The sequence below is a fragment of the Oceanicola granulosus HTCC2516 genome (assembly GCF_000153305.1).
GTDB classification, from domain to species: Bacteria; Pseudomonadota; Alphaproteobacteria; order Rhodobacterales; family Rhodobacteraceae; genus Oceanicola; species Oceanicola granulosus.
In genome coordinates this window covers 91,082-148,752 of the sequence record NZ_CH724110.1, presented here as the reverse complement: position 1 = coordinate 148,752, position 57,671 = coordinate 91,082, and the positions used below count along the sequence as shown (strand labels likewise).

28 protein-coding genes (1 of these 28 cut by a window edge) are annotated in these 57,671 nt (G+C 71.4%); 20 read left to right on the top strand and 8 right to left on the bottom strand.

What is annotated here, in order from left to right:
- The 6 genes from OG2516_RS17600 to OG2516_RS17575 all read left to right on the top strand — a co-directional run.
- Positions 1 to 29,665 carry the 3' portion of a hypothetical protein gene (locus OG2516_RS17600; protein ID WP_007256989.1) on the top strand. The gene continues 4,196 nt to the left of window position 1, outside the view, so the window shows 29,665 of its 33,861 coding nt (coding positions 4,197-33,861); its start codon lies off the left edge, out of view; it ends in the stop codon at positions 29,663 to 29,665.
- Between the two features lie 7 nt (positions 29,666 to 29,672).
- The gene (locus OG2516_RS17595) at positions 29,673 to 31,592 is read left to right on the top strand and encodes an efflux RND transporter periplasmic adaptor subunit (RefSeq protein WP_007256988.1); all 1,920 of its coding nucleotides are present in this window, start codon (positions 29,673 to 29,675) and stop codon (positions 31,590 to 31,592) included.
- A gap of 4 nt (positions 31,593 to 31,596) precedes the next feature.
- A complete protein-coding gene (locus OG2516_RS17590) occupies positions 31,597 to 33,750 on the top strand; it encodes a biotin/lipoyl-binding protein (protein ID WP_007256987.1) in 2,154 nt (717 codons plus the stop codon).
- Positions 33,751 to 33,846: 96 nt separating this feature from the next.
- Positions 33,847 to 34,638, top strand: a complete 792-nt coding sequence (locus OG2516_RS17585; RefSeq protein ID WP_007256986.1) for a SapC family protein — start codon at positions 33,847 to 33,849, stop codon at positions 34,636 to 34,638.
- The gene (locus OG2516_RS17580; RefSeq protein ID WP_007256985.1) at positions 34,625 to 36,637 is read left to right on the top strand and encodes a preprotein translocase subunit SecA; all 2,013 of its coding nucleotides are present in this window, start codon (positions 34,625 to 34,627) and stop codon (positions 36,635 to 36,637) included. The genes OG2516_RS17585 and OG2516_RS17580 overlap by 14 nt, the downstream gene beginning before the upstream one ends.
- Before the next feature lie 44 nt (positions 36,638 to 36,681).
- Positions 36,682 to 37,272, top strand: a complete 591-nt coding sequence (locus OG2516_RS17575; RefSeq protein ID WP_007256984.1) for a dimethylsulfonioproprionate lyase family protein — start codon at positions 36,682 to 36,684, stop codon at positions 37,270 to 37,272.
- Between the two features lie 6 nt (positions 37,273 to 37,278).
- Here OG2516_RS17575 and OG2516_RS17570 read toward each other — a convergent pair whose 3' ends face one another.
- The gene (locus OG2516_RS17570) at positions 37,279 to 38,070 is read right to left on the bottom strand and encodes an IclR family transcriptional regulator (protein ID WP_007256983.1); all 792 of its coding nucleotides are present in this window, start codon (positions 38,068 to 38,070) and stop codon (positions 37,279 to 37,281) included.
- Between the two features lie 133 nt (positions 38,071 to 38,203).
- Here OG2516_RS17570 and OG2516_RS17565 point away from each other — a divergent pair, with 133 nt between their 5' ends.
- From OG2516_RS17565 to OG2516_RS17555, 3 genes are read left to right on the top strand one after another with little or no spacing between them, the layout of a single operon-like run.
- The gene (locus tag OG2516_RS17565; protein ID WP_007256982.1) at positions 38,204 to 38,926 is read left to right on the top strand and encodes an SDR family oxidoreductase; all 723 of its coding nucleotides are present in this window, start codon (positions 38,204 to 38,206) and stop codon (positions 38,924 to 38,926) included.
- A 13-nt stretch (positions 38,927 to 38,939) separates the two neighbouring features.
- Complete coding sequence (locus OG2516_RS17560) at positions 38,940 to 39,785, top strand: fumarylacetoacetate hydrolase family protein (RefSeq protein WP_007256981.1); 846 nt, start codon at positions 38,940 to 38,942, stop codon at positions 39,783 to 39,785.
- Positions 39,782 to 41,074, top strand: a complete 1,293-nt coding sequence (locus OG2516_RS17555; protein WP_007256980.1) for an L-fuconate dehydratase — start codon at positions 39,782 to 39,784, stop codon at positions 41,072 to 41,074. The genes OG2516_RS17560 and OG2516_RS17555 overlap by 4 nt, the downstream gene beginning before the upstream one ends.
- Positions 41,075 to 41,078: 4 nt before the next feature.
- Here the strand turns inward: OG2516_RS17555 and OG2516_RS17550 are convergent, their stop codons facing one another.
- From OG2516_RS17550 to OG2516_RS17540, 3 genes are read right to left on the bottom strand one after another with little or no spacing between them, the layout of a single operon-like run.
- Positions 41,079 to 41,561: an RES family NAD+ phosphorylase gene (locus OG2516_RS17550; RefSeq protein WP_007256979.1), complete on the bottom strand. Its 483-nt coding sequence runs from the start codon at positions 41,559 to 41,561 to the stop codon at positions 41,079 to 41,081.
- A 1-nt stretch (position 41,562) separates the two neighbouring features.
- Positions 41,563 to 42,000, bottom strand: a complete 438-nt coding sequence (locus tag OG2516_RS17545; protein WP_007256978.1) for an antitoxin Xre/MbcA/ParS toxin-binding domain-containing protein — start codon at positions 41,998 to 42,000, stop codon at positions 41,563 to 41,565.
- Positions 42,001 to 42,051: 51 nt separating this feature from the next.
- Positions 42,052 to 43,320 (bottom strand): glycerate kinase type-2 family protein, encoded by a 1,269-nt coding sequence (locus tag OG2516_RS17540; protein WP_007256977.1) that lies wholly within the window; start codon positions 43,318 to 43,320, stop codon positions 42,052 to 42,054.
- 237 nt (positions 43,321 to 43,557) lie between these two features.
- Between OG2516_RS17540 and OG2516_RS17535 the strand changes: the two genes are divergently transcribed.
- Positions 43,558 to 43,914: an SPW repeat domain-containing protein gene (locus tag OG2516_RS17535; protein ID WP_007256976.1), complete on the top strand. Its 357-nt coding sequence runs from the start codon at positions 43,558 to 43,560 to the stop codon at positions 43,912 to 43,914.
- Positions 43,915 to 43,932: 18 nt separating this feature from the next.
- Here OG2516_RS17535 and OG2516_RS17530 read toward each other — a convergent pair whose 3' ends face one another.
- Entirely contained in the window at positions 43,933 to 44,718 is a 786-nt protein-coding gene (locus OG2516_RS17530) for an SDR family NAD(P)-dependent oxidoreductase (protein ID WP_007256975.1), read from the bottom strand.
- Between the two features lie 83 nt (positions 44,719 to 44,801).
- Between OG2516_RS17530 and OG2516_RS17525 the strand changes: the two genes are divergently transcribed.
- A complete protein-coding gene (locus tag OG2516_RS17525; RefSeq protein ID WP_007256974.1) occupies positions 44,802 to 45,884 on the top strand; it encodes a lactonase family protein in 1,083 nt (360 codons plus the stop codon).
- 56 nt (positions 45,885 to 45,940) lie between these two features.
- Here the strand turns inward: OG2516_RS17525 and OG2516_RS17520 are convergent, their stop codons facing one another.
- The gene (locus tag OG2516_RS17520; RefSeq protein ID WP_007256973.1) at positions 45,941 to 46,624 is read right to left on the bottom strand and encodes a sugar transferase; all 684 of its coding nucleotides are present in this window, start codon (positions 46,622 to 46,624) and stop codon (positions 45,941 to 45,943) included.
- A gap of 285 nt (positions 46,625 to 46,909) precedes the next feature.
- Here OG2516_RS17520 and OG2516_RS17515 point away from each other — a divergent pair, with 285 nt between their 5' ends.
- Entirely contained in the window at positions 46,910 to 47,605 is a 696-nt protein-coding gene (locus OG2516_RS17515) for a cytochrome c oxidase assembly protein (protein WP_040616315.1), read from the top strand.
- Positions 47,602 to 48,111, top strand: a complete 510-nt coding sequence (locus OG2516_RS17510) for a CopD family protein (RefSeq protein ID WP_007256971.1) — start codon at positions 47,602 to 47,604, stop codon at positions 48,109 to 48,111. The genes OG2516_RS17515 and OG2516_RS17510 overlap by 4 nt, the downstream gene beginning before the upstream one ends.
- Here the strand turns inward: OG2516_RS17510 and OG2516_RS17505 are convergent.
- Entirely contained in the window at positions 48,081 to 48,593 is a 513-nt protein-coding gene (locus tag OG2516_RS17505) for a DUF2231 domain-containing protein (protein WP_007256970.1), read from the bottom strand. The genes OG2516_RS17510 and OG2516_RS17505 overlap by 31 nt on opposite strands.
- A 78-nt stretch (positions 48,594 to 48,671) precedes the next feature.
- Here OG2516_RS17505 and OG2516_RS17500 point away from each other — a divergent pair, with 78 nt between their 5' ends.
- Genes OG2516_RS17500 through OG2516_RS17490 form a run of 3 tightly spaced genes read left to right on the top strand, consistent with a single transcriptional unit; the run spans position 48,672 to position 52,023 of the window.
- Positions 48,672 to 49,268, top strand: a complete 597-nt coding sequence (locus OG2516_RS17500) for a cytochrome c oxidase subunit II (RefSeq protein ID WP_007256969.1) — start codon at positions 48,672 to 48,674, stop codon at positions 49,266 to 49,268.
- On the top strand, positions 49,265 to 51,721 hold the full coding sequence (gene ctaD / locus OG2516_RS17495; RefSeq protein ID WP_007256968.1) for a cytochrome c oxidase subunit I: 2,457 nt from the start codon (positions 49,265 to 49,267) through the stop codon (positions 51,719 to 51,721). The genes OG2516_RS17500 and ctaD overlap by 4 nt, the downstream gene beginning before the upstream one ends.
- The gene (locus OG2516_RS17490; protein ID WP_007256967.1) at positions 51,718 to 52,023 is read left to right on the top strand and encodes a hypothetical protein; all 306 of its coding nucleotides are present in this window, start codon (positions 51,718 to 51,720) and stop codon (positions 52,021 to 52,023) included. Before ctaD ends, OG2516_RS17490 begins: the two co-directional genes overlap by 4 nt.
- Before the next feature lie 4 nt (positions 52,024 to 52,027).
- Here the strand turns inward: OG2516_RS17490 and OG2516_RS17485 are convergent, their stop codons facing one another.
- Entirely contained in the window at positions 52,028 to 53,038 is a 1,011-nt protein-coding gene (locus OG2516_RS17485) for a LacI family DNA-binding transcriptional regulator (RefSeq protein WP_007256966.1), read from the bottom strand.
- Between the two features lie 223 nt (positions 53,039 to 53,261).
- Between OG2516_RS17485 and OG2516_RS17480 the strand changes: the two genes are divergently transcribed.
- The 4 genes from OG2516_RS17480 (at position 53,262) to OG2516_RS17465 (ending at position 57,571) form a co-directional block, all read left to right on the top strand.
- Positions 53,262 to 54,527 carry an ABC transporter substrate-binding protein gene (locus tag OG2516_RS17480; protein WP_007256965.1) on the top strand — a complete coding sequence of 422 codons (1,266 nt, stop codon included), beginning with the start codon at positions 53,262 to 53,264 and terminating at the stop codon, positions 54,525 to 54,527.
- Positions 54,528 to 54,601: 74 nt separating this feature from the next.
- The gene (locus OG2516_RS17475; RefSeq protein WP_007256964.1) at positions 54,602 to 55,510 is read left to right on the top strand and encodes a carbohydrate ABC transporter permease; all 909 of its coding nucleotides are present in this window, start codon (positions 54,602 to 54,604) and stop codon (positions 55,508 to 55,510) included.
- Positions 55,507 to 56,337 carry a carbohydrate ABC transporter permease gene (locus OG2516_RS17470; protein WP_007256963.1) on the top strand — a complete coding sequence of 277 codons (831 nt, stop codon included), beginning with the start codon at positions 55,507 to 55,509 and terminating at the stop codon, positions 56,335 to 56,337. Before OG2516_RS17475 ends, OG2516_RS17470 begins: the two co-directional genes overlap by 4 nt.
- A gap of 4 nt (positions 56,338 to 56,341) precedes the next feature.
- On the top strand, positions 56,342 to 57,571 hold the full coding sequence (locus OG2516_RS17465; protein ID WP_007256962.1) for an ABC transporter ATP-binding protein: 1,230 nt from the start codon (positions 56,342 to 56,344) through the stop codon (positions 57,569 to 57,571).
- Positions 57,572 to 57,671 lie beyond the last annotated feature (100 nt).

Genomic DNA, 57,671 nt, shown 5'->3' with positions numbered 1-57,671 from the left:
GAAGGGCGGCGGCATCGGCATCGGGCTCGACGTCACCGTGATCGAGAAGACCACCGAGGCGCTGGTCTCGGTGCCCGCAGCGGCGGCCGGCCAGACGGTGCTCGACGCGGGCGGCGACATCCTCGTGCAGGCGACGAGCGCCGAGGACGTGTTCCAGCTCACGATCAACATCGGGGTCGGCCAGACCACCTCGGGGGCGGGCGCGGCGAACGTGCTGGTCAACCTGTCCACCACCCATGCCGGTCTCGGCGTGCCGGACACGATGGGGCTCGGCACCCTGCTGGCCGACGCCGACGGCAGCGTCGTCGTCACCGCCGACAGCACGACGGACGTCGACTCCTACGCCGGCACGGCGGGCGTGTCGCTGCAGGACAGCTCGGTGGGCATCTCCCTCGGGGTGCTGGTCGACATTGACGTCACCCGGGCCGAGATCGGCGCCGGGGCGCTCGTCACCGGGCGCGGCAACGGCGACGCGGTGACGATCAAGGACGGGATCATCGACGCGAGCGGCGACCAGGGCACGCAGGACGTGCGCGGCGTCGCCGTCGCGGCGACGAGCAGCGACGACATCTTCGGCCTCGCCATAGCGGCGTCGGCCTCGCTCGGCCAGCAGAGCAACGGCCAGTCCAACGGCAACAGCAACGACACCGACGTCGGCCTCGCCGCGTCGGTCGTCGTGGTGGTGCACGAGGGCGAGACCAAGGGCGTGATCGGGCAGGGGGCCCACATCAACGCCGACAACACCGGTGCCCATGCCGACCAGGCGATCCTGATGCGCGGCGCCGACCGGCTCGAGCTCGACAACGTCACCGGCGGCCTGAGCTTCTCGCTCAACGGCGACGCCGGGGTGACCGGCTCGGTCGCGGTGAACGTGATCGACCAGGAGACCTGGGGCCGCGCGATGGGCGGCAACGTGCTGAACGCGGCGGGCGGCGGCGTTCACGGCGACGCGCTCGGCGAGACGGTGGTCGACACGATCTCGATCGCCGTCGCCGGGGTCGTGTCGACCTCGTCGAGCGGCTCGAGCGGCGGCAGCAGCGACTTCAGCTTCGCCGGCGCGGGCAGCGTGGCCGTCACGCTGGTCGACCAGGAGCAGCTGGCGCGGATCGGCGCGGGCAGCACGGTCGACACCACCGGCGCGCTGGCGCTGACGGCGACGGACAGCTCGGCGATCACCACCGACTCGGGCGGCGCGGCCTTCGCGGCGGGCTCGACGAGCGGCGAGAGCAAGGCCGCCATCGGTGCGTCGATCGCCGTCAACGAGATCGACAGCGACACCATCGCCGACGCCACCGACAGCACCCTGAGTGCGGGCTCGGCGAGCTTCACCGCCAGCAACGAGTCGGAGATCGAGACCCTGACCATCGCCGGCGCGCTCGCCGGGAGCACCAACGGCTCGGACGCCTTCGCCGGCGCCGGGGCCGGGTCGGTCAATCTGGCGACCCTGAACACCCGCGCGGAGCTGGTCGGCGGCGGCCTGACCAGCACCGGCGCCGTCGGCTTCACCGCCACCAATTCCGCCCGGATCGACGCCGACGCCGGCTCGGGCGCGCTGGCCTTCGCCTCCAACGGCGGCGACCTCGGCGCCATCGCGGTCGGCGCGGCGGCGGCGGAGAACGAGATCACGCTGAACACCAGCGCGGCCGTGCGCGGCGCGACCGTCGACGCGGCGACGCTCGGGCTGACGGCGGGCTTCTCGGGCAGCATCGACGCGCTGACCTTCGCCGTCTCGGCGGCGCTCGCCAACAAGAGCGGGCCGCTGGCGCTCGCCGGCGCGGGGTCGGGCTCGGGCAACGCGATCACCGGCGCGACCGAGGCGCTCATCACCTCGCGCACAATCGGGTCGGTCGTCACCGACAGCGCCGTCACCGCGACCGGCGGCGTGACGATGAGCGCGACCGACACCAGCACGATCAGCGCGCTCGCCGGCTCGGGCAGCGTTTCGGTCAACGTGGGCGATTCCGGCTCGACGGTGGGGGTCGGGCTGGGCCTGTCCATCGTCGAGAACGACATCGCGATGCGCACCGCGGCGCAGATCGTCGACGCCGACGTCACCGCGAGCGCGGGCGGGCTGACGATGACCGCCAGCAGCACCGCGCGCATCGACGCGACCGCCTTCGGCGCGGCGCTCAGCGTGACCAGCTCGTCGAGCGGCACCAACGTCAACGCCAACGCGACCGGGGCCATCGCGCTCAACGACATCGACAGCGACGCCATCGCCGAGATCGTCGGCACCGGCATGACCGGGCCGAGCCTGAGCCTCGCCGGGCCGGTGGCGCTGACCGCGGTGAACGGCATGGACATCGACGCCAACGCCATCGCGGCGCGGCTCAGCGTGTCGAACGCCTCGAGCGGCACGTCGATCACCGGCGCGCTCGGCGCGGCGGTCGCGGTCAACAAGATCGGGCTCGGCACCGAGACCATCGTGATCGGCGACGACGACAGCGGCACGCCGGCCGCCGGCGATCCGGCCGACATCACCGTCGGCGAGGGCACCGGCTCGAGCATCACCCGCGCCCGGATCGGCAACGCGACGGTGATCTCGACCAGCGGCGGCGCGAGCCTGTCGGCGACGTCGAACGCGACGATCGACGCCGTCTCGGTCATGGCCGGAGTGTCGGTGTCGAACTCGTCGAGCGGCACCAACGTCGACGTCAGCGTCGACGCCTCGGTGGCGGTCAACCTGTCGGCCACGCACGTGGAGGCGGTGCTCGACGGGGGCGCGCACCTGGCGGTGCCGGGGGCGGTGGCGCTCACCGCGCTCGACAACAGCGCCATCGACGCCGACATCGTCAGCGCCACGATCAGCGCGACAATCTCCAGCGGCAACAACCCGACGGTCGCGGTCGGCGTGACGGCGTCGGTGGCAGTCAACGAGATCGCCAACGTCACCCGCGCCGAGGTCGACGACGCCACCATCGGCACGCCGGCCGAGGCGGGCGCGGGCAGCCTCACGATCAGCGCCAGCTCGACCGCGACGATCGACGTCGTCGCCGTGGCGGCGTCGGTGGACGTGGCGGTGAGCGGCGGCTTCACCCTCAGCGGGGCGGGCACCGGGGCCTTCGCCTTCAACAGCATCGCCAACGACATCGACGCGGGCCTCGTCAACGGCGCCTATGCCCATGTCACCGGCGCGACCTCGATCACCGCCACCAACAGCGCCGCCATCGACGCCAAGGTCGTCGCGGCCTCGGCAACCGTCTCGGCCTCGAGCGGCTCGGGCGCGGCGGTCACCCTGAACGTGGTGCTCTCGGTCGCCGACAACAGCGTCACCACCGAGACCTCGGCGCTGATCGACGCGTCGACCCTGACGTCCGGCGGCGACCTGACGCTGGCGGCGACGGGCGGCGGCTCCATCGACGTCGTCGGCATCGCGGCGGCGCTGTCGATCTCGGGCTCGAGCGGGTCGGTGGCGGCGGGGCTGTCGGTGCTCGTGGCCCATGCCAGCAACGATGTCGGCGGGGTGGTCGAGGCGCTGGTGCGCGACGGCACGAAGGACGCCGATGCCGAGGTGACGGCCGGCAACGTCACCATCTCCGCGCAGAGCACGACCGCCGTGGACGCGCTCAACGTGTCGGCGGCGATCAGCGTCACCGCCAGCAACGGCGGGCTGTCCTTCGGCGCCGTGGCGAGCATCGCGGTGGCGCGCAACACCGTCGGCACGCTGGTGACGGCGGGCGTGGAGCGGGCCGACATCGTGGCCGGCGGCTTCGTCGACATCGACCTGCTCTCGGGCGCCAGCCTCGCGGTCAAGTCGATCGCCGCGAGCGTCAGCGTCAGCGCGTCGACGACGATCTCCGGCAGCATCGGCGCGGCGGGCGCGAGCGCGAAGAACGACTATACCGGCATCGCGCGGGCGGTGGTGGACGAGTCCGTCATCTCGGCGGGCGGCACCGTGACGGTCGACGCCGCCGAGAGCGACGGCAGCGGCACCTTCCGCGCCACGCGGGTCCGCGAGGACATCGTCGACGCGGCCGCCGACACGATCTACGTCGGCGACGCCGCCGGCTTCACGGCCGGCAGCCAGGTGCTCTATTCCGCCGAGGGCGGCAGCGACATCGGCGGGCTGAGCGACACGTTCGACGGCAACGGCGACGACATCGCCGACGTCTACTACGTGCTCGCCGCCGACGACGGCAAGATCCGGCTCGCCCACACCGCGGGCGGCCCGGCGATCGACCTCACCACCAACTCCGCCGGCGGGCAGCAGACGCTCGCGCTCTGGAACGGGTCGGAGGAAGTCGCCGGCAGCAAGGTGCGCATCGGCGATCCCGGCGGGCAGGGCCGCGAGATCGAGGTGGTGCGGATCGCCGACGACACGATCTACGTCGGCGACGCGGCCGGGCTCGTGGCCGGCGACACGGTGGTCTACGCGGTCGAGGCGGGCTTCCCGGTGATCGGCGGGCTGGTGGACGGGCAGACCTACCACGTGCTCGCGGCCGGGGACGGCCGGATCCAGCTGGCGCTGAGCAGCGGCGGCAGCGCCGTCGACCTCACCAGCGCCGGTCTCGCCGGCGGGCACACGCTCACCAAGGGGACGCAGGTCATCGACCTGTTCGCCGCGACCGAGCGGACCGCGCCGAAGCTGAGCGCCGTGGTGGTCGCCGCGTCGGTCAGCGTCGCGGCGGGCTCCGGGAGCGCCGCCGTGGGGCTGTCGGTGGCGGTGACCGAGGCGGAGAACCGCAGCACGGGCGTCACCAGGGCGCTGGTCACCGGCTCGACGGTGAGCGGCAGCAGCCTTGCCGTCGGCGCGACGGCGACGGGACAGGTGACGGCGGTCGGCGTCGCGGCGAGCGTCGCCGCGGCGGGCGGCGGGACCGTCAACATCGGCGGCGCCGGGGCCGGGGCCGACGTCGACAACGTGCTCGACAACACGGTGGCGGCGCAGGTGTCCGGCGGCGTTGTCAATGCCGGCAGCCTCGCGGTGCTCGCCAGCGACAGCTCCGACGTGGACGCGGTGGGCGTCGCCGCGTCGTTCTCGCTGAGCGTCGGGTCCGGGTCCGGCGTCGGCATCGCCGCGGCGATCTCGGTGACGCTGGTCGACAACGAGGTCAACACCGACCTCTCCGCCAGGGTCGACGGCGACGTGGTGGTGAACGGCTCCGGCGGCGTCACCGTTTCGGCGACGAACAGCACGGACATCACCGCCGTCGCCGTCGCCGCGAGCGTGTCGGTGTCGGCGGGCGGCTCGGTCAACATCGGCGCGACCGGCTCGGGCGTCGAGGTCGGCAACACGCTGGGCAACGCGGTGGCGGCGCTGGTCGGCGCCGCGACGCTGAACAGCGTGGGCGCGCTCTCGGTCACCGCGACCGACCGGGCGGATGTCGACACCGTCGGCGTCTCCGCCTCGATCAGCGCCGCCGTCGGCTCGACCGCGGGCGTCTCGATCGCCGTCTCGGCCACGCGGCCCGTGGTGGAGGTGAACACGGCCGTCCTCGCCGGGCTGAACGGCGCCACCGTGACCGATCCCTCCGGCGTCACCGTGGTGGCGCGCAGCGACAGCGACATCGACACCGTCGCGGTCGCGGCCTCGATCAGCATCGGGGTCGGCAGCACCGCCGGTGCCGCGATCTCGGCGGCGGTGGTCAGCGCCGACGTCGATGTCGGCGGCACCACCGAGGCCAGCATCCTCGACTCGACCCTCACCACGCCCGGCAACGTCACGCTGGACGCCTACGGCACCAACGCGATCACCTCGACCGTCGTCTCGGCCTCGATCTCCGTCGGCGCCGGCAGCACCGGTGGGATCAGCGTCGCCATCTCGGTCGGCCTCGTCGACGTGGCGGTGACTAGCGCGGTCACGGCCAAGGTCGGCACCGGCTCGTCGGTCACCGGCGCGGGCACCGTCACGGTGCGGGCGCGCAGCGTCGAGGGGAGCGACCGGCTCTCGGTCACCACCACGTCGGTCTCGGCCTCGGTGTCGGTCTCTGTCGGCGGCACCTTCGCCGTCGGCGGCGCCGGCGCGGGCGGCTCGGCCAACGCGGTGCTCTCCAACAGCATCACCGCGGAAATCGCAGACAGCACGGTGTCGGCCGTCGCCGCGAGCGTGACCGCGCTCGACCGGGCGGACATCCGCACCACCGCCGTCGCGGCGGTGGTGAACGTCGCCGCCAGCGGCTCGGCGTCGGTGACCCTGAGCGGTGCCGCCGCGGTGGCCAAGTCGGAATACGGCTCGCAGGTCCGGGCGAAGATCCACGACTCCGGCATCACCCTGACCGGCGCGTCGCCGCTGAACCTGAGCGCCACGGCGGACGGCGACGTGGACACCACGGCCGTCGCGGTGGCGCTGTCGGTCGCCATTTCGGGCGCCGTGGCCGTCGACGTGGCGGTCACCGCCGCGGTGGCCGAGACCCGCAGCGCGACCGTGGCGGAGGCGCTGGTGGAGTCCGGCAGCGTGGTGACGCTGCCGGGCAGCCTGAGCATGATCGCCAGCGACACGACCATCGTGGACACGCTCGCGGTCGCGGCGACGGTGTCGATCGCGGGCAGCAGCACCGCGGCGATCTCGATCGGCCTGGCGCTCGCATTCGCCGACAACATCCACAGCGGCACGGTGCGGGCGAAGATCGACGACAGCAAGGTCGACGCCGAGGGCTCGGTGCTGGTGCGGGCGACCACGACCGCCGACATCGAGGTCGACGGCATCGGCGCCGCGGTCTCGATCGCGATCTCGGGCGGCTTCTCGCTGGCCGGCGCGGTCGGCGCGGCGGTCACCTCCAACACCATCACCAGCCTCACCGAGGCGGCGATCACCGACGCCGACGCGGCCGACGGCCAGTCCGTCACGGCGGGCACGACCGTCACCGTCGACGCGACCGAAAACCTCACCGTCGACGCCGACGCCGTCGCGGCCTCCTTCGCCCTGTCGGGGGGCATCGCGGGGGTCTCGCTCGCCATCTCGGCGGCCGTCGCCACCAACGACAGCACCAGCACGGTGCGGGCCGAGGTGGACAATTCCACGGTCGAGGCCGAGGGCGGCGCGCTGCTCGTGGACGCCAACACCGACACCACGCTCACCACCAAGCCCGACGCCGTCGCGGTCGCGATCACCGCCGCCATCGGCGGCGCGGCGGCCGGCGCCGGCGCGGAGGCGCGCAACACCTCGCGCTCGACGGTCGAGGCGAAGGTCGGCGCCGACAGCGTCCTCGAGGCCGCCGGAGACCTCACGGTGCAGGCGATCGACACGTCGAAGGCGGTGGCCGACCTGGTGACGGTCTCCATCAGCGGCGGCCTGGCCGGCCTCGCGGTCGGGGTGGGCAACGCGCAGAACGACATCCGCAACGCCGTCCGCGCCACGATCAGCGACAGCGCCGCGACCGCGACGGGCTCCGGCGACATCGCGATCATCGCCCGCTCGACCCAGACCGACAGCTTCGCCCGGGCGTCGGTCGCGGCGATCTCGATCTCCATCGGCGGCGCCGGCGCGGGCGCGGTAAGCCGGTCCAACCTCGACAGCACGGTCGAGGCGCACGCGCGCAGCGCCACCCTCACCGCGCTCGGCGACGAGGTGACGATCGACGCCGACAGCGATCACGACGCGGTGGCCACCTCCATCGGCGTCGCCGCGAGCGCGGCGGCGGTGTCGGTCATCGTCGCCGACGCCTCGGTGGGCGGCGCGACGCTGGCCTGGGCCGACGGCGCCACCAACGTGCAGGCCACCGATCTGAAGGTGACCGCCGACTCCCTCGCCGACGCGGTCCCGGACGGGACCAGCGTGGCCATCGGGCTCGCGCTGGCCGGGTCGGCCGCGGTGATGAACGGCGCGGTGGACCGCACCACCGAGGCCTATGTCGGCGACCGCGCCCTGACACTGCGCGACGTGGTCGAGACCGCGAGCAACTCGATCTACGTGGGCAGCACCGATTTCGTCACCGGCGAGATCGTCACCTACTTTGCCGGCGGCGACGCCATCGAGGGGCTCGAGAGCGGGCAGGAATACTACGTCATCAACGATGGCGACGGCACGATCCGGCTGGCGGAGTTCGAGTACGACAGCGAGTCGGGCGACGCGGTCTACCAGCGCGACGTGTTCCTGCGCAGCCAGGGCAGCGGCGGCCACACGCTGGTCCGCAGCGGCAAGCCGAACTTCGGCTTCGATCCCGACGCGGGCGTCACCCTGGCCGATCCCGCCCCGGCGGGCGGGCCGACGACGGTGACGCTGACGGGCGGCAAGCTGCTGGTGCAGGGCACCGCGACGCTGAACGCGACGGCCACGCCGGTCAGCATCGGCGCCTCGGGCGGGATCACGCTCGGCCTGACGCTGACGGACACCACCGTCGCCGGCCGGACCCTCGCCTACGTGGGCGAAAGCGCGACCGTCACCGCGGCGGAGGTGGACGTGCTCGCCACCGCCACGGAGACGGCGACGGCGCGCAACGTCAGCATCGCCGTCGGGCTCGCCAGCGCGATCGACGTCAGCATCGCCGGCGCGACCATCGACAGCCGGACCGAGGCCTTCGTCGGCACGCGGCCGGGCGACGCGGTGCGCGGCACCGCCACCGCCGTCACCGCCACCACCGGCGGCAGCGGCGACGGCACGATCACCGTCGACGCCACCGCCAGCCGCACCGCCGATGCCGACACGACCGGCGCGACCTTCGGCCTCGTCGGCATCTCGGTGGGCGCGGCGCTGCCGACCGCCGAGATCGGCGGCCGGGTCATGGCCGGGGCAGGGGGCAACGCGACCCTCACCGCGAGCGGCGCGATCAGCATCACCTCCGACGGCTTCAACGACGCCCGCGCCGACGCTATCGTCGCCAGCGTTTCGATCGCCGGGTTCGGCGGCGCCGGCGCCAACGCGACGGCGCGGATTCTCGACACGGCGGACATCGAGGCGACCGTCGAGAGCGGCGTCAGCCTGTCCGGCGGCGCGATCACCGTCGACGCCCGCCACAGCGACGGCTCGGTGAAGAACCACGCCAAGGCCAACGCCTCGGGCGGCACCGGCGGCATCCTCGGCGGCGCGGCCGTGTTCTTCGCCGACGCGGAGATCGCCGGCGGCGTGCTGGCGCAGCTCAACGGCACGGTGACCTCCTCCAGCAGCATCGGCGTCACGGCCACGGGCCGCAACAACGCCGACGCCGACACGCTCGCCGTCGCGATCGGCGGCGGCTTCGGCGCGACCGGCACCCGCACCACCGCCACGATCACCGGCGCCGCCGACGTCGAGGCCAAGGTGCTCTCCACCGGCGATCTGACCACGAGCGGGGCGCTGACGGTCGAGGCCGACGGCGAGAACGACGCGCGCGCCGACAGCGACAGCGGCTCGGGCGGGATCGCCGGGATCTCGGGCTCCTCACTGGCCGCCCGCATCGGCGGCGCGGTCCTGGCCGAGCTCGACGGCGACGTGGCCGGGGCGAGCGCGGTGCAGGTGACGGCCCGCGGCAACAACGACGCCCGCGCCGACGCGCTGGCGATCTCCGTCGGCCTCGGGGCCGGGCGCGGCGCGGACGCCGAGGCGGAGGTCCAGACCGGCGCCGACGTCACCGCCCGCGTCGGCTCGACCTCGCAGCTCTCTGTCTCGGGGGCGGCCGTCGACGTGATGGCCTTCGGCGACAACTACGCCAAGGCGGCGGCGAACGGCGGCGGCGGCGGCACGCTCTCGATCTCGGTCATGCTGCCCGACGCCAAGGTCGGGGGCGCCGTGCGGGCCGCGTTCGACGGACAGATGCAGGACGGCTTCGTGGCCTCCAGCCTCGACGTCCTGGCGCGCGGCGAGAACACCGCCGAGACGACGGTGACCGTCGTCGACATCTCGCTCGCCGGCGGCAACGGGGCGCAGTCGAAGGCCGAGGTGACCTCGGCGGCGGACGTGGACGCCACCGTCGGCGCCGCGGCGAAGATCCGCACCACCGGCGCGGTGAGGGTGGATGCGACCAACTACGACGGCACCGCCCGCCTCGGCAACACGGCCACGGCCGTAACCAAGGGCGGCTCCGGCGGCATTCTGGCGACCGCATCGGTGTTCCTCTCCGAGGCCAAGGTGGCGGGTGGCGTGAAGGCCGACCTCGACGGCGACGTGCTGCAATCGGGCAGCATCGGCGTCTGGGCGCAGGGCAAGAACTACGCCGAGGCCGACAGCCTCGCGGTCGCGATCGGCAGCCTCGCCGGCGTCGGCACCGGCTCGGTGGCGACCATCACCTCCGCCGCGGACGTGCAGGCGCTGGTGGGCCACACCGCCGACCTGCAGACCAACGGGCTGATGAAGGTCCACGCCATCGGCGACAACGATGCCGTGGTCGACAGCGACGTCGGATCGGGCGGCATCGTCGGGGTCAGCGGGGCCAAGCTGGAGGCGCGCATCGGCGGCGAGGTCCGGGCCGAGCTCGACGGCGACGTCGCCGGCGCGAGCCACGTCGACGTCATCGCAGAGGGCGACAACCGCTCCGTGGCAACGGCCCTGGCGATCAGCGTCGGGATCGCCTCCGGCTCCGGCGCGGACGCGACGGCACTGATCGATACCGGCGCCGACGTTGTGGCCGAGGTGGGCTCCACCGCCGAGTTCGAGGTGCAGGGCGCCCCGATCGACGTCGAAGCCTACGGCCACAACTACGCCAAGGCCGTCGCGAACGGCGGCGGCGGCGGCGGGATCTCGATCTCGGTCATGCTGCCCGAGTCGCGGGTGGGCGGCGCGGTGAAGGCCGGGTTCGACGGCCAGATGCTGGACGGCTACGTGGCGTCGAGCCTCGACGTGCTGGCGCGCGGCGAGAACACGGCGCTGACCGAGGTGACGGTCGTCAACGTCTCGCTCGCCGGCGGCAACGGCGCCCAGTCGGACGCGCGAGTGACCTCGAGCGCGAACGTCGAGGCGACGGTCGGCAGCACCGCCCAGATCCGCACTACGGGCGCGGTGACGATGGATGCGACCAACTACGACGGCACCGCGCGCCTCGGCAACACGGCCACGGCCAACACCAAGGGCGGCTCCGGCGGCGTCCTGGCCTCGGCGTCGGTGTTCCTGTCCGAGGCCAAGGTCTCGGGGTCGGTGAAGGCGCAGATGGACGGCGACGTGCTGGAGTCGGGATCCGTCACGGTGAAGGCCAACGGCCGCAACGAGGCGACCACGACCACCTTCGCCCTCGGGATCGGCGGCGGCATCGGCGGCGCGGGCACCGGCTCGGCGGCGCAGGTCACCCGCTCGGCCGACGTGACGGCGCGGGTCGGCAGCCTCGCGAGCCTCGCCAGCACCGGCGCGATCCTCGTCGATGCCGACGGCTACAACAAGGCGCACGCCACCAGCGACGTCGGCTCCGGCGCCGGGATCGGGGCGATCTCCGGCACCTCGCTGCAGGCCATCGTGGGCGGCGCGGTGCTGGCCGAGATGAACGGCGACGTGACCCAGGCGACCGGGCTCGACGTCATCGCCGACGGCACCAACATCGCCGACGCCGATTCCGACGCCATCACCATCGCGCTCGGCTTCACCGGGGCCGGCGGCGCGGCCTACGCGGAGATCCTTGGCGATTCCGGCGCCGGCGCCGGCGCCAACGTCACCGCCCGGATCGGCTCCGCCGCCACGCTGACGATGCCGGGCCGGATCATCGACGTGAAGGCGGTCGGAGACAACTCCGCCACCGCCAACACCGACGGCACCAGCGTGTCGGGCGGCATCAACGTGCTGCTGATGGACGCCGACGCCGTCATCGGCGGCAAGGTGCACGCCGAGATGGACGGCGACCTGACCGACGGGGACACCGATGCCGCGGAGCTGAACGTGCTCGCGGAGGGCGAGAACCACGCCGTGGCCGACATCGACATCGTCGGCGTCAGCATCCTGGGCAGCGGCAGCGGCGCGACCGCCAGCGCGACGATTACCGCCACCGCCGACGTCATCGCCGAGATCGGCGCGAGCGCGCAGGTCGCGGCGGATGTCGTCAACGTCGACGCCAAGCTGGTCGGCGACCTGAACCGCGCGGACGCCGACGTGGACAGCGTCAGCGGCTCGCTCGCCGCGGCCTCGGTGGTGAACACCCACGCCGACATCGACGGCGGGGTCGAGGCGCGGATGGACGGCGATGTCGAGGACAGCGGCGACATCAGCGTCACCGCCGACGGCCGCAATTACGCGACCGCCGACACCGAGACCGCCGGCGGCGGGTTCGTCTCCTTCGCCGAGGCCGGCGCCAGCGCCACCATCGGCACCGCCGCGATCGTCGCGGCGACGGCGGCCACCGGGTCGAGCGCGAGCTCGCGCGGGGCGATCCTGTTCAAGGCCGAGAGCGACAACGACGCAAAGGCCTATTCCGACACCAAGACCGGCGGCGTGGTCGCCATCGGCTTTGCCAAGCCGCGGGCGGTCAGCGCCGGCGACACCAAGGCCGACATCGAGCTCGACGTCACCAAGGGCCAGTCGCTGCGGGTCGAGGCGCAGGGCCAGAACGACGCGGTCGCGACGTCGGACGCCGTCTCCGGCGGCGTGGTCGGGGCCAACAACGCCGACGCCGAGGCGACGATCTCGACCAGCGCCGAAACCGTCGCCCGGATCGGCAGCAATTCCGACATCGCCGCGCCGAGCCTCGCCATCGTGGTGCTGGCCGAGGCCGACAACAAGGCGACGGCGGAGACCAAGTCGGTCACCGGCGGCGCGATCTCCGTTTCCGGCGCGAATCCGACGGCCACCTCGGGCGGCCAGACCCGCGCCGAGCTGGTCGGCGACGTGCGGGTGGTCGACGGCACCGAGAACAAGGTCGGCGCGGCCTCGATCTCGGTGCAGGCGCGCGGCGCCGAGGCCGCGGTGGGCCGGGTGAACTCGATCACCGGCGGCGCGATCACCGTCTCGTCCTCGACGGCGACCTCCAACGTCACCGGCGCGACCTCGGCGACGCTGGGCGGCAGCAACCGGGTGATCGTGACCTCGGGCGACATCAGCGTGCGGGCCAACGGCTTCACCGACAGCGACGCCAGCACCAAGTCCTCGACCGGCGGCGTGCTGAACATCGACAACTTCGATGCCAAGGCGAACGGCACCACCTCGGTGAGCACCACCGTCGGCGCCCACACCGAGATCCGGTCCGAGACCGGCACCATCCGGATCGAGGCCGATCACAACGTGCCCGACGGCGACGTGTCGGACGGCACCTTCGACGCGGCCAACGACGTCAGCGGCGACACCATCGACCTGACGCTGCCGCACGGGCTGGTGACCAACAACACCGTCACCTACGACGCGCAGGGCAACACCCCGATCCACAGCCTGACGGACGGCGCGAGCTACACGGTCTTCGTGCCCTCGGCGACGACCCTGCAGATCGGGGCGGCGACGCAGGACACCGGTTCGCTGACCGCCGCCGACACGGGCGAGGACACGATCACCTTCCCGGTGGCGCACAACCTCCAGCACGGGCAGAGCGTCACCTACTACTCCACCGGCACGCCGATCGGCGGTCTGGTGAACGGCAAGGTCTACACGGTCTTCCTGATCGACGACACGACGATCAAGCTGAAGGACCCGAACCAGGGCACCGAGAACTTCGTCGTCTCCGCCGGCTCGGTCAGCGGCAGCACGGTCACCGTCGGCCACGATTTCGAGAACGGCGACCTCGTCACCTACACCAACGAGGGCCAGAAGTTCACCTTCCCCTCGACCTTCACCGACGTGGAAATCTCGGGCGGCGAACTCGTCGAGAACGCCAACGAGGAGCCGACCGGCGACAGCGCGGCCGACAACATCTTCGTCGGCGCCGGGCACGGGCTCTCGGTCGGCGATCACGTGGTCTACGACGTGCGGACCCCGACGGGCGGTGTCGGCACCCCGATCGGCAACCTCAACGATGGCCGGGTCTACCGCGTCGCGGAGGCCAACAGTTCGACGATCAAGCTCAAGCGCAACGACGTCATCGGCAATGTAGCCGTCGACTTCATCCGCGATGGCAGCAATGTCACAGCGCGGCGGCTGGATGGCGGCAACTGGGCGGCAAACGGCTTCGGCCTGGACCCCTGGGCCGAACAGGTGATCATCAGCGGCGGTAGCGGCTCGAACGGAACCTACACCGTCACCGGCCAGTCCGGCAGCGATCTCTACCTCAATTGGGCGTCCGGCGCGATCAAGGCGACCATCCTCGATACTTCGATCACCTTCGACCAGGCGGACGAGGACATTAACAACAATCCGGTCGGCCCGAACGACCGGATCACCCGCAACGACGGGCGAAGCTGGGCGCAGGATGGCTTCGCCGCCAATCAGTGGATCCAGATCACCAGCACCACGAACACCACCCAGACCTGGTATTACATCAGTTCGGTCAGCGGCAGCACGCTGACCCTCAACACCCGCAACGCGGTGTTCGACGGCACCGATACCAGCGTGACGATCGACCGGGGCCAGACCTCGGCAGGTTTCGACGAGGCCGACATCGTCCTGAATCCCAACAAGGGCGACCCGGCGAAGACCCATCTCCACACGATCTCGCCCTACCAGGAGCAGGATCTGAACCTCGTCGACGGCGCGCGCTACTACGTCGTCAACGCAGGCTCCGGCAGCTTCCAGCTGTCCGGCACGGCCGGCGGGACGGCGATCAACCTCGACCCGCTGGCGCTGACCGGCGGCACGCACCGGTTCGAGGTGCAGGGCGTCGACCTCACCAGCCAGGGCAGCGGCCAGCACCGGGTGATCCTCGACATCGCGCCGGGCAGCGGCGAGCACAAGTTCGAGCTGACCAGCGCCGCCAACTTCGCCGGCGCGCCCTCGGGCGACGGCGCGGCGACCTCCTCGGCCTCGGGCGGCGGCGGCGGGGTGATCTCGGTCATCGCCGGCGACGCCTTCACCAACATCACCGTCAACGGCAGCCTCACCGTCGGGTCCGGCGCGCAGGTCTCGGGCGACCGGGTCGAGATCGCCGCCGACATCCGCGGCTTCGCCTACGCGACCGCGGCCAACAGCGGGGGCGGCGTCATCGCGGTCGGCGACGCCCGGGCGCAGACCACGCTGAGCGTCAATTCCGACGTCAACATCAACGCCAGCGCCGTGATCACCGCCCACGGCGACGCGGCGACCCTGGTCACCCTGGCGAGCTCGGGCGACGCCTTCGTCACCAGCGACGTGACCGCCCGGGCCGACAGCTACGCCTCGACCAACACCGGCGGCTTCGGGGCCGGGGCCGACAGCCGCGCCAAGTCCACCGTCTACGTCGACAACTTCGTCGACATCAACGGCACGGTGGCGGCGGCGCAGGATCTCACGACGGACGCCGAGAGCTACGTGGACGCCGACGTGAACGCGGTGGCCGACGGCTCGGGCTTCGGCGCCGACACCAGCGCCAACGACGTCGACCACCAGGGCGTGACGGTGAACGCCGAGACCCGGACCACCCTCGGCGGCACCGGCCACCTCAAGGCCAACAAGGTGAAGGTCTACAACGTCAACGAGTTGCACGGCCGGGCGGATGCCTATTCCTACGCCAAGGCGCTCGGTGCCGACAGCGACGCCCGCGGCGACGTCTACATGAACGGCTTCAGCCGGGTCGTGCTGGATACCGGCTCGCAGATCACCGGCAACGAGAGCGTCCTGCTTTCGGCCCGCTATGACCGGCTCGACGCCTACGCCGATCCCTTCGCCCGGCTGAAGGCGGCGGGCGGCGACACCGACGCGCGGGCGAACGTCAACGTCGACGACGTCGAGGCCAAGGTCTTCGGCCGCGACGAGAGCATCATCCGCACCCACCGGCTCGACGTCGAAAGCAACGTCGACATCTACCGGATCCTGGCGAACGGGTCGCACAGCAAGTCGGGGATCGACTTCGGCAAGGTGTCGAACTCCACCAGCCAGCGGGCCGAGCGGGAGATCTTCTGGGAAACCACGACGATCCTCTACAGCGAGCCGAACCCGATCCTGCGGGTCAACGACAGCGGCACGGTCATCCAGAAGGTCAACGTCGACCTCGTCGGCGGCTACGGCCTCGGCCATACCTACGCTCCGGGCGCCGACATCATCGTCGACGACATCCTCAACGACGACGGCGGCGCGGCGGAGTTCCGGGCCAACCGGGTCTACTGGCCGCACCCCGAGCCCGAGATCTGGGGCAATGCCGGCAAGTTCGAGATCCAGCGCACCTTCGACACGGTGCTGCTGGAGAACAGCTCGAACCGCGACCTCGTGGTGAACCGCATCGACGTCCTCGACAGCAGCGGGGCGAGTGCCAGCCCCGCGGACATCGAGATCAAGGTCTGGCACGTGCCGGATGTGAACATCCCGACCAACGTGTCGCTGTCCGAGAGCGGCGACAGCGGCACGACCTTCGACTTCGACCTCGAGAACGTCTTCGTCCGCACCCGGATCGACATCCTGAACCTGCAGCCGGGCGCGGTCGTGGCGAGCGACATCATCCTCGACGGGCTAATCAACAACCCGATCGGGATCACCAACATCCTGAACGAGCGCGGCGACATCCGCGCCGACGTCGACGCCGACCGCGAGGGCATCCGCACCAACGAGATGATCTTCGAGGCGCGCAAGGGCCTGAACGCGCAGGGCGCCTCGGTGGGCGGCAACATCGGCCTCGTCTCCGAGACCGGCGCCCCCCGCGTGCCGCTGGCGGTCGAGCTCGTGCGCTTCCGCGACAAGTCCAACACGCTCTGGACCGAGCAGTTCACCGCCGCCGCCGATGCCGACATCGCGCTCGACCTCGGTCTGTTCGACCGCAGCCAGGCGACGTCCACGACCGGTGCGCTGACGGTCAATCTCGACACGATCGAGGCGGGCGACGACGTGAGCCTCGTCATCAACGACACCCGGGTCGGCGATGCCTCGGCCGGCGTGGGCAACGTCAGCGTCGGCGACCGCGGCAGCTCGCCGGCCTTCGGGTACTACAACCACCACTACCGCCCCGATTCCGGCAGCGACCCGAACCTCGCGCGGATCACCCGCGCGTTCGGCACCGACGTCGACCACGAGGTCGACAGCACCTACGACTTCGCGCTGGTCCGGGCCGGGGACGATATCGACATCGGCCACGTCACCACCTTCAACAGCTACCCCGGCGACGAGGGGCGCAGCTACGTCACCACGTCCTTCGGCGGCAGCGGCTACTACGGCCAGTCGATCACCAACGACCTGCCCGACACCACGATCAACTTCAACGTCCATACCGACGTGGCCTGGAGCGGCGGGGCGGCGAATGCCGACATCCCGCAGATCTTCCTGACCACCAACGGCTTCATCTACAACCGCGAGGAGGTCGGCGACCTTCTGGCCGGGCACATCCACTCGATCGAAAACAACGTGACGCTGGTCAGCTATGCCCGGATCCTCGACGCCAATTCGGCGACCACCGTGGATGTCACCGGCGAGCGGGTCGTGCTGAACGCCGGGTTCGGGGGCGCCGCCACCGGCGGCATCGGCCTCGCGAGCGACTTCCTGGAGATCAACAGCGACCGCAACAGCGGCACCGGGACCGATCAGGGCTTCATCCTGGCCATCGACGCCGGGGTCGCCACCGACGGCGTCTTCCTCGACGAGGTGCGGGGCAGCATGCTGGTGAACCAGGTCTCCACCGCGGCCGATGTGTCGCTGCGGACCTATCTCGGCTCGATCCTCGACCGCTACTCCACCGCGACGAATGTCCTGGGCCAGAGCGTCGATATCGACGCCAACGGCTCCAACGCCACCATCGGCACCGCCGCCAACGCGCTCGAGATCGACAGCTCCCGCGGCTCGGCCGCGCCGACCCTGACGGCGGGCGGCGACGATGTCGCGCTCGAGGCCGGCGGCGAGATCAACGTCACCGAGATCAACGGCTACCTGCGGCTCGTGATGGCCCATAACGACACCGGCGACATCCGCCTCAACGTGCGCGAGACCGGCGCGCTGGACGAGGACTTCTACCTCGTCGAGAGCGGCTCCGCCCGCTTCGCGGAAAGCAACAGCCGCGGGCCCTACAGCCACAACGACGCCGACCGGATCATCGACCGCGGCTTCATCATGGCCGAGCACGGCTCCGTGCAGCTTTACGTCGGCGACGATATCGAGACGCACGAGAACAGCTTCGTCAACGCCCGCCTCGGCATCCAGATCTCCGGCGATTTCGGCGATGCCGACGTCGGGCACGGCACCGATATCGCGCTGCTGGGCGAGTTCGTCGCCGGCGCAACGCTGCTGGCCTCGGCCACCGCCGGCTCGCCGGTCGGGGTGATGGCGCCGACCTATACCGGCTCGTCCCACCGGACGCAGATCACCGGCAACAGGGACAGCGACCGCGTCACCTTCGGCAATGCCGGCGGCGCGGCGGGCGGCACGGCGGTCGCCTCGGCGGGCTACATCTTCCTCGGCTCGCACACCCGGGTGGATACCGGCGGCGGCGAGGACACGCTCACCGTCTACTACCTCCAGGACACCGCCACGGTGACCTCGCCGGCGCAGCTCGCGGTGCTGACCGCGCTCGGCCGCGAGAACGCGCTGCACACGCTGACGCTCGACGGCGAGGGCGGCACGGACGCCTACGTCGTGCACACGCTCGGCTCGAACGGGCCGGACCTGCGCAACTACAACATCAACGCCCTCGACAGCGGCGCCCCGAACGACGGCGTCGACACGCTCGACATCTTCGGCAACGACGGCACCCTGAACGGCAAGGACGGCAACGGCGACGCCTACGCGACCGACGACATCGTGCTGCTGCGCTCCGCCGCCTACCTGCCGGGCGAGGACGCCGACCGGCCGGGCTACGTCGCCTTCGTGCACGGCGACGAGGCGCGCTACCGCGACGTGACGACGGGCAACGAGTACTCCACCGAGGTGCAGCGGATCAGCTACGATTCCGCGATCAACGGCCGGGTCCGGCTCGAGACGCTGGGCGGCAACGACGCGGTGTTCTCCGACGACGTCACCGCGATCATGACCGTCGACACCGGGGCGGGCGACGACCGCATCCAGATCGGCCAGATCTTCGGCCTCAAGCGCAACGAGGCGGACGGCCTGCTGCTGCCGCAGGACGCCTTCACCGACGACAGCATGGTCGCCACCACGCGCGGCTGGCTGTCGGCGGGGACCAACGCGCCGCTGCTGGTGCTGGGCGGGACGGGCAACGATTCCTTCACCGTCTATTCCAACCAGGCCGAGCTGCGGCTCGAGGGCGGCGACGACAACGACATCTTCACCGTCCGCGCCTTCGCGCTGGCCCAGACCGATCCGGTCACCGGCGACATCCTGCTCGACGACAACGGCGTGGCGCTGCCGATCATCGGCGCGGCGGGCTTCTCCACCGACCGGCCCATCGACGTGCGCGCCGGCGGCGGGGCCGACGAGGTGCAGTACAACATCAACGCCCCGGTCTCGATCGAGGGCGGTACCGGCTTCGACAAGGTGGTGATCCTCGGCACCGAGTTCGCCGACGACTTCGTGATCCGCGAGGACGGCATCTTCGGCGCCGGGCTCAACGTGCGCTACTCGACCATCGAGGTGCTCGAGATCGACGGCCTCGAGGGCGACGACGAGTTCTTCGTGCAATCCACCGCCTTCGGCGTCGCCTACCGGGTGATCGGCGGGCTCGGCTCGGACACGATCAACGTCACCGGCGACGTCACCGAGGACATCGTGGTGCGCGAGCTCGAGGGCGAGAGCGGCGCGCTCAACCACCTCGTCCGCTCCGACGACCCGCTCTACGACGGGCTGCTCGTCGACGGGCTCGAGTACAACGTGGCCGGCTCGCAGGAAGGGCTGGTGCTGATCGAGGAGAGCGACGGCTTCTCCTCCGTGCGCGAGGGCGGCAACGCGCTGGCGGTCGACGACTACACCGTGCGGCTGGCGCGCGAGCTGGTCGCGGGCGAGGTGGTCTACGTCACCGTCTCGGCGGCGCGCACGACCCAGCAGGAAGAGGACGACACGCTCATCAACCCGGCGCCGCTCCCGAACGGCGAGGGCGACAGCGTGTGGCTGTCGAGCGCCGACCCGGGCGCGACGCCGGTCGATGACGACTTCCGGCGCGGCGTGCTGGTCAACGGCGTGATGACCCGCTTCCCCGACCGGGCGCTGGTGCTGCGCTTCGATCACACCAACTGGGACCAGGAGCAGACCGTCTACCTCTACGCGCCCGACGACGAGCGCGCCGAGGGCGACCGGATCGCGACGATCCAGCACTCGGTGATCTCGACCGCCACCGACTACGACGGCACCGACGTGCGCAACGTCGAGGCGACGATCCGCGACAACGACACCCCCGGCATCCTCGTCACCCAGATCGAGGCCGGCAGCTACGACGCCGGCACCGGCACCTTCGTCGAGGACAACGACAGCACCGTGCTCGAGGGTGACAGCGTCACCGGGCTGGGCGACCAGATGCTGCTGACGCTGGCGACGCCGCCGGCGGCCGGGACGGTCGTGGTGGTCAAGGTGGTGCTCGACGCGGAGGCCGACCAGGACATCCGGGTGACGAGCGGCGACGGCCGGGCGACGGTCGGCACCGACGGGGTGCTGCGCGTTACTTTCAGCGACGCGAACTGGGATACCCCGGTGTTGTTCGACATCGAGGCCCGCGACGACGGGCGGGTCGAGGATCCGGGCGGGGCGGTGATCAGCTTCGAGCGCGACGACGACCTGACGACGGACGCCGACTACGTGTTCCCGAACCTGCGCTCTGCGCCGAACCGCTTCGAGGTCCGGGTGATCGACAACGACACCCCCGGCGCGCTGGTCTCCGAGACCGCGGGCCAGACGGTGGTGATCCGCGACGACGCCACCCATTCCGACGACTACCTTCTGCGCCTCACCGCCGCGCCGGCGGACGGGGCGAGCGTCGAGGTGGCGCTGCTGACCGACGGGCTGGCCGACGTGGTGGCCATCGACGGCGTCGCCGTCACGGTCGACGAGTATGTCGAGGTCGGCGGGCTGCGGCCGAGCCAGCAGTTCCTCGGCACCGCGACCTTCGAGAATGCCGGCGGGGTGGGGACGATCACCCGCTCGGGCGTCGCCGACGTCTACGGCTCGTTCATCGAGGAGGGCTTCGCCGAGGGCGACCTGATCCGCATCGGCAATGTCGGCGCGGGCTATGACGGCGACTACGTGATCGCCGCGATCAGCACCCAGACCATCACCCTCACCGCCGCCTTCGCGGCGGGCGCGAGCCTCGAGGCGGAGTCCGCCATCTTGTCCGACCTCGCCCGGATCGGGATCTGGGAGGGCACGGTTGATCGCAACACCGACCCCGACCCCGTCTATGGCGGCGAGCAGATCATCCGCCAGGACTCCAGCGGCTGGCTCGCCGACGGCTTCCTCGAGGGCCAGTGGGTCCGCGTGGAGAACGTCGCCAACCCGGCCCAGAGCTTCGAGGCCAAGATCGAGCTGATCCGCGGGCTGAACGGCACCTTCGACGAGACGCTGCAGATCACCGAGGGCAGCAGCCTGCCCCTCTGGCTCACCGACGGCACCGAGATCCGCGTCGTGCGGATCGCGGCCGAGGTGAGCTTCGACAGCACCGACTACTGGGTGCAGAAGCGGATCACGCTGAAGGCCGATACCGACTTCACCACCCCGATCACCCGCGAGGGCGCGAAGGTGTTCCCGGCCTCGAGCCATGTGCTCAGCAAGCTGCGCGGGCCGCTGCAGGTCGAGGGCGGCGTCACCGGCGCCGACCGCAGCCTGCAGAACGGGATCAAGCTGCCGGGCGAGGCGGACGATTTCCTGATCGCCATCGGCCAGCAGCCGCCCGAGAGCCAGCAGATCGACGTGCTCAACATCTTCAACGACGGCTCCGTCGAGAACGGCGTCGGCACGATGACCGAGACCACGCTCACCGGCTACGGCATGGCGGGCGACCTCGATTTCGGCCCGCAGGCCGGCGACACCTTCGGCGAGAGCACGCAGGTCCCCGGCGGGATCAGCTGGGGCCGCATCACCTTCGGCGAGGGCGGCTTCTCGACGGACGCGGGCGAGAGCACCATCGAGGTGGTCAACGTCATGCTCGGGCAGGGCAACGACCACATGGACATCGAGGGGACGCTCAACAACGTCTCCGGCATCGACACGACCGGCCCGATCAGCGTCATCGTCGATCCCGATTTCGGCCAGGCGCTGACGCGCGACGGGATCGACTGGCTCGGCCTCGGCTTCCTGCCCGGCCAGACCGTGACGATCGACGGCCATGCCGGCCAGTGGACCGTCGCCTCGATCGAGGACGCGCTGACCCCGGAGGGGCGTGATCCCAACGACAACTCGCTTCTGCTCCTCACCGGTCCGGCGCTTCCGGCGCTGAGCGGCGAGGTCACGGTGCGCGCCGTCGACGCGCTGGTCGAGACGTCGGGCCGCTTCGCCGTCGCCTCCACCCACACCAGCGACACCGACGGCACGCCGCTGACCCTCACCACCATCACCCGCAGCGACGGCGGCGACTGGAACGACGACCACTTCCTGCCCGGCCACCTGGTGCGCATCGTCGGCGACGGGGCCGACCAGAACGTGCGCCTGCGCGAGATCAGCGCCGACGGCACCACGCTGATCGTCGACGGCGCGAGCCTCAGCGACGGCACGCTTGATCTGGAGCTGTCGGTGCAGGGGCCGCATGGCGGGCTGACGCTGGTGCACGGCGGCGGCAACATGCCCGTCAGCGTCACCGGCGAGACCTTCACCGAGCTCGAGGTCGAGGTGGAGATCGACGGCGAGATCGTCACCGTCAGCCGCGTGGTGCGGCTCGACGGGCTGGACTGGGAGACGGACGGCTTCGCGCCGGGCCAGTGGATCCAGTTCTGCGACGAGCCCTTCACCCGCCAGGTCATCGGCTTCGGCGACGTCGACCCGGCCGACTATCCCTCCGGCGTCGATCCGTTCTCCGGCTGGGGCATCGGCGCGGCGATCCTGCTGTCGGGGCCGCCGCTGTCGGAGGCGGGGCTGTCGGACTCCTGCACGATCTCGGCGAGCACGCCGAAGATCGTCACCACCGACATCACCATCGACATCGACGAGTGCTGCAAGGGCGAGCCGCTGCAGACCCTGACCCACACGGAGAACTGGGAGGAGCTCGGCTTCTACGTCGGCCAGCTCGTCACCATCGAGGGCGTGCCGGGGTACGTCGAGGTGCGGGCCATCGAGACCACGACGATGCTCGTCTACAGCGAGAACTTCGTGCGCCTCAGCGGCACCGTCTCGATCAGCGGCGGCAACGTCCACCAGAGCGGCGGCATCCTGATCGGCGGCGACACGTTCATCGTCACCGGCGGTGCCGGGCCGGACAGCCCGCTCGTCGTCTACGGCGACACCAGCCAGGACGGCAACTGGTACGCGGGCGAGCCGAACTCGGTGCTCGGCTACGATTTCGGCGAGAAGCCGTTCGATCCGTTCCCGCTGCTTCCCGACGACCAGAACGAGGACGACGAGTGGGTGATGCCCGTCGCCAACCCCTACGACTACGCCGGCAACGACGTCATCGACGCCTCGGCGCTGTTCGCCGACCTCGCCACCGACGACCTGCCGACCATCGGCCTCATCGCCTACGGCGGCGCGGGCGACGACCTCATCATCGGCAGCCAGGCCGGCGACCACCTCGCCGGCGGGTCGGGCAACGACGTGATCTTCGGCCAGCGCGGCACCGATCACATCTACGGCGACAGCGGCGTCAACGTCGACATCTTCACCCGCGCCCTGACGATCCCCGTGGAGGACGCGAGCCCGGCGCCCACCGTGCCCGAGCAGGTCGCCTCCGACGGCACCACGCTCGAGCCCAACCCCTCGCCGGTGCGCGACACGCTCGTCGCGGGCGACGACGTCATCTACGGCGACGGGCCGGGCACCGTCGACGGCGGCCCGACGGCCGACCACGGCGCGCTGCGCGACATCATCTTCGGCGACCACGGCCGGGTGGTGCAGATCGTCGAGGATCCGAACCTGCCGCCCGAGCTGCTGCAGAAGATCCAGACCACCGACTTCGAGTCCGTGGTGCTGATCGAGGCGCTGGCCCCGGCCAATGGCGGCAACGACACCGTCTTCGGCGGCGGCCAGCGCGACATCGTGATGGGCGGCGGCGGCGACGACGTGCTCGACACCGACGGCGGCGATCACACCAACGACGTGGTCTTCGGCGATTTCGGCCGCGTCACGATCAACGGCACCGCCGAGTTCGCGCCGCCTTCCGAGGCCGACCAGACCGGCGGCGAGTTCACCATCATCAGCTTCAACTTCGGCGCCCACCAGAAGGACAAGTACGGCGCCACCGACGTCGACGGCGTCGCGGGCACCGACCAGTCGATCTCCGACTTCCCGGCCCCGCGCGCGGGCAACTGGATCAACGTCGCCGGCGGCGCGGGGATCTGGGGCGACAGCGGCTACGAGCTGGTGACGGACGAGAACGGCACCATCGTGCCGGGCATCACCATGGGCTGGCGCGTGATCGACGACGGCCACTCGCACCACCACAAGCACGACACGTTCCACCATCACCATCACGGCGACGACGACGATCACGGCCATCATCACGGGGACGACGACGATCATGGCCACGGTCACCACGGCCACCACGGTCACCATGACCACCATCACGACAGCCATGCCGCGTGGTCGTTCCACCACGGCAACCACGAGCACGGCCACGGCCACGGTCACTACGACCACAAGCACCATGCCGCCGAGGTCGAGAACCACGACCGGCTCAACCCCGACAGCGACGAGGACGGCGCGCTGTTCGAGGGCTACCTCGCCGCGAAGAACGACAGCCAGACCATCGAGATCACCGTCGAGGGCCTGCGCGACCACTTCGAGAGCTACGACGTCTACCTGTACCTCGACGCCGACAACAGGGACTCCGCCAAGTACGGCGAGAGCCTGAAGCTGGTGAAGATCGGGCAGGACGGGAAGGTCTGGCTGCACGACAACAAGGGCACCAACTTCGACGGCGACTACACCCGCGTCACCACCGACGATCCGCGCTTCGCCGACAACGGCAACGTCGTGGGGCAGGCGGGGATGATCGACGGGCGGCTCGTCATCACCATCGAGGTCGCCGAGCACTGGGACGACGGCTACAACCGCGCCACCGTGGCGGGGATGCAGATCGTCGGGCGCTCCTACCCGATCGACATCGCCGAGAGCACCTTCCTCGACGTGGGCGGCAACGACTCGATCCGCACCGGCGGCGGCGACGACGTGGTCTTCGGCGGGCACGGCAACGACAAGATCGTCGCGTCGGGCGACGCCGACGTGGGCCATCTCGATAACGACGCGGTCTTCGGCGACAACGGCCGCGCCACGTTCCTGCGCACGCCGGAAGCGTTCCAGATCGTCGACGTGCCGTTCGACGCGCCCTCGGCCAGCGATCCGACGGGCGGCGAGTACGCCATCGTCAGCTTCAACTTCGGCGCCGGCACCGACGACACCGACGTGACCGGCACCGCCGGCACCGCGGTCAGCGTCAACGGCGACGCCCCGGCCCCGCGCGCGGGCGGCTGGATCAACCTCGAGGGCGGCTCCGACCACTTCGCCGACCAGCGCGGCGAGTGGGTGACGGACGAGGCCGACGAGGTGCTCGAGGGCATCACGGTGAGCTGGCACGCCAAGGGCGACCACCACCACCACCACCACGGCGACGATGACGACCACGGCCATGGCGACGACGACGATCATGGCCATCATCACGGAGACGATGACGACCACGGTCACCACCATCATCACCACCACGGCGCCACCGACACCCACGACGAGCTCGAGCCGACCGACCAGGATTACGCGCTCTTCGAGGGCTACCTGACGGCCAAGCGCAAGGACACGATCACCGTCACCGTCGACGGGCTGCGCGACCACTTCGAGAGCTACGACGTCTATGTCTACCTCGACGGCGACGACGCCCATTCGGGCCGCGCCGACAAGGCGGGCGTGCAGATCGTGCGCATCGGCCACGACGGCGCGGTCTACCTGACCGACGCGCCGGGCATGCACTTCGACGGCAGCTACGACGTCGCCTCCAGCACCGATCCGCTCGCGCCCGACGCGGGGCAGGTGGTCGGCTCGGCGGCGATGGTCGACGGCCTGCTGCACATCACGATCGACGTGCCCAACGACAGGCACAACAAGCACAACGTCCCCGTCGTCTCGGGCGTGCAGATCGTCGGCAAGCGCCCGACCCTGACCACCACGGTCGACATCCTGCGCGAGCCCGGCGAGCTCGGCGGGCTGCGCGAGATGGAGACCCTGACCGGGCCCGAGGGCGACGGCTTCACCTGGGACGACCTGATCCTGACCGGCAACGGCGAGGACGCCGCGATCGGCGGGCAGGGGTCGGACTGCATCGACGTCGGCAACCGCGGCCCGCACAACGGCGTCGACGACGCCGTCTCGGGCGACGACGTGCGCACGCTCGGCGTCAACTTCGGCAGCAACGTCGCCGAGGGTTATGTCGAGGGCACCCTCGGCTATGTCGCCGCCGACGGCTGGTACAACTTCGTCAACGACAACAAGGCCGACCACCACCACTATAACGGCGCCGACCCGCACGGCGACCACCACCACCATCACGGCGACGACGACGACCACGGGCATCACCACGGCGACGACGACGACCACGGCCACCATCACCACGGCCACGGCCACCATCACCATCACCATCACCACGGCCACGGCCACCATCACCACCACCACCATCACAACGCCGAGCGGCTCGTTACCGCCGAGGGCGTGACCATCACCGTCGGCCAGGATCTCGACGACCACCACAAGACCAAGGCGGCCAAGCTCGACGACCATGCCGAGATCGATCCGGACACCCAGAACGGCCGGATGATGAACGGCTCGGTCACCGCGACGGGCAAGTCGGTGCTGGGCGTCGACGTCGGCAACGTCTCGGCGGCGGTGGGCGACGGGCCCTACGACGTCTACCTCTACCTCGACGGCGAGAACGCCGACGCCGCCAAGCACCACGCCTCGTTCCGGCTGGTGACGCTCGACGGCGACGGCGTCGACGCCTACGATCCGCGCGGCTTCACCTTCGACGGCGAGTTCGTGTCCTACGACCCGGCCGACCCGACGAAGCCGGCGAACGTGGTCATCTTCCGCAACGTGGTGGGCGACGACTTCTCGGTGCGCATCGAGGAGCAGGCCAAGCATCACCACCACCACGACGACGACCACGGCCACCATGGCGACGACGACGACCATGGCCACGGCCACGGCCATCACCACCACAAGCACGGCGAGCACTCCACCGCGCTGCCGTCGCTGGCGGGGCTGCAGATCGTCGGCGGGGCGGACAAGGACGAGATCGTGCCGCAGGGCGACCGCGACGCGGACCGCGTGCTGGGCGATCAAGGCCACATCCGGCTCTTCGACCGCGGCGTCTACGAGATGATCGCCGAGCCGCGCGGCGCGCTGGATGCCGACGACCGCATCAAGGGCGGCGAGGACGGCGACGTGCTGATCGGCGGCGACGGCGCCGACACGATCAAGGGCCAGATGGGCGACGACGTCATGACCGGCGACAACGCCCGCGCGATCCTGTTCGACGGCGACGTCGTCGGGGTGGGCCCGCACGACAACCTGCACGACCACCACGCGCACCACCATTCCGACGATCATCACCACCACCACCACGGCGACGACGACGATCACGGCCACGGGCACGGGCACCACGGCCACAAGCACGGCTCGTTCGACCCGTGGCACGTGTTCGGGCTGCAGCTCCTGGAGCCGGGCATCGGCGGCGACGACGTCCTCGAGGGCGGCATGGGCGATGACACGATGTGGGGTCAGCTCGGCGACGACACCTACGTCTTCGCCGGCGACCGGCTCGGCAGCGACTACGTCATCGAGGCGGGCGACCAGCATCACCACCACGGCGACGACGACGACCACGGCCATGGTGACGACGACGACCACGGCCACCACGGCCACCACGGGCACCACGGCCACGGCCACGGCCATCACCACCACCACGCCCCGGCCGAGTACGCCCGCGATACCGGCGACACGCTCGACTACAGCCGCTTCACCGGCGGCGGGATCGATGTCCATCTCGGCCAGGAGACCAGCCAGACCGTCAACGGCAAGGTTTCGAAGGGCGACGTCGCCTCGGTCATCACCCTGTTCTACGAGGACGCGATCGAGGACGTGGCGGGCTCGCAGCAGCACGACCACATCCACGGCAACAGCCGCAACAACGCGCTGATCGGCAATTTCGGCGACGACTGGATCGACGGTGCCGGCGGCAGCGACCTGCTCGACGGCGGCGCCGGGGACGACTGGCTCTATTCCGGCCACGACCACCATGGCGACGACGACGATCACGGGCACGGGGACGACGACGACCACGGGCACGGCGACGACGACGATCATGGCCACCATCACGGCGACGATGACGACCACGGCCACCACCACGGCGTCTCGGACACCGACCGCCACGTGATCCTCGGCGGCTCGGGCGACGACCACATCTACGGCGGCAAGGGCAACGATCTGCTCGACGGCGAGTCCGGGGCCGACTTCATCGACGGCGGCGGCAACGAGAACAAGGGCACCACCTACACCAAGGAGAAGAAATGGGTGAAGTGGGGCCGCTGGTGGGGCTACTGGAAGACGGTGAAGACCGAGCACAAGGACACCAGCACCGGTGACGTCATCCTCGGCGGCGACGGCTGCGACGACATCCGCGCCAGCGGCGAGCAGAACATCATCGAGGGCGGCGCCGAGCACGACCACATCAAGGTCGGCAAGAACCAGAAGCTGGTCGCCCAGGACTTCCTGACCGAGACGCAGCGCGACGCGGCGATCACCGCGCAGCTCGACGCCTTCGCCGACAAGTTCGACCGGCTCGACTTCGTCGTGGACGACCTGCCCGGGGCCTCGGTCGGGGCACGGACCGCGGGCTTCGTCGCCAGCGTCCCGGCCCCGCCGGAATGCGGCGAGGTGGTGCCGGTCGACACCCCCGACGACGGCTGCGGCGATCATCACCACCATCACGGTGACGACGACGACCACGGCCATCACCACGGCGACGACGACGATCACGGCCACCATCACTGGCACCACGGCCACCATCACCACGGGCACGGGCACCACGGCCATGGCCATCACGGGCACCACGGCCATCACGGGCACCACGGGCACCTGGTGGCGTCGCGGCCCGCGGCCGGGGCAGCGCCGGCGAGCACGCTGCGCGCCGCCGAGGCGAGCTTCATGCTCGACGCCGCCCGCGAGGCCTGGCGCGCGACGGGCGGGCTCGACGCGGTGCAGCTGGCGCGGCTCGACGCGGCGACGGTCAGCGTCGCCGACCTGAGCGGCGACCGGCTCGGCGTGACCGACGGCACCAGCATCACCGTCGATCTCGACGCGGCGGGGCATGGCTGGTTCGTCGACGTGCAGCCGGCGGAGAGCGACGCCTACGCGCCGGATGCCGACGGGGTGCAGCGCGCGGTTGCCGGGAGCGGCGCGGAGGGGGCGATGGACCTCTACACCGTGCTGCTGCACGAGCTCGGCCACACGCTCGGCTTCACCCACCTGCCCGAGGCGATGCCCGGTCACGTGATGTCCGACACGCTCGAGCCGGGGACGCGGGCGACGATGCCGCAATCGCTGGTCTACGACGAGGCGACGGGGACGTTCGTCGATCCCGACACCGCGCTGAGCCTGCAGGCGCACGGGGTGCCGCAAGCCTTGCCCGAACCGCCCGAGCCCGTGCAAGCTGAGGACGACACGCCGAGGGGCCGCATCGTATGGACCGAAAAGACCTCCGCCTTCCTGGGCCGCTTCGCCTCCTACTTCTCGTGAGGCCGCGATGAGCGGCGCGGACCCGACGAGCCTGAACGTCGGCCGCGCCGCGGGGCAGGGGGAGGCGGCGAACGTCGAGCAGCCGCCCGAGCGGGTCGATTATGCGCTGCTCGACCAGTCGCTGTGGAACGCCTTCCGCGCCGCGTCCGACCCCGTCGCCTACGTGCGCGCCTGGCTGGCGCTGCAATGCCGGCAGGTGCCCGGCACCCGCGCCGCCGTCGCGGTGCTCGGCGCGCCCGAGACCGGCCCCTTCACCCCCGCCGCCACCTGGCCCGCCGACGACGCCGCGCCGCCGGCGCTGATGCGCGCCGCCGAGGACGCGCTGGCGCGGCGCGAGACGGTGCTGCAATCGGCGGGCGGGGGCGCGGAGAATCTGCTGGCGCTGCCGGTCCTCGTCGACGGCGCGCTCTACGGCTGCGTCGCGCTCGCCTTCCAGGGCAGCGCGGGCGCGGCGGCCGAGGCGACGCGGCGGCTGCGCTGGGGGCTGGGCTGGCTCGAGAGCCTGCTGCGCCGCGAGCAGGGCGGCCGCGACGCCGCGCTGCGCGACCGGACCATGCGGGCGCTCGACTTCGTCGCCATCGTGCTCGGCGCGCGCCGCTTCGAGCAGGCCTGCACCCGGCTCGCCACCGAGCTCGCGCGCGAGCTGGAATGCGATCCCGTCGCCGTCGGCATCCTGCGCCGCAAGCGGGTGCGGGTGCGCGCGGTGAGCCACTCGGCCGACTTCGGCCGCCGCATGAACCTCGTGCGCGACATGGGGCTGGCGATGGACGAGGCGCTCGACCAGCACGACATCGTCCACTTCCCGCCGCCCGAAGGCTGGGACTACCGCGTCACGCGGATGCACGAGGACCTCGCGCTCGCCCACCGCACCGGCAGCGTGCTGACCGTGCCGATGCCCGCCGGCAGCGCCGCCGGCGACGACGACCGGATGCTCGGCGCGATCACGCTGGAGCGGCGCGCGCGCACCCGCTTCTCCGACGAGACGGTCGAGTTGGTCGACGTCATCGCCGCGATGGTCGGACCGATCCTCGAGGAGAAGCGGCGCAACGACCGCTCGATCCTGACCAAGGTGGTCCACGCCATCGGCGGCGGCCTGTGGCGGATCTTCGGGCCGCGCCATGCCGGGCTGAAGATCGCCACGCTGGTGCTCGCGGGGCTGGTCTACCTCGCCATGACCGTCACCACGACCTTCGCCATCGGCTCGCCGGCGCGGATCGAGGGGCTGGTGCAGCGCTCCGTCGTCGCGCCGTTCAGCGGCTACCTCGCCACCGAGTCGGCGCGGGCGGGCGACGAGGTCGCCGCCGGGGAGATCATCGCCACGATCAACGACCAGGACCTGCAGCTCGAGAAGCTGCGCCTCGAGACCGCGCGCCGCCAGCGCGAGGCGGAGTACGACGAGGCGCTCGCCACCCGCGAGCTCGCCACCGCGACGATCCTGCGCCGCCAGATCGAGCAGGTCGACAGCCAGCTCGCGCTGATCGAGGAGCAGCTCGCCCGCACCCGCATCCGCGCGCCGTTCGACGGGTTCGTCGTCGAGGGCGACCTCAGCCAGCGCGTCGGCTCGTCGCTCGACCGGGGGCAGGAGCTGTTCAAGATCGCGCCGCTCGACGCCTACCGGGTGGTGCTCGAGGTCGACGAGCGCGACATCGCGCAGGTGGAGCCGGGGCAGGAGGGGGCGCTGCGGCTGTCGGCGCGACCGGGCGAGACGCTGGACTACGCCGTGACCCGGCTGACGCCGATCGCCGAGGCCCGCGACGGGCGCAACTTCTTCCGCGTCGAGGCGGCGCTCGACACGGTGCCCGACTGGGTCTCGCCGGCAATGGAGGGCGCGGCGCGCACCCGCGTCGACGAGCGCCTCGCGGTCGAGGTCTGGACCCGCCGCTTCACCGACTGGCTGCGGCTCGCGCTCTGGCGCGTGCAGCCCTGAGCCGATGGCGGCCGGCGGCTCCTTTCATTCCGACCAGTGGCACCGCGTCGCCGCGCTGCGCCCGCGCCTGCGCCAGCACGCCCGCATCTTCCGCACGCACTATCGCGGCCAGCTCTGGTACGTGCTGCAGGACCGCACCTCGGGCCGCTTCCACCGCTTCACGCCCGAGAGCTACTTCGTGCTGTCGATGTTCGACGGCAGCCGCACCCTGCAGGAGGTCTGGGATACCTCCTGCGCCGAGCTCGAGTCGGACGCGCTGAGCCAGAACGAGGTGATCTCGCTGCTCGGCCAGCTCCACGGCGCCGACGTGCTGATGGGCGACTTGCCCCCCGACATCGACGAAATGGCCGAGCGCGGCCGCAAGATGCGGCGCAAGAAGCGGGTGATGAGCCTGATGAACCCGCTCGCCGTGCGGGTGCCGATGTTCGACCCGGAGGGCTTCCTGCGGGTGACCGCGCCGCTGGTGCGGCCGGTGCTGTCGTGGTTCGGGCTGCTGGTGTGGGTCGCCGTGGTGGCCTACGGCGTCGCGCTCGCGGTGGTCAACTGGGAGGGGCTGACGACCGGCATCGCCGACCGGGTGCTGAGCGCCGAGAGCCTCGTGCTGCTGCTGCTCGCCTACCCCGTCGTGAAGGCGCTGCACGAGCTGGGCCACGCCTACATGATCAAGCGCTGGGGCGGCGAGGTCCACGAGATCGGGCTGATGTTCCTCGTCTTCATGCCCGTGCCCTACATCGACGCCTCCGACAGCCTGTCGTTCCAGTCCAAGTGGCAGCGCGCCGCCGTGGCGGGGGCGGGGATCATGGTCGAGGCGATGCTCGCGGCGATCGCGGTGATGGTGTGGGACGGGGCCGAGTCGGGGCTGGTGCGGGCCTTCGCCTTCAACGTGATCCTGATCGGCGGCGTCTCGACTCTGTTCTTCAACGGCAATCCGCTGCTGCGCTTCGACGGCTACTACGTCCTGTCCGACCTGATCGAGATCCCCAATCTCGGGCGGCGGGCGAACCAGTATCTCGGCTACCTCGCGCAGCGCTACCTGCTCGGCGTCGAGGAGCCGAAGAACCCGGCCACCGCGCCCGGCGAGCCGGCGTGGTTCACCTTCTACGCCATCGCGGCCTTCCTCTACCGGCTGGTGATCTTCTCGGCGATCGTGCTGCTGGTGGCGTCGCGGTTCTTCTTCGTCGGGGTGATCCTGGCGATGTGGACGGTGTTCCTGATGTTCGTCCTGCCGATGCTCAAGCACCTGTGGTTCGTGCTGACCGCGCCGCAGCTGCGCCGGCGGCGCGGGCAAGCGGTGGCGCGGGTGGGCGCGGCGCTGGCGGTGGTGGCGGGGCTGCTGTTCGTGCAGCCGGTGCCGTTCTCGACTCTGGCCGAGGGGGTGACGCTGGTGCCCGGCTCGGCGACGATCCGGCCCGACGCCGACGGCACCGTGACCGGCCTCGCCGTCGAGCAGGGGCAGGAGGTGGCGGCCGGCGACGTGCTGCTGACGCTGGAAGACCCGATGCTCGACGCCCGCGTGACCCTGCTCGAGGCGACGGCCGCCGAGCTGCGCGAGCGCGCCGCCACCGCCGCCGCGCGCGATCCCAACGCCGCGCGCATCGCCCGCGAGGAGCTCGCCGCCGCCGAGGCCGACCTCGCCCTCGCCCTCGAGCGGCGCGACGCGCTGACGGTGCGGGCGGGCGCGGCGGGGCAGGTGGTGCTGGCGCAGCCGCGCGATCTGGCCGGCCGGTTCGTGCGGCAGGGCGAGACGCTGGGCTACGTCACCACCTTCACCGATCCGCTGGTGCGCGCCGTGGTACCCGAGCGCGACGCCGACCTCGTGCTCAAGGAGACCAAGCGGATGGAGCTGCGCTTCGCCTCGCGCCCCGAGGAGGTGCTGGCGGCGCGGATCGTGCGCGAGGTGCCGGCCCTGTCGGGAACGCTGCCCTCGCGCGCGCTCGCCACCGAGGGCGGCGGCCGGGTGGTGCTCGATCCCAGTTCGCCCTCCGGCGCGCGCGCGCTCGGCAACCTGCTCCACCTCGAGGTGGGCGTCGCGCCGGGCACGGCCTTCGAGACCATCGGCGAGCGGGTCCACGTGCGCTTCGTGCACGAGCCCGCCTCGCTCGCCGGCCGGCTCTACCGGCGGCTGCGGCAGGTGTTCCTGGATCAATTCGACATGTAGCGCTCTTCGGACTCGATTTGCGGCCCGATCCGGCGCATGTTCGGGTGGGACCAGTACGGATTTCGCGTAATATTATTTTCCAGAGGGGACTTACCGATGACCACGCAACTGCTGTTCTACCAGAACCCGACGCCCGTCAGCTCCGAGCGGCACCTCAAGACCAGCGTCAAGACAGGCGGGGATTTCAGCTTCGCCAAGTCGGTCAACTCCGTGCCGCTGGTGGCCGCGGAATTCGCCGAGGCGGGGGCCGAGTTCCCGATCGTCTTCGCCGGCGAGGGCGACACGGTGGTGCCGACGGTGATCCTCGGCGCCATGGGCTCGGAGAACGCCTACATCGACGACGACGGCAAGTGGACGGCAAAGTACATGCCGCTGTTCATCCGCCGCTACCCGTTCGTGTTCAGCCACCAGACCTCGGAGGGGCAGCTGATCCTGCACGTCGACGAGGCCTATTCGGGCGTCAACAAGGACGACCGGGGCGAGCGGCTGTTCGACAGCGACGGCAGCCAGACCCAGTACCTCAAGAGCGTGCTGCGCTTCCTCGAGGACTACCAGCTCAAGTTCAATCGCTCCCAGCAATATTGCAAGCGGCTGGTGGAGCACGACCTGCTGCGGCCGATGGAGGCGCAGTTCACCCTGCCCAGCGGCGAGCGGCGCAAGCTCACCGGCTTCCGCACGGTCGACCGCGACAAGCTGAAGGCGCTCGGGCAGGACGTGGTCGAGCAGATGCTGCGCACCGACGAGCTGGAATGCACCTTCCTGCACCTCGCCTCGCTGCGCCATTTCGCCTCCGTGGCCGAGCGCTCGGGCGGCGGCAAGACCGCCGAGGCGCCGACGCCGGATGCGGCAGAGGCGCAAGAGGGCGTCGTCGAGGATGTCGACGGCTGAGGCGCCGCCCTGGGCCGGGGCGCCCGCCGGCGCGGGCGTCCCGCCGCGCTACGAGCCCTACGCGGAGCGCCATGACGCGCCGCTGCAGGGGCTCGACGAGACGCTGGCCGAGTGGCTGGCGCCGCTGCGCCGGCGTCTGACCCGGCCGCGCCGCTGGCGCTATCACCGCCTGACCCGCCGCTGCGCCCGGCGCGCGCCCGCGCTGGCGGCGCTCGACGAGGCCGGCCTCGCCGCCGAGACCCTGCGCGTGCGCCGCGCCCTGCGCCGCCGCGCGGGCCGGGCCGACGCGCGCCTCGCCGCGGTGGCGCTGGTGCGCGAGCTGTGCGGGCGCACGCTCGGGATGACTCCCTACGACGTGCAGGTCTTCGCCGCGCTGGCGCTGCTCGACGGGCACCTCGCCGAGATGGAGACCGGCGAGGGCAAGAGCCTCGTCGCCGCGATGGGGGCCGCCGCCGCCGCGCTCGGGGGCGAGCCGGTCCACGTGGTGACGGTCAACGACTACCTCGGTGCGCGCGACGCCGAGAGCTTCGCGCCGCTGTTCGACGCGCTCGGGCTGCGCCACGGCAGCATCGTCCACGAGACCACCCCCGCCGAGCGCCGGGTGCTCTACGGCCACGACATCGTCTACATCTCCAACAAGGAGCTCGCCTTCGACCACCTGCGCGACCGGGTCCGGATGGGCGGCGCGCCCGACCGGCTGCGGCTCAAGCTCGACCGGCTGGGCGGCGCGGCCGCCGGGGGCGAGGCGCCGGTCATGGCGGGGCTCGCCTTCGCCATCGTCGACGAGGCCGACTCGGTGCTGATCGACGAGGCCCGCACGCCGCTGATCCTCAGCCAGGAGACCGACGCCGCCGCCGAGGAGGCGACCGCGCGCCAGAGCTTCGCGCTGCTCGACGCGCTCGAGGAGGGGCGCGACTACAAGGTCGACCTGCGGGAGCGGCGCACCACGATCACCCCGCGCGGCCGCGCGCGGCTGGAGGGGCTGGCCGAGGGGCTGGCGGCGGAGTGGCAGAACCGCATCCGCCGCGAGGAGGCCGTGCGCAACGCGGTCCACGCCCGCCGCTTCCTGACGCTGGGCGACCAGTACGTGATCCGCGACGGCGAGATCGTCATCGTCGACGAATATACCGGCCGCCTGATGCCCGAGCGCAGCTGGTCGGGGGGCATCCACCAGCTCGTGGAGGTCAAGGAGGAGGTGACGGTCACGAGCCGCAAGCTGACCATCGCGCGGCTCACCTACCAGCGCTTCTTCGCCCGCTACCGGCGGCTCGCGGGGATGACCGGCACCGCCCGCGAAGTGGCGGGCGAGCTGGCGGCGACCTACGGGCTCGGCACCCTGTCGGTGCCGCCGCGCCTGCCCTCGCGCGCGCGCCGCGGCGGCACCCGCATCCTGCGCGACGGCGCCGCCAAGGCCGCCGCCATCGCCGCCCGGGCCGAGGCGCTGGCCGGGCAGGGGCGGGCGGTGCTGATCGGCACCCGCACCGTCGCGGCGTCGGAGGAGATCGCCGCCGCGCTCGAGGCGCGGGGGGTGGCGCACAGCGTGCTCAACGCGCTGCAGGACGCCGACGAGGCCGCCATCGTCGCCGCCGCCGGCGCGCCGGGGCGGGTCACGGTGGCGACGAACATGGCCGGGCGCGGCACCCACATCACCGTCGCCCCCGAGGTGCTCGAGGCGGGCGGGCTGCACGTGATCCTGACCGAGCGCCACGACAGCACCCGCATCGACCGCCAGCTGATCGGGCGCACCGCGCGGCAGGGCCAGCCGGGCTCGTCGGAGGAGATCCTGTCGGCCGACGACGCGCTGCTCGCGCCGGTGCGGCGGACGCTGGCGGGGCGGGCGTCGCGGCTGCCGGGGCCGGTGGGGGTCTGGGCGACGAAGCGGGCCTTCGCGCGGGCGCAGCGGGTGGCGACGCGGGCCAACCAGGAGGCGCGCCGGGCGCTGCAGCGCCACGACAAGTCGATCGACACGATGATGGCCTTCAGCGGCCGCCCCGAGTGACGCCCCCCTTGCGCCCGTCGCCGTCCCGCAGCACGGTCGGTCATATGACAGAGCGTTCCCCCGAGCTGCAGAGCTTCCTCGCCGCCGCCGAGACGGCCTTTCGCACCCACGCCGTCGACGACCGCTCGCGGCGCTCCATCGAGGCGGGCTTCGCGCGGCTCGCGACGCCGGGCGAGATGTCGGAGGAGCCGCCCGGACGGCTTCCGGTCTGCGACCGGCTGCTGCCCGACCTGCTCGCGCCCGGCGCGGTGAAGGACGGGCTGGCGCCGCTGGTGAGCGCATTCGACGGGCTGGAGCCGTCGCTGACGTGGCGCGGCCGGCCGGGCGGGGAGGGCGCGTCGGAGGGGTTCGCCGAGGGCCACGCCAACTGCCTCGCCGTCGGCCCGGGCGGGCGCGAGCGGCGGACGGACGTGTGGCTGGGCGCGTCGCTGCTGGCGCCGGGCACGCGCTACCCCGACCACGACCACCCGCCCGAGGAGACCTACCTCGTGCTGACCGAGGGCGACTTCTGGCAGGCCGGCGGCGACTGGTTCACCCCCGGCCCGGGCGGCTCCTTCTACAACCCGCCCGGCATCCGCCACGCCATGCGCTCGGGCGAGGCGCCGCTGCTGGCCTTCTGGCTGCTGGTCGCCTGAGGCCGGTCAGGCCTCGCCGTCGTCCTCGCCGCCGAGCCCGGTGAAGGCCGACAGCGCGGCGGTCGTTTCGAGCAGCGCGGCGGTGGCGGTGTCGAGGTCGGGCGCGTCGGACGGCTCGCGCAGGGAGATGTAGGGGATCGTCAGCGCCGCCATCGCCTCGCCGTTGGGCGCGAGGACGGGGGCGGAGAGGTTGGTCACGCCGACGGTCTGCGCCGAGGGCTTCGCCTCGTGGCCGCGCGCGCGGATCTGCTCGAGCTGGGCCTCCATCTCGGGCGTCAGGGCCGGCACGTCGGCCCCCGCCTCGCGGCTCTCGGCGAGCATCCTCTGGCGGCGCTCGGGGCTGGCGAAGGCGAGCAGCACGTTGCCCGAGCCGGTGGTGAGCAACTCGAGATGCGAGCCGACACGGATCGAGATGCCCCAGTAGCCCGGCGCCTCCTGCTGGGCGATGACCACGGCCTTGCCCCGGTCGAACACGACGAGCTGGTTGGCCTGCAGCGCCTTGAACGCGAGCTCGCGCATCAGCGGCGTGGCGAGCGAGGCGAGGCGGCGGGTGGGGGCGTGGGCCTGGGCGAGGCCGAACAACTTCAGCGTCAGCGCGTAGCGGTCGCCATCGACGCGGGCGACGTAGCCGCGGCGCGACAGCCGGTCGAGCATCCTGTAGAACTCGTTGGGGCTGCGCCCCAGGTGCTTGGCAATCTCGGCCTGGGTCAGCCCGCCCTCGATGCCCGAGAGCAGCTCGAGGATGTCGAGCCCCTTGTCCAGCGCCGGGGCGCGGTAGCGGTCGGTGGTGTCGGTCATCTGTCCCTCCCGGCGGGCTCGTTCGTCGGCGGCGGCAGCGCGCGACCCGAGAAAGGTCGTTGACAGCACCGCCGTGCAATTTCTATATAAACCCCATCTTTACAAGTGAAGCAATAACGACGGGCGAGAGCACATGAGCGACCTCACCGGACAGACCGTCCTCATCACCGCCGCCGCGCAGGGGATCGGCCGCGCCTCCGCGCTCGCCTTCCGCGACGCCGGCGCGCGGGTCATCGCCACCGATATCAACGAGGACGCGCTGTCCGGGCTCGAGGGCTGCGAGACGCACCGGCTCGACGTGCTCGACGATGCCGCCGTCGCCGACTTCTGCGGGCAGGCGGGGGCGGTCGACATCCTGTTCAACTGCGCCGGCGTCGTCCATGGCGGCACCATCCTCGACGCGCCGATGAGCGATCTCGACTTCGCCATCGATCTCAACGTCAAGGCGATGATCCGCACCATCCGCGGCGTGCTGCCGGGGATGCTCGAGCGGGGCAGGGGGGCGATCATCAACATGAGCTCGGTCGCCAGCAGCGTGAAGGGCGTGCCCAACCGCTTCGTCTACACCGCCTCCAAGGCCGCCGTGCTCGGGCTGACCAAGTCGGTCGCGGCCGACTACGTCACCCGGGGCATCCGCTGCAACGCCATCTGCCCGGGCACCGTCCAGAGCCCGTCGCTCGACGAGCGGCTCGCGGCGACGGGCGACTACGACAAGGCCCGCGCCGACTTCATCGCCCGCCAGCCCATGGGCCGGATCGGCGAGGCCGAGGAGATCGCCGATCTCGCGGTCTACCTCGCGGGCGCGACTTACACGACAGGACAGGCCGTCTGCATCGACGGCGGCTGGACGATCTGAAGGGACCAACCACATGAAACTGCTTCGCTACGGCGAGCCGGGCGCCGAAAAGCCCGGCATCCTCGACGCCGACGGCACCATCCGCGACCTCTCGGGCCTCGTGCCCGATCTCGCCGGCGAGGTGCTCCACCCCGAGGGCCTCGCGCGCATCGCCGAGGCCGACGTCTCGGCGCTGCCCAGGGTCGAGGGCGATCCGCGCCTCGGCCCGCCGATCGCCGGGACGGGCAAGTTCATCTGCATCGGCCTCAACTACGCCGACCACGCCGCCGAGAGCGGCATGGACGTGCCGCCCGAGCCGGTGATCTTCATGAAGGCCACCTCCGCGATCTGCGGCCCCAACGACCCCATCGTCATCCCGCGCGGCTCCGAGAAGACCGACTGGGAAGTCGAGCTCGCCGTCATCATCGGCAAGAAGGCCAAGTACGTCTCCGAGGCCGACGCGATGGACCACGTCGCCGGCTACGCGATCACCAACGACGTCTCCGAGCGCGCCTTCCAGGCCGAGCGGGCGGGCCAGTGGACCAAGGGCAAGAGCTGCGACAACTTCGGCCAGATCGGCCCCTGGCTCGTGACCAAGGACGAGGTCGCCGACCCGCAGAAGCTCAAGATGTGGCTGACGGTGAACGGCGAGACGATGCAGAACGGCTCGACCGAGACGATGGTCTACGGCGTCGCCCACCTGGTCCACTACCTCAGCCAGTTCATGACGCTCCACCCAGGCGACGTCATCTCCACCGGCACGCCTCCCGGCGTCGGGCTCGGCATGAAGCCGCAGCGCTACCTCAAGCCCGGCGAGGTCGTCGAACTCGGCATCGAGGGGCTCGGCCAGCAGCGCCAGGACGTGGTGGCCGACAAATGAGCCGCATCACCGGCCTGACCACCTGGGATCTGCGCTTTCCCTCCGAGGGCGGGCTGGACGGGTCGGACGCGATGAACCCGGACCCGGTCTACTCCGCCGCCTACCTGCGGCTGGAGACGGACGGCGGCCACGAGGGGCACGGGCTCACCTTCACCATCGGGCGCGGCAACGAGCTCTGCGTGGCCGCCATCGAGGCGCTGCGCGGGGCCGTGGTCGGGCGCGACACCGACGATCTGCGCGCCGATCCGGCCGGGTTCTGGCGCGCGATCACCGGCGACAGCCAGCTGCGCTGGGTCGGCCCCGAGAAGGGCGTGATCCACCTCGCCGCCGGGGCCGTCGTCAACGCCATCTGGGACCTGCTCGCCCGCGAGGCCGGCAAGCCGGTCTGGCGGCTGGTCGGCGAGATGAGCCCCGAGGAACTCGTCGCCATCCCCGACTTCCGCTACATGGGCGACTACCTCGACCGCGCCGAGGCGCTTGAGCTGCTGCAGGAGGCCGCCCCGGGCAAGGCCGACCGCATCGCCACGCTCGAGGCCGAGGGCTACCCCTGCTACACGACCTCCGCCGGCTGGCTCGGCTACCCCGACGACAAGCTGCGGCGGCTCTGCCGCGAGGCCCGGGCGGCGGGCTTCGGCCACGTCAAGATGAAGGTCGGCCGCGACCTCGACGACGACATCCGCCGCCTGACCATCGCCCGCGAGGAGCTGGGCGAGGACATCACGCTGATGATCGACGCCAACCAAGTCTGGGAAGTGCCGCAGGCCGTCGACTGGGTGAAGCGGCTCGCCTTCGCGCGGCCCTGGTTCATCGAGGAGCCGACCAGCCCCGACGACGTGCTCGGCCACAAGGCGATCCGCGAGGCGGTCGCGCCGATCAAGGTGGCGACGGGCGAGATGTGCCAGAACCGGGTGATGTTCAAGCAATTCATCGCCGCCGGCGCCATCGACGTGGTGCAGATCGATTCCTGCCGTCTCGGCGGGCTCAACGAGGTGCTCGCGGTGCAGCTCATGGCCGCCAAGGCCGGCCTGCCGGTGTGGCCCCACGCCGGCGGCGTCGGCCTGTGCGAGTACGTGCAGCACCTCAGCATGATCGACTACGTCGCCGTGGCCGGCACCCGCGAGGGCCGGGTGATCGAGTTCGTCGACCATCTCCACGAGCACTTCACCGACCCCTGCATCGTGCGCGACGGCGCCTACATGGCGCCCTCGGCCCCCGGCTTCTCCAGCGAGATCCGCGCCGAGACCCGCGCCCGCTTCGCCCATCCGGCCGAAGCCACGGCCGCCGAGTAAGGGATCAGCCGCCGAACAGGCGGCTGTCCCACCAGACCGGCGTCTCGAGGCCGGGCCGGATCGCGGCGAAGTCGGGGTGCGCGGTGTTGAACAGCACGTTGCGCTCCATCGGCGCGATCGCGCTCGGCACCAGCAGCAGCGCCGAGCGCCCCTCCTGCGCCCAGCGGTGCCCGAAGGCGGCGGCGCCGGGGCTGCCGGGCGCGCGCCAGTCCGGCGCCTGGTGCTCGGCGAACACCTCGTAGGCCGTCCCGGCGGGCACCGCGATCTCGATGAAGTGCTGGCCCGTCGGCAGCAGCCCCTGGAAATGCGCGAGCTTCTCCAGCATCGCCGTCGCGTAGCTCGCGCTGGCGTAGATCACCGGGTCGCCCGCCAGGTGCCAGCGCCCCCCGGCCAGCCGCGCACCGCCGTCGCTCCAGATCTCAAACCGGCCCTCCGGGTCGCCGATCCGCCAGGCGGTCAGCCCGTCGGGCAGGCGGCGGTGGGTCATCTCAGGCGGCGAACCCCGCGTCGGCGGCGTCGAGCAGCGCCAGCACCGCGTCGGCCCCCGCCGAGCTCGACGTCGCCAGCGCCAGTGGCGTCTCGCCGCCGAGCATCGCGTGCGGCGTCTCGAGGAAGCGGGCGATGCGCGCCTCGTCGCCGCCGTAGATGCGGGAGAGGCGGGCGTAGAGGCGGGCGAACTCGTAGAGCTTCTCCGACGTCTCGCGCGACATCGCCCGGTCCTGCCGCCGCACCCGCCGGTAGGTGGCCTCGGGGATGATCCGGAAGAACGTCTCCGGCCGCAGCGCCCGCCGCAACCGCTCCGCGCTCCCCGCCGGCAACCCGGCCGCGACCCGCCCCGCGAGCTGCACCTGGTCGGCCACCGAGGGCGGGAGTCCGAGCACCCCCGCGATGCGGGCGGCGTCGGGCAGGGGGCTGGGCTGTGCCATGTGCGGCCTCTCCGTCAGCTGACAGGAAGATGGCGCTCAGGTGACCGTCAGTCAAGTACCCGGCAGGATCAGGATCGCCCGGAAGTCGTTGACATTTGTCAACGTCGGCCCGGTGACGACCTGTGCGCCGAGCGCCGCGAAGAAGCTGTGCGCGTCGTTCGCCGCGAGCGCGGCGGCGGCGTCCAGCCCCGTCGCCCGCGCCTTCGCCAGCGTGCCCGGCCCCGCCACCGCGCCCGCCACCTCCGCTGCCCCGTCGACGCCGTCGGTGTCGCAGGCGAGCACATGCGCGCCCGCCGCGCCGTCGAGCTCGACCGCCGCCGCGAGCACGAACTCCGCGTTCGGCCCGCCGATGCCGTCGCCGCGCCGGGTCACGGTGCACTCGCCGCCCGACAGCAGCAGGATCGGCCGCCCGACCCGGGCCGCCTCGTCGCGCAGCGCCAGCGCGTCGCGGGCCTGCAGCACCGCGAGGTCGCGCGCCTCGCCCTCGAGCGCGTCGCCCAGCACCCGCACCTCGCACCCCGCCGCCCGCGCGGCTTCGGCGGCGGCCTCGAGCGAGGCCGACGGCGCGGCGACGATCTCCGTCAGCGCCCCCGCCAGCCGCGGATCGCCCGGCGCGACGACCGAGGAGCCGCCCTCCAGCACCGCCCGCACCTTTGCCGGCAGCGCGATCCCGTGCCGCGCCAGCACCGCGCGGGCGTCTTCCGGCGTGCTCTCCTCGCCGACGGTGGGGCCGGAGGCGATCTCGGCCGGATCGTCGCCCGGCACGTCCGAGATCAGCAGGCTCACCAGCCGGGCCGGGTGGCAGGCGGCGGCGAGCTGGCCGCCCTTCACCCGGCTGAGATGCTTGCGCACCACGTTCATCTCGCCGATCGGCGCGCCCGAGGCGAGCAGCGCCGCGTTCACCGCCATCTTGTCGTCGAGCGTCAACCCCGGCGCGGGGGCGCAGAGCAGCGCCGAGCCGCCTCCCGAGATCAGCGCCAGCACCAGGTCGTCCGGCCCCAGCCCCGCGACCAGCGCCAGCAGCCGCTCCGTCGCCGCCACCCCGGCGGCGTCCGGCACCGGGTGCGCGGCCTCGACGATCTCGATCCCCGCGCAGGGCCGGGCGTAGCCGTAGCGGGTGATCACCAGCCCCTCGCACGGCCCCCACGCCGCCTCCACCGCCTCGGCCATGCGCGCGCTCGCCTTGCCCGCGCCGATCACCACGACCCGCCCCTCCGGGCGCGGCGGCAGCGCGCGCGGCACCACGCGCATCGGGTCGGCCTCGGCCACCGCGATGCGGAACAGCTCTTCCAGGAACGGGCGGGGATCGTCAGGTGTCACGGCAGCCTCCTCTTCTGGCCGCCGACAATGCCGCCTGCGCCCCCCGACACAAGCCCCCACCACCGCCTCCGGGCGCTCCGCCCCCCTCTCTGTCCTGCAAATATCCCCGCCGGAGGCCTCCACCGCCGCCCACCCCGCGCCGTTGCAGGAAGTATCGCGCTGAAACAAATGATGCCCCCGGGAACAAGCGAAGGCGCCGTGTCTTGTCCGCAGGTAACGTCTTCACGGAGCTGTCCCATGATCGATACCAGAACCCACGGCATCATCGACTACGTCACCGGCGCGCTGCTGCTCGTCGCGCCCTACCTGTTCGGCTTCGCCACCGGCGGGGTGGAGCAATGGCTGCCCCAGCTGCTCGGCGTGGCGATCATCGGCATGAGCCTGGTCACCCGCTACGAGCTCAGCGTCGCCAAGCTGATCCCGCTCAAGGCCCACCTCGCCGTCGACATCGCGGGCGGCGTGCTGCTGGCGGTGTCGCCGTGGCTGTTCGGCTTCGCCGGGATCATCTGGTGGCCGCACCTGCTCGTCGGCCTGCTGGAGATCGCGGTGGCGCTGATGACGCGCCGCGACGCGCCCGTCACCGGCCGCCACTGACCGGCTCCGGGCGCCGCCTCACTTAGGGGCGGCGTCCGGCGTGCCGCCGACCAGCGACAGCATCCCGCCGTCGACCCGCACCATCTCGCCGGTGACGAACGACGCCTGTCCGCCCAGCAGGAACGCGATCACCTCCGCCACCTCTTCGGCGCGGGCGCGCCGGCCGAGCGGGTGCATTCCGTCGATCACCCGGTTCAGCGCCGCCGGGTCGGGATCGAGCGCGATCGAAGCGCGCAGCATCGGCGTATCGACCGAGCCCGGCGCGACGCCGTTGACCCGCACTCCGTGCGCCGCCTCGTCGACGGCCATCCCCGCGACCAGCCCCGCCAGCCCGTGCTTGGCGGCGACGTAGGCCAGCGCGCCCTGCTGCGCCGCGAAGCTCTGTACCGAGCCCGTCAGCACCAGCGCGCCGCGCGCCTGCCGCAGCGCGGGCATGGCGGCCTTGGAGACGACGAACGCGCCGGTGAGGTTGACGTCGATCACCTCGTCCCAGAGCGCGCGGCTGGTCTCGACGACGTCGCCGTAGCGCTGGATGCCGGCGTTGTGCGACACCCCGTCGAGCCCGCCGAAGCGCTCCAGCGCGGCCGCGACGGCGGCGTCGCAGTCGCGCGCCTCGGTGACCGAGCCGGCCTGCGTGACGACCTCCCCGCCGAGACCCGCCGCCGTCTCCTCGAGCGCGGCGGCGTCGCGGTCGAGCAGGACGAGCCGCGCGCCCTCGGCGGCGAGCACCTGCGCCACCGCCTGCCCGATGCCGTTGGCGGCGCCGGTGACGAGGTAGGTCTTCTGCGCGCTGTTCCGGCTCATCTTCTCCCCTCCGCCGACATCCCGGTTGCGCCCGGTTGTAGGGTGGCGAGACTGGCGCTGTCCAGCCGCAGCAAGGAGCCGAGATGAGCCAGTACGTCGCCGTGGGAAGCCTCACCCGCCCCGCCCCGCAATTCGCCGCCGCCGAGGGCGCGGGCGTGACGCTCTGCCGGTTCGACGACAAGACCGGCGTGCTCTCCGTGGCCGCCGATCCCCTGCGGCTCGAGGACGCGACGTGGCTCGTCGCCGCGCCGGGCGGGGGCCGCTTCTACGCGGTGACCGACACCGACGGCGGCCACGAGAGCGCGCTGGCGGTGCTCGGGCTCGACCGCGACGCCGCCGCGCTGCGCCTGATCGAGACCCGCCCGGCGGGCGGCCACGACGGCTGCCACGCGGTGGTGACGCGCGACGGCGGGCAGGTTCTCGTGGCCAATTACGGCGGGCCGCGGGAGGACGGGCCGCAGGCGGGGCTGGCGGTCTTCGGCCTGCGCGACGGGCGGCTCGGCGCGCCCGACCTGCACACCCATTCCGGCAGCGGGCCGAACCGCGCGCGGCAGGAGGGGCCGCACGCCCATTGCGTGGCGCTCTCGCCCGACGAGCGCTTCGCCTTCGTCGCCGACCTCGGCACCGACCGCCTCGTCGCCTACGAGCGCACGGAGACGGGTGCGCACCCTCGCCCCGACCTCGACACCGCTTTGCCGCCCGGCACCGGCCCGCGCCACTTCGTCTTCTCCGCCGACGGGCGACGGGTCTACGTGGTCGGCGAACTGATTGCGGCGGTGACGAGCCTGAGCTACGCGCCGGAGACGGGGCGGATGGAGGTGCTCGCCGCCGAGCCGCTCGCTCCCGCCGGCGGCGCGCCGGTGCAGCCGGCCGGCATCGTGCTCCATCCCGACGGCCGCCACCTGCTCGTCTCGGTGCGGCTGAGCGAGGAGATCGTGGTGCTCGCCCTCGACGGCCCCGACGCCACCGCCCGCACCGTCTCGCGCCACCCCGCCGGCGGCACTACCCCGCGCGACCTGACCGTGTCGCCCTCGGGGCGGCACCTGCTCGTCGCCAACCAGGATTCCAGCCGTGTCGTCGTCTGGCCCCTGACCGACGCCCGCCCCGGCCCGGAGCCGACCTGCGTGCTGCCGCTCGGCACGCCGATGCGCGTCGCCTTCGCCTGAAACGAAGACCGCCGCGCTGGCGAGGGCGCGGCGGTCGGTCTCGGTGGAGGGCGGCGTCAGGCGCCGCGGCGCAGCAGCACCGTCACCAGCGTGCGCCAGACGATCCACGCATCCAGCCGCAGGCTCGCGTGGCGGATGTAGTAGAGATCGGCCGACACCTTGCGGCGCGTCTCGCGGATGCTCTGCACGTAGCCGATCTCCGTCTGCGCCAGTCCCGAGATCCCGGGCCGGATCTGGTGGCGGTGGCGGTAGCGCGGGATGGTGTCGATGTAGGTGACGGCGTGGTCGAAGAAGTCGGGGCGCGGCCCGATCAGGCTCATGTCGCCGTTGATGACATTAAGGATCTGCGGCAGCTCGTCGATTCGCAGCTTGCGCAGCACCGCGCCGAGCGGCGTGATCCGGTCCGATTCGAGCGGATCGTTCGCGGCGCGCGTCACCGAATCGGCGGGACGCATGGTGCGGAACTTGATCGCCAGGAACGGCTGGCACCCGGCCCCCATCCGGCGCTGCACGAAGAACAGCGGGCCCTTGTTGAAGAAGGGATTGAGCACCAGCACCAGCAGCCCGATCGGGAGCAGGAGCGGCAGGATGACGAAAACCGAGACCCCGACGTCGAAACCACGCTTGCAGAGGCCGAAACGCGAGCCGAGGCGGCTCTTTCCGAAGCGGGGCAGGAGGTCGGTGACATGGACGGACTCTGCCGGGCTGCCGAACTCGGCAGCTCTACCTTGAATTGTCATGCGGAAAGCTCGACCCCCTCGCAACCAAGAACACAAACAACACCATTTCCCACAGCAATACCTAATCTCCCGGACATTTCTAGGGTTGCAGGGCATTAAAGTTTGCTTGTGCAACGATCGAGGAGCGGAAATCGCCGGGAAGCCCGAACAAGCATGAGGCGAGCCGGGGGTTCCTGGCCGGCTCGGGCAGTATGGGTTCGGCTCTGCGCGACCGGGCCGCCGGTGACGAGTTGCGGCGGCGCATCGGCGCTCTACCTCGCGTGTTAAGGAACGACGGGGGCAGAATTGGTCGAGGTCTTGCCGGGAAGTTACTGCGGGGTGGCGCCGGGGCCGGGGGAGGCCTGGGCGGCGTGGAATCTCGATCCGCTGGTGATCGGCGGGCTGCTGGCGCTGCTCTGGGCGGTGCGGCACAGGCCGACAGGGCCGGCGGCGGTGGGGGTGCTGGCGGTGGCGTTCGTGTCGCCGCTCTGCGCGATCTCGGTGGCGCTGTTCTCGGCGCGGGTGGTCCATCACGTGCTGCTGGTGGCCGTCGCGGCGCCTCTGCTGGCGGCGGCGTGGCCGGGGCGCGCGCGGGGCGCGGCGGTGCCGTTCCTGATCTCGACGGCGCTGCTCTGGGGCTGGCACCTGCCGGCGGCCTACGATCTCGCGCTGAGCGACATGGCGGTCTACTGGCTCATGCAGGCGACGCTGCTCGGCTCGGCGACGTGGTTCTGGCGGGCGGTGCTGGGCGCGCGCGGCGGGGTCGACGCGGTGCTTTGGTCGCTGGCGGGGTTGATGCAGATGGGCGCGCTCGGGGCGTTGCTGACCCTCGCGCCGGGGCCGCTCTACGCCGCGCACGGACTCGCGCCGCTGGCGTGGGGGCTGACGCCGCTGGCCGACCAGCAGCTCGGCGGGCTCATCATGTGGGTGCCGGCGATGCTGCCCTACGCGCTGATGATCGCGCTCTGCGCGCGCAACAGCTGGCGGCGGAGCGTGGCATGAGCTGGCTCGACGGCCTCGTGCCGCACGTCAAGGCGCTGCACGTGGGGATGCTGCTGCTCTGGTGCAGCGGGCTGTTCGCGCTGCCGCTGATGCTGGCGCGCCACGATCCGGCGATCGGGCAGAGCGACTACGCCCGCATCCGCCGCGCGACCCATTACGCCTACACGCTCTTCGTCACCCCGGCGGCGGTCATCGCGATCGCGAGCGGCACGATCCTGATCTTCCTGCGCGAGGTGTTCGAGGTCTGGCTGTTCGCCAAGCTCGGCTTCGTGGCGCTGCTGGTGACGTTCCACGTCTGGATCGGCTACGTGCTCGTCGCGGTGGCCGAGCGGGAGGGGGCGCACCACGCGCCGGCGCCGGGGCTGCCGCTGGCGCTCTTGATGGTGCCGGTGCTGGCGATCCTGACGCTGGTGCTCGCCAAGCCCGACCTCGCCGAGATCCCGGTGCCGGGCTGGCTGGCGGAGCCGCTGGGCCGTCAGTTGCCCTTCGACGTGCCCAGACGGTAATCGAAGACGAGTTTGCCTCCATGCCAGCCGGTCACCATCACCACCAGCACGCTGAAGCCCGACAGCAGGATGCCGTAGGGCAGCACGGCCGCCTCGTAGCCCTGCAGCCGGTAGCCCCAGTTCGCGCCGAGCAGCGACAGCAGCAGCACGGCGATGACCATGTGGGTCCAGGCCGGGGCGCGGATGCGGATGCCGGGGACGAGCAGCAGCTCGGCGGTGCCCGTCGCGCCGGCGGCGAGGCCGAACAGGAACGCGGTGCCCGCCGCCCAGATCGCGGCGCGGGCCCAGAACAGCTCGCCCGACCACCAGTAGAGCGCGTCGGCCCCGAAGGTGCAGAAGGTCAGCGCGACGGGGAAGGCGACGCTCATCGCGTGCAGCGGATGGCCCCAGAGGCCGACGAGCGACTCGGTCTCGTCGTAGCCCGGGGCGTCGACGATCGGGTCGGCGAGGTCCTCGCCTTCGGTGACGACTTCGTCGGACATGGCTGCTCCCTCCTGCCGCGTGCGCTCGCGGTGACAACACTCGTCGCGCTCGCGGGTTGCGAGGAGTCGCTGTCGGCGGTGCATCCCGCCGGCCCCGCGGCGGCGACCATCGCCACCTTGTGGTGGGTGCTGCTCGCGGGGGCAACGGCGATCTTCCTCTTCGTGGCGGGGCTGCTGGCCTGGGCGTGGCGGCGCCCGCCGGGCGAGGTGGCGGAGCGGCCGTTCGTGATCGGGCTCGGCCTCGCCTTCCCGCTGACGGTGCTCGCGGCGCTGCTGGCCTACGGGCTGGTCGTCGGCGAGCGGCTGCTGCCGCGCGGGGGCGCGGACGTGGTGGTCGTCCGCGCCGAGGCGCGGCAATGGGCGTGGAGTTTCGGCTACGACGACGCGCCGGGGCGGGTGACGGAGGACGAGCTGCACATCCCGGCGGGGCGGCCCGTCGACGTGGCGCTGACCTCGGCGGACGTGGTGCACGGCTTCTGGGTGCCGCGGCTGGCGGGCAAGCTCGACGCGGTGCCGGGCCACGTCAACGTGCTGCGCCTCGAGGCCGACGCGCCGGGGCGCTACGGCGGGCTGGGCTCGGAGTTCAACGGCGTCGGCTATGTCGGCCACCGCTTCACGGTGATCGCCCACGACGCCACCGGCTGGCAGGCGTTCCTGGCGGGAGAGGGCGAATGAACGCGCTGCGGCGACACCGCGCGCTGACCCGGATCTGGGCGTCGGCGCCGGGCTGGAAGGGCTGGTTCACCAGCGTCAACCACACCGACCTCGGGCGGATGTTCCTGACGGTGGCGGTGTTCTTCTTCCTCGTCGGCGGCATCCTCGCGATGCTGATCCGCGCGCAGCTCGCCACCCCGCGCTCGGCGTTCATGGGGCCGGAGACCTACAACCAGGTCTTCACCATGCACGGCACGATCATGATGTTCCTGTTCGCGATCCCCTTCTTCGAGGGGCTCGCGGTCTACCTGCTGCCCAAGCTGCTCGGCACCCGCGACCTCGCCTTCCCGCGGCTCACCGCCTACGGCTTCTGGTGCTACGTGTTCGGCGGCAGCATGATGATCTTCGCGCTGCTCGCCGGCATCGCGCCCGACAGCGGCTGGTTCATGTACCCGCCGCTCTCCTCCACCATCGGCGCGCCGGGGATCAACTCCGACTTCTGGCTGATCGGGATCACCTTCGTCGAGATTTCCGCGATCTCGGCGGCGGTGGAGATCACGGTGACGATCCTGCGCTACCGCGCGCCGGGCATGTCGCTGGCGAAGATGCCGATCTTCGCCTGGTACGCGCTGGTGACGGCGGTGATGATCCTGACGGGCTTTCCGCCGCTGATCCTCGGCTCGATCCTGCTGGAGCTGGAACGGGCCTTCGGCATGCCCTTCTTCCAGGTGGCGCAGGGGGGCGACGCGCTGCTCTGGCAGCACCTGTTCTGGATGTTCGGCCACCCGGAGGTCTACATCATCTTTCTGCCGGCGGCCGGGGCGATCTCGACGATCCTGCCGGTGATGGCCCGCACGACGCTGATGGGCTACGGCTGGGTCGTCGCGGCGGCGGTGAGCCTCGCGGTGCTGAGCTTCGGGCTCTGGGTGCACCACATGTTCACCACCGGCATCCCGCACATGGGGCTGGCCTTCTTCTCAGCCGCCTCGACGCTGGTGGCGGTGCCGACGGCGGTGCAGATCTTCGCCTGGATCGGGACGCTCTGGCGGGGCCGGCCGGGCCTGCACCTGCCGATGATGTGGCTGCTGGCCTTCTTCGCCACCTTCGTGATCGGCGGGCTGACCGGGGTGATGGTGGCGGTGGTGCCGTTCGACTGGCAGGCCCACGACACCTACTTCATCGTCGCCCACCTCCATTACGTGCTGATCGGCGGCTTCGTGTTCCCGATGCTCGCGGCGCTCTACTACTGGATGCCGCACTTCGTCGGCCGCAAGACCTACTTCAAGCTCGGCGGCGTCGCCTTCTGGCTGATCGTGCCGGGCTTTCACGGCACGTTCCTGCTGCTCCACTGGGCGGGCCTGCTGGGGATGCGGCGGCGGATCGACAGCTACGGGCCGGGGCAGGGGTGGGAGATCATCAACCTGATCGCCTCGGTGAGCGGGTTCGTTATGGCGATCGGCTTCGCGCTGGTGCTGATCGATGTCATCATCAACGCGGTGACGGCGATCCGGGGCTCGCGCGATCCGTGGCGGGCGGGGACGCTGGAATGGGCGATGCCGACGCCGCCGGCGGCCTACAACTTCGCTTCGCTGCCCCACGTCGACAGCCGCGACCCGCTCTACGCCGACCGCGAGCTGCCGGTGCGGCTGGCGCGGGGCGAGGGCTACCTCGGCGATCCGGCGCGGGGGCGGCGCGAGACGCTGACGGTGGACATCGCCACCGGCGCGCCGCGCACCATCGTCGTCTTCCCGGGCAACACCGCGCTGCCGGTGCTGATGTCGGCGGTGACGGGGCTGTTCTTCCTCGGGATGCTGGTGAAGGACTACTGGCTGGTGCCGATCTCGGCGCTCGGGGTGATCGGCTGCGCGCTGGCGTGGGTCTGGAGCCTCGGGCGGCGCGCGCCGGAGGGGCCGCTCGACGCGGGGCGCGGGGCGGTGCTGCCGGTCGCCTCGGAGGTGGCGGATCCGCCGGGCTGGTGGGGGTCGCTGTTCCTGCTGCTCGCCGACGGCACGTTCCTCGGTTCGCTGCTCTTCGGCTACGCCTTCCTGTGGACCATCGCGCCGAACTGGCCGCCGCCGGCCTACGCCGAGCCCGGCCCCGCCGCGCTGGCGCTGGTGCTGGCGGGGGCGGCGCTGACGGCGGTGGGCGGGCGGCTCGGCGCGCTCGCGGGCGTCGCGGCGGCGCTGGCGGGGACGGTCGCGGTGGGGCTGGCGGCGCTGGCGGTGCTGGCGCAGGTGCCCGACCCGGCGGCGCACGCCTACGACGCGACGGTGTGGGTGCTGGTCGGCTACGCGCTGCTGCACCAGGTCGTGGCGCTGATCATGATGGCGCTGGTCGCGGCGCGCCGGTGGGCCGGGCACAGCGCGGTGACGCGGCGCGGCGCGGCGCGGGTGGCGCGGCTCTGGAGCGACTACGCCGCGCTCGTGGCGCTGCTCGCGGCGGCGGCGGTGGGGCTGCCGGGGGTGCTGGCATGAGCACGATCCTGCGCCTGTCGCTGCCCCTGACGCTGTGGCTCGCGAGCTTCAGCGCCGTCTACGGGCTGCACGGCCTGCTCTGCTCGAGCCGCTGGACCGGGCCGGACGGGCGCTGGCCGCTGATCGCGGCGGCGCTCCTGGCGCTGGCGCTGCAGGGGGCGCTGCTGGCGCTGATCGCGACGCGGCGCTGGCCGGAGCCGGAGCCGACGCTGCACCGCACGAGCCTGATCCTCGCCGTCGCCGCGTTCGTCGGCACCGGCTGGACGCTGATGCCGGTGGCGTTCGTCTCGCACTGTCTCTGACGGTTCAGGCCGGGGGCGGCGCGGTCGAAGTGCCCATGACGAGGCGCGGCGTCAGGATCGTTTCGCGCGGCGGCGCGTCGCGCCCGGAGACGGACATGCGCGAGACGAGGTAGTCGGTCGCGATGCGGGCGAGCTCGGGGATGTCCTGCTCGACCATGGTGATCTTGGGCCGGATCACCGAGCTCCAGGGCACGTCGTCGATGCAGGCGAGGGAGATGTCGCGCGGACAGTCGAAGCCGAGCTCGAAGATCGCCTGCAGCGCGCCGAGGGCCATCATGTTGTTGGCGGCGAACAGCGCGGTGGGCCGGTCGGGGCGGGTGAGCAGGCGCATGGTCTGGGCGTAGGCGTTCTCGTAGTCGAAGTGGCCGTCGACGATCAGGCTGTGATCGACGTCGAGCCCGTTGCGCCGCATCGTTTCGACGAAGCCGGCGATCCGTTCGCCCGCCGTGAACAGGTGCGGCGTGCCGGCGATGTGGGCGATGCGGCGATGGCCGAGGCGGACGAGGTGTTCGGTGATGATCGACGCGGCGAGACGGGTGTCGGAGGCGACGTAGTCGAGCTTGGTGCCGGGGACGCGGTGGTCGACGGTGACGACGGGAGCCTTCAGCCGCTCGAGGTGGCTGGTGTAGTGCGGACCGCTGCCGTGGGCGGTGAGGATGATCCCGGCGATCCGCTGCGCGTCGAGCTGCGCCAGTACCTGCTCCTCGCGGTCCGCCTGGGCGTCGGTGTCGGTGACGATGACGTGGTAGCCCGCCTCGTGGGCGTTGCGCTCCACGTGCTTGAAAAGGCGTCCGAAAAACGGGTTGGTGATGTCGCCGACGGTGACCCCGATCAGCCGCGAATGGCCGCGCTTGAGGCTCTGGGCGAGGGGGTTCGGCCGGTAGCCGAGGGTCGACGCCGCCTCCCAGACCCGCTGCGCCGTCTCGTCGCTGACGCGGCTCGGCTCGCCGAAGGTGAGCGAGACGGTGGAGGTCGAAACCCCCGCGGCGCGGGCGACATCGCGAATCGTGGCCATGGCTGCTGCCGCTCCTCTTCGGCACGGTTCGATGCGTGTTCGATGAACCGTTCGACGCTGATAGCCAGTAAAACATAGCATTACAAATCTTCACTAGCAAAGGTGTTCTTCACACTTGACAGGTGCCGGGCCGGGCTTGCTACGATACTCGAACCGGTTCGATGGCCGATCCGCCATCCGATCGAGCGAGGGGCGGGGAGGCCCCTTCAACAGGGAGAAGAGAATGATTGCCAACTACAGGACCGCCGCCCTCGCCGTGGCGCTCGGCGCCGTCGCCTCGGGCGCGGCGGCACAGGACATCAAGATGTGGACCCTCGAAACGGAGGGGCTGCAGGGGTTCATCGAACAGGCCGCGGCCGAGTTCGAGGAGCAGCATCCGGGCGTGAACATCATCCACGAACGGTTTCCGAACGAGGCCTACAAGACCCAGATCCAGGTCGCGCTGACCGGGTCGTCGCCGCCGGACGTCTTCTTCAACTGGGCCGGCGAGGACGCCGCCCGGCTGGTGCGCGACGGGCTCGCCGCCGACATCACCGAGTACGGCCAGGCGGAAGGCGGCTTCGCCGAGAACGTCAGCGAGGGCTGGCTCGCCAACTTCGCCTACGAGGGGAGCAACTACGGCGTCACCCACGAGGGCGTGTCGAAGTACTTCTACTACGACCCGGTCTTCTTCGAGGATCACGGCCTCGAGCCGCCGGAGACCTTCGAGGGCCTGCTCCAGCTCTGCCAGGACATCCGCGCCATCGACAGCGACATCGTGCCCTGGCCGCTCGGCAACTCGGAGCGCTGGAAGCTCAACCACATCATCACCATGCTGAACCAGCGGGTGCTCGGCACCGAGGCGACGGCGGCGGACTACGCGCTGACCGCGCCCGAGGACGAGCTGTTCACCGATCCGGGCTACGTCGAGGCGTGGCAGAAGGTGGTGGACCTGATGGATGCCGGCTGCTTCCAGGACGCGCCCAACGCCACCTCGCCGGAAGCATCGCGCTCGATGTTCGCGGCCGGCGTGTCGCCGATGATCTATTGCGGCACCTGGTGCGCCAACATCTTCGCCGAGGAGGGCTTCGACTCCTTCGAGATGTTCCGCTTCCCGAGCGTCGAGGGCGGCGCCGGTGATCCGGGCGGGCAGTTCCTCGTGCCGCAGGGCTACATGGTGTCGGCGAAGTCGGAGAACCCCGAGCTCGCGGCGGAGTGGATCAGCTTCCTCGTGAGTGACGAGCAGGCACGCGCCTACGCCGAGCAGGTCGGCAGCATCGTGTCGAACGCGGCGCAGATCGACCAGGTCGAGGGCACGCGCTGGTTCAAGTTCTTCGTCGAAGACATCGCCCAGGCGAGCGAGACGGTGAACGTGCTCGACGTGCTGCTCGAGGCCTCGGTGGCCAACGCCTACCTCGACGCCGGCGTCGAGGTGCTCAACCGCACCAAGACCCCCGAGGAGGCGATGGAGATGATCCGCGCCGCCGCGCTGGAAGCCAAGAACGGCTGATCACCTCCCGGCCGGGGCCGGCTGCCGCAAGGCACCGGCCCCGCGCATTCTCCCGGCAGGCAGGCACTCTCCCAATGACCGACATGTCCCGACAGACCGGCGCCACGCCCACGTGGTACGGCCGGATCGCCGCGAGCCAGAGCATGCTGGTGCTGCCGGCGCTCGTGCTCTGCACGCTCTTCATCTTCATTCCCGCGTTCCTGACCATCGTCGGCTCGTTCTACGCCTTCGGGCTGACCAGCGAACGCTGGACCCCGGTCGGTCTCGCGAACTACGTCAAGGCCGGCAACGACCCGATCTTCTGGGTCGCGCTCAAGAACAACCTCATCATCGTGTTCGGCTCGATCGTGATGCAGGTCGGGATCGGCACGGTGCTCGCCGCGATCCTCGACCGGGGCATCGGCTTCGGGCAGGTGTTCTTCCGAGTGGTGATCTTCATGCCGATGGTGATCTCGGCGGTCGCCGTGGCGCTGATCTGGCTGATCATCCTCGACCCCAACATCGGCATCCTCAACGCGCTGGTGAAGTCGCTCGGCCTGTCGCCGCCGACCCGGGGCTGGCTCGGCGATCCGTCGATCTCGATCTGGATGGTGCTGATCGTGGCGGGCTGGCAATATACCGGCTTCATGATGGTGCTGATCCTCGCCGGCCTGCAGGCCATCCCCAAGGATCTCTACGAGGCCGCCGCGCTCGACGGCGCGCGGGGGATGCGGGCCTTCTGGTCGATCACCCTGCCCAACCTGCGCAACGTGCTGCTCGTGGCGGTGCTGATCACCACCATCGGCGGCTTCAAGGTGTTCGACCTGATCTTCGTCCTCACCGGGGGCGGGCCGGCCAACGCGACGCAGGTGCTCGGCACCTACATCTACCTGCAGGCCTTCACCCTCACCAACATGGGCTACGCCAACGCCATCGCCGTCGTGCTCCTCGCGATTGCGGTGCTGCTGGGCTGGCTCCAGCTGAAGGCGAGCCGCCAGTCATGACCCATTTCGCTCCGCGTTTCCGCATCGTCCAGGCCCTGCTCTACGGCTTCGTCGGGCTCTGGTCGGCCTTCGTGCTGATGCCCGTCGCCTGGATGATCTTCGCCGCCTTCAAGACCCGGCGCGAGATCTTCACCGACCCGCTGGGCCTGCCGGGCCAGTGGACCTTCGACAGCTTCAGGCGCGCCTGGGGCGTCGGGCTGGGGCAGTTCATGTTCAACAGCGTCGTCGTCACCACCTCGGCGGTGCTCATCATCCTGCTGGTCTCGGGCCTCGCCGCCTACGTCATCGCGCGCTCGCGCTCGGTCTGGATGAAGCTGCTCTACCTGCTGATCGTCGCCGGCTTCGCGGTGCCCAACAACGCGGTGATCGTGCCGCTCTACCAGATGGTCACGGCGGCGGATTTTGGCAACAGCCACTTCGGCATCGTCTGGGTCTACGCCGCCTACGGCATCCCGTTCACGACGATCCTGTTCTTCGCCTTCTTCCTCGACTTCCCGCGCGAACTCGAGGAGGCGGCGCGGCTCGACGGGTGCCGGCCCTGGGCGGTATTCTTCCGGGTGGTGATGCCGCTCTCGGGCCCCGCCATCGCCTCGGCGGCGATCTTCCAGGCGGTGTTCATCTGGAACGAGTTCCTGCTGGCGCTGCTGCTGCTCACCCAACCCGACAAGAAGACGCTGCCGGTCGGCATCCTGCAATTGCAGGGGGAGTTCACCTCCGACTGGCCGGCGGTGATGGCGGGGCTGTCCATCGCGACGCTGCCGATCATCCTGCTCTTCCTCATCCTTCAACGCTCGTTCGTCCGCTCTCTCGCGGGCCTGGGGAAATGACCGCATGTCGCATCTGAAGATCAACCGCGTCGAGAAGAACTACGGGGCCTTCCACGCCGTCAAGGGCGTGAGCCTCGAGGTGGAGGAGGGCGAGTTCGTGGTGATGGTCGGCCCGTCGGGCTGCGGCAAGTCGACCTTGCTGCGCTGCATCGCCGGGCTCGAGCCGATCACCAGCGGCACGATCACCGTCGGCGATCACGACATCACCCGCGCCGAGCCGTGGGACCGGGGTGTGGCGATGGTGTTCCAGAACTACGCGCTCTACCCGCACATGACGGTGCGCGACAACATGGGCTTCGCGCTCAAGGTCGCCGGCCGGCCCAAGGCCGAGATCCGCGCCGCCGTCGACAAGGCGGCCCAGACCCTGCGCATTACCGAGCACCTGGACAAGAAGCCCAAGGCGCTCTCGGGCGGCCAGAAGCAGCGCGTCGCCATCGGCCGCGCGATCACCCGCGCGCCGGAGGTGTTCCTGTTCGACGAGCCGCTTTCCAACCTCGACGCCGCGCTCAGGAGCCAGATGCGCGTCGAGCTCGGCCGGCTGCACAACCAGCTCGGCGCGACGATGATCTACGTCACCCACGACCAGACCGAGGCGATGACCATGGCGTCGCGGATCGTGGTGCTGAACGGCGGCGTGATCGAGCAGGTCGGCACCCCGCTCGAGCTCTACAACAAGCCCGAGAGCCTGTTCGTCGCCGGCTTCCTCGGCAGCCCGCGGATGAACTTCTTCGACGGCCGCGTCCTCGAGAGCCGCGGCCGCGAGCTGTCGGTGGAGATCCCCGGCATGCCCGGCCCGGTCGTGGTGCCGCTCGACGACGACGTCCCGGTGCCGCAGCCCGGCGCGCAGGTGCGGATGGGGGTGCGGCCGGAGGCGGTGACGCTCGGCGGCGCGCTCGAGCTGTCGGTCGCGCTGGTCGAGAGCCTCGGGCGCGAGACGCTGCTCTACCTCGAGGGCGGCGGTCTGCGCACGGTCGATTCCGAGTCCGCCGAGGGCTTCGTCGCCGTGCAGCTCCCGAGCCAGCACCAGCTCCGGGTCGGCGAGCCCGTCAAGGTCGGGTGGGACCCGGCCTCGCTCTACCTTTTCGACGATTCCGGCCGCCGCCTCGCCACGCCCGACCCGGGGGTTCCGGGGCGGGTGTGGGCAGGAGGCGGATGGAATCGTCCCCAAGGTAGAGCGAGGCGGGGTCCAACACGACTTTGGCGGGCTCGCAGACCTGGAGCTGGTGCTGGCTAGGGAGCTGCACGGCGACGAAGCCGTCGGCGGACTAGGAATCGACAGTGCGCAGAGCGCCGCCCTCGAGGTAGAGCAGCGTCTCGCGCCCGAGGCTCTCGAC

Bases quoted from the DNA above. Each gene is read 5' to 3' on its own strand.
- OG2516_RS17595 (WP_007256988.1), top strand. From the start codon at position 29,673: ATGAGCGGCGCGGACCCGACGAGCCTGAACGTCGGCCGCGCCGCGGGG.
- OG2516_RS17590 (WP_007256987.1), top strand. From the start codon at position 31,597: ATGGCGGCCGGCGGCTCCTTTCATTCCGACCAGTGGCACCGCGTCGCC.
- OG2516_RS17585 (WP_007256986.1), top strand. From the start codon at position 33,847: ATGACCACGCAACTGCTGTTCTACCAGAACCCGACGCCCGTCAGCTCC.
- OG2516_RS17580 (WP_007256985.1), top strand. From the start codon at position 34,625: ATGTCGACGGCTGAGGCGCCGCCCTGGGCCGGGGCGCCCGCCGGCGCG.
- OG2516_RS17575 (WP_007256984.1), top strand. From the start codon at position 36,682: ATGACAGAGCGTTCCCCCGAGCTGCAGAGCTTCCTCGCCGCCGCCGAG.
- OG2516_RS17570 (WP_007256983.1), bottom strand. From the start codon at position 38,070: ATGACCGACACCACCGACCGCTACCGCGCCCCGGCGCTGGACAAGGGG.
- OG2516_RS17565 (WP_007256982.1), top strand. From the start codon at position 38,204: ATGAGCGACCTCACCGGACAGACCGTCCTCATCACCGCCGCCGCGCAG.
- OG2516_RS17560 (WP_007256981.1), top strand. From the start codon at position 38,940: ATGAAACTGCTTCGCTACGGCGAGCCGGGCGCCGAAAAGCCCGGCATC.
- OG2516_RS17555 (WP_007256980.1), top strand. From the start codon at position 39,782: ATGAGCCGCATCACCGGCCTGACCACCTGGGATCTGCGCTTTCCCTCC.
- OG2516_RS17550 (WP_007256979.1), bottom strand. From the start codon at position 41,561: ATGACCCACCGCCGCCTGCCCGACGGGCTGACCGCCTGGCGGATCGGC.
- OG2516_RS17545 (WP_007256978.1), bottom strand. From the start codon at position 42,000: ATGGCACAGCCCAGCCCCCTGCCCGACGCCGCCCGCATCGCGGGGGTG.
- OG2516_RS17535 (WP_007256976.1), top strand. From the start codon at position 43,558: ATGATCGATACCAGAACCCACGGCATCATCGACTACGTCACCGGCGCG.
- OG2516_RS17530 (WP_007256975.1), bottom strand. From the start codon at position 44,718: ATGAGCCGGAACAGCGCGCAGAAGACCTACCTCGTCACCGGCGCCGCC.
- OG2516_RS17525 (WP_007256974.1), top strand. From the start codon at position 44,802: ATGAGCCAGTACGTCGCCGTGGGAAGCCTCACCCGCCCCGCCCCGCAA.
- OG2516_RS17520 (WP_007256973.1), bottom strand. From the start codon at position 46,624: ATGACAATTCAAGGTAGAGCTGCCGAGTTCGGCAGCCCGGCAGAGTCC.
- OG2516_RS17510 (WP_007256971.1), top strand. From the start codon at position 47,602: ATGAGCTGGCTCGACGGCCTCGTGCCGCACGTCAAGGCGCTGCACGTG.
- OG2516_RS17505 (WP_007256970.1), bottom strand. From the start codon at position 48,593: ATGTCCGACGAAGTCGTCACCGAAGGCGAGGACCTCGCCGACCCGATC.
- ctaD (WP_007256968.1), top strand. From the start codon at position 49,265: ATGAACGCGCTGCGGCGACACCGCGCGCTGACCCGGATCTGGGCGTCG.
- OG2516_RS17490 (WP_007256967.1), top strand. From the start codon at position 51,718: ATGAGCACGATCCTGCGCCTGTCGCTGCCCCTGACGCTGTGGCTCGCG.
- OG2516_RS17485 (WP_007256966.1), bottom strand. From the start codon at position 53,038: ATGGCCACGATTCGCGATGTCGCCCGCGCCGCGGGGGTTTCGACCTCC.
- OG2516_RS17480 (WP_007256965.1), top strand. From the start codon at position 53,262: ATGATTGCCAACTACAGGACCGCCGCCCTCGCCGTGGCGCTCGGCGCC.
- OG2516_RS17475 (WP_007256964.1), top strand. From the start codon at position 54,602: ATGACCGACATGTCCCGACAGACCGGCGCCACGCCCACGTGGTACGGC.
- OG2516_RS17470 (WP_007256963.1), top strand. From the start codon at position 55,507: ATGACCCATTTCGCTCCGCGTTTCCGCATCGTCCAGGCCCTGCTCTAC.
- OG2516_RS17465 (WP_007256962.1), top strand. From the start codon at position 56,342: ATGTCGCATCTGAAGATCAACCGCGTCGAGAAGAACTACGGGGCCTTC.